Annotated in this window: 52 protein-coding genes and 2 pseudogenes (1 of these 54 cut by a window edge); 34 read left to right on the forward strand and 20 right to left on the reverse strand. The window is 68.0% G+C overall.

The features are described from left to right. The coding region (locus tag PL79_RS36365; RefSeq protein ID WP_207671176.1) for a hypothetical protein at positions 1-207 on the reverse strand (207 nt) is incomplete at its 3' end. Between PL79_RS36365 and PL79_RS19210 the strand changes: the two genes are divergently transcribed. Beyond that, positions 206-2,140 carry a SurA N-terminal domain-containing protein gene (locus tag PL79_RS19210; RefSeq protein WP_044843674.1) on the forward strand — a complete coding sequence of 645 codons (1,935 nt, stop codon included), beginning with the start codon at positions 206-208 and terminating at the stop codon, positions 2,138-2,140. The genes PL79_RS36365 and PL79_RS19210 overlap by 2 nt on opposite strands. A gap of 112 nt (positions 2,141-2,252) precedes the next feature. On the opposite strand, the gene PL79_RS19215 is transcribed toward PL79_RS19210, so the two are convergent. Next, entirely contained in the window at positions 2,253-2,927 is a 675-nt protein-coding gene (locus tag PL79_RS19215; RefSeq protein ID WP_044843673.1) for an arylesterase, read from the reverse strand. On the opposite strand from PL79_RS19215, the gene PL79_RS19220 reads away from it, so the two are divergent. Then, a complete protein-coding gene (locus PL79_RS19220; protein ID WP_044843672.1) occupies positions 2,926-3,627 on the forward strand; it encodes an ABC transporter ATP-binding protein in 702 nt (233 codons plus the stop codon). The two genes, PL79_RS19215 and PL79_RS19220, sit on opposite strands and share 2 nt — an antisense overlap. A gap of 81 nt (positions 3,628-3,708) precedes the next feature. On the opposite strand, the gene pgi is transcribed toward PL79_RS19220, so the two are convergent. The 3 genes and pseudogenes from pgi to PL79_RS19235 all read right to left on the reverse strand — a co-directional run bounded on the left by pgi (position 3,709) and on the right by PL79_RS19235 (position 8,392). Then, positions 3,709-5,331: a glucose-6-phosphate isomerase gene (pgi, locus tag PL79_RS19225; protein WP_044843671.1), complete on the reverse strand. Its 1,623-nt coding sequence runs from the start codon at positions 5,329-5,331 to the stop codon at positions 3,709-3,711. Positions 5,332-5,443: 112 nt separating this feature from the next. Then, a pseudogene (locus PL79_RS19230) lies at positions 5,444-7,040 on the reverse strand (NAD(P)H-hydrate dehydratase). Between the two features lie 50 nt (positions 7,041-7,090). Then, positions 7,091-8,392: an FAD-dependent oxidoreductase gene (locus PL79_RS19235; RefSeq protein WP_044843669.1), complete on the reverse strand. Its 1,302-nt coding sequence runs from the start codon at positions 8,390-8,392 to the stop codon at positions 7,091-7,093. Positions 8,393-8,734: 342 nt separating this feature from the next. On the opposite strand from PL79_RS19235, the gene purL reads away from it, so the two are divergent. The 3 genes from purL to PL79_RS19250 all read left to right on the forward strand — a co-directional run bounded on the left by purL (position 8,735) and on the right by PL79_RS19250 (position 14,738). Further along, positions 8,735-12,799, forward strand: a complete 4,065-nt coding sequence (gene purL / locus PL79_RS19240; RefSeq protein ID WP_044843668.1) for a phosphoribosylformylglycinamidine synthase — start codon at positions 8,735-8,737, stop codon at positions 12,797-12,799. Further along, entirely contained in the window at positions 12,799-13,341 is a 543-nt protein-coding gene (locus PL79_RS19245) for a GNAT family N-acetyltransferase (protein ID WP_044843780.1), read from the forward strand. Before purL ends, PL79_RS19245 begins: the two co-directional genes overlap by 1 nt. Before the next feature lie 227 nt (positions 13,342-13,568). Beyond that, entirely contained in the window at positions 13,569-14,738 is a 1,170-nt protein-coding gene (locus PL79_RS19250; RefSeq protein ID WP_044843667.1) for an acyltransferase family protein, read from the forward strand. Between the two features lie 182 nt (positions 14,739-14,920). Here PL79_RS19250 and PL79_RS19255 read toward each other — a convergent pair whose 3' ends face one another. The 5 genes from PL79_RS19255 to PL79_RS19275 all read right to left on the reverse strand — a co-directional run bounded on the left by PL79_RS19255 (position 14,921) and on the right by PL79_RS19275 (position 18,734). Next, positions 14,921-15,703: a peptidylprolyl isomerase gene (locus PL79_RS19255; protein WP_044843666.1), complete on the reverse strand. Its 783-nt coding sequence runs from the start codon at positions 15,701-15,703 to the stop codon at positions 14,921-14,923. 18 nt (positions 15,704-15,721) lie between these two features. Further along, positions 15,722-16,030, reverse strand: a complete 309-nt coding sequence (locus PL79_RS19260; protein ID WP_044843665.1) for a BolA family protein — start codon at positions 16,028-16,030, stop codon at positions 15,722-15,724. A 1-nt stretch (position 16,031) separates the two neighbouring features. Next, positions 16,032-16,562, reverse strand: coding sequence for a septation protein A (locus tag PL79_RS19265; RefSeq protein ID WP_006753406.1), 531 nt, complete (start codon positions 16,560-16,562; stop codon positions 16,032-16,034). A gap of 124 nt (positions 16,563-16,686) precedes the next feature. Beyond that, a complete protein-coding gene (msrB, locus tag PL79_RS19270; protein ID WP_044843664.1) occupies positions 16,687-17,118 on the reverse strand; it encodes a peptide-methionine (R)-S-oxide reductase MsrB in 432 nt (143 codons plus the stop codon). 47 nt (positions 17,119-17,165) lie between these two features. Then, positions 17,166-18,734, reverse strand: coding sequence for a protein adenylyltransferase SelO (locus tag PL79_RS19275; protein WP_044843663.1), 1,569 nt, complete (start codon positions 18,732-18,734; stop codon positions 17,166-17,168). A 164-nt stretch (positions 18,735-18,898) separates the two neighbouring features. Between PL79_RS19275 and PL79_RS19280 the strand changes: the two genes are divergently transcribed. The 5 genes from PL79_RS19280 to PL79_RS19300 all read left to right on the forward strand — a co-directional run bounded on the left by PL79_RS19280 (position 18,899) and on the right by PL79_RS19300 (position 26,433). Then, the gene (locus PL79_RS19280) at positions 18,899-20,542 is read left to right on the forward strand and encodes a 3-(methylthio)propionyl-CoA ligase (RefSeq protein ID WP_044843662.1); all 1,644 of its coding nucleotides are present in this window, start codon (positions 18,899-18,901) and stop codon (positions 20,540-20,542) included. A 183-nt stretch (positions 20,543-20,725) separates the two neighbouring features. Further along, positions 20,726-22,810 carry a 3-hydroxyacyl-CoA dehydrogenase NAD-binding domain-containing protein gene (locus PL79_RS19285; RefSeq protein ID WP_044843661.1) on the forward strand — a complete coding sequence of 695 codons (2,085 nt, stop codon included), beginning with the start codon at positions 20,726-20,728 and terminating at the stop codon, positions 22,808-22,810. Positions 22,811-22,853: 43 nt separating this feature from the next. Beyond that, entirely contained in the window at positions 22,854-23,486 is a 633-nt protein-coding gene (pncA, locus tag PL79_RS19290; protein ID WP_044843660.1) for a bifunctional nicotinamidase/pyrazinamidase, read from the forward strand. Positions 23,487-23,535: 49 nt separating this feature from the next. Next, a complete protein-coding gene (locus PL79_RS19295) occupies positions 23,536-24,714 on the forward strand; it encodes an acetyl-CoA C-acyltransferase (RefSeq protein WP_044843659.1) in 1,179 nt (392 codons plus the stop codon). Positions 24,715-25,032: 318 nt separating this feature from the next. Further along, positions 25,033-26,433 carry a sensor domain-containing diguanylate cyclase gene (locus PL79_RS19300; protein WP_044843779.1) on the forward strand — a complete coding sequence of 467 codons (1,401 nt, stop codon included), beginning with the start codon at positions 25,033-25,035 and terminating at the stop codon, positions 26,431-26,433. Positions 26,434-26,566: 133 nt separating this feature from the next. On the opposite strand, the gene PL79_RS19305 is transcribed toward PL79_RS19300, so the two are convergent. Then, complete coding sequence (locus PL79_RS19305) at positions 26,567-28,726, reverse strand: hypothetical protein (protein WP_044843778.1); 2,160 nt, start codon at positions 28,724-28,726, stop codon at positions 26,567-26,569. 4 nt (positions 28,727-28,730) lie between these two features. On the opposite strand from PL79_RS19305, the gene PL79_RS36180 reads away from it, so the two are divergent. The 6 genes from PL79_RS36180 to PL79_RS19330 all read left to right on the forward strand — a co-directional run bounded on the left by PL79_RS36180 (position 28,731) and on the right by PL79_RS19330 (position 33,459). Further along, positions 28,731-28,880 (forward strand): hypothetical protein, encoded by a 150-nt coding sequence (locus tag PL79_RS36180; protein WP_193759857.1) that lies wholly within the window; start codon positions 28,731-28,733, stop codon positions 28,878-28,880. Between the two features lie 706 nt (positions 28,881-29,586). Next, positions 29,587-30,708: a sensor histidine kinase gene (locus PL79_RS19310; protein ID WP_044843777.1), complete on the forward strand. Its 1,122-nt coding sequence runs from the start codon at positions 29,587-29,589 to the stop codon at positions 30,706-30,708. A 400-nt stretch (positions 30,709-31,108) separates the two neighbouring features. After that, entirely contained in the window at positions 31,109-31,423 is a 315-nt protein-coding gene (locus PL79_RS19315) for a Dabb family protein (protein WP_044843658.1), read from the forward strand. Beyond that, complete coding sequence (locus PL79_RS19320) at positions 31,420-31,899, forward strand: PaaI family thioesterase (protein ID WP_044843657.1); 480 nt, start codon at positions 31,420-31,422, stop codon at positions 31,897-31,899. The genes PL79_RS19315 and PL79_RS19320 overlap by 4 nt, the downstream gene beginning before the upstream one ends. Positions 31,900-32,024: 125 nt before the next feature. Further along, positions 32,025-32,984, forward strand: coding sequence for an alpha/beta hydrolase (locus PL79_RS19325; RefSeq protein ID WP_044843656.1), 960 nt, complete (start codon positions 32,025-32,027; stop codon positions 32,982-32,984). A gap of 34 nt (positions 32,985-33,018) precedes the next feature. Beyond that, positions 33,019-33,459, forward strand: a complete 441-nt coding sequence (locus PL79_RS19330) for a GNAT family N-acetyltransferase (protein ID WP_044843655.1) — start codon at positions 33,019-33,021, stop codon at positions 33,457-33,459. A gap of 19 nt (positions 33,460-33,478) precedes the next feature. On the opposite strand, the gene PL79_RS19335 is transcribed toward PL79_RS19330, so the two are convergent. Then, positions 33,479-34,324: an NRDE family protein gene (locus PL79_RS19335; protein WP_044843654.1), complete on the reverse strand. Its 846-nt coding sequence runs from the start codon at positions 34,322-34,324 to the stop codon at positions 33,479-33,481. A gap of 76 nt (positions 34,325-34,400) precedes the next feature. After that, positions 34,401-35,435: a CAF17-like 4Fe-4S cluster assembly/insertion protein YgfZ gene (ygfZ, locus tag PL79_RS19340; protein WP_044843653.1), complete on the reverse strand. Its 1,035-nt coding sequence runs from the start codon at positions 35,433-35,435 to the stop codon at positions 34,401-34,403. A gap of 77 nt (positions 35,436-35,512) precedes the next feature. On the opposite strand from ygfZ, the gene mltG reads away from it, so the two are divergent. The 9 genes from mltG (at position 35,513) to PL79_RS19385 (ending at position 44,076) form a co-directional block, all read left to right on the forward strand. Next, positions 35,513-36,532, forward strand: a complete 1,020-nt coding sequence (gene mltG / locus PL79_RS19345; RefSeq protein WP_044843652.1) for an endolytic transglycosylase MltG — start codon at positions 35,513-35,515, stop codon at positions 36,530-36,532. Further along, positions 36,532-37,152 (forward strand): dTMP kinase, encoded by a 621-nt coding sequence (gene tmk / locus PL79_RS19350; RefSeq protein ID WP_044843651.1) that lies wholly within the window; start codon positions 36,532-36,534, stop codon positions 37,150-37,152. Before mltG ends, tmk begins: the two co-directional genes overlap by 1 nt. 19 nt (positions 37,153-37,171) lie before the next feature. Continuing rightward, a complete protein-coding gene (locus tag PL79_RS19355; protein WP_044843650.1) occupies positions 37,172-38,200 on the forward strand; it encodes a DNA polymerase III subunit delta' in 1,029 nt (342 codons plus the stop codon). 79 nt (positions 38,201-38,279) lie between these two features. After that, a complete protein-coding gene (locus PL79_RS19360) occupies positions 38,280-39,059 on the forward strand; it encodes a TatD family hydrolase (protein WP_044843649.1) in 780 nt (259 codons plus the stop codon). Positions 39,060-39,102: 43 nt separating this feature from the next. After that, a complete protein-coding gene (locus PL79_RS19365) occupies positions 39,103-39,813 on the forward strand; it encodes an ankyrin repeat domain-containing protein (RefSeq protein WP_044843648.1) in 711 nt (236 codons plus the stop codon). A gap of 119 nt (positions 39,814-39,932) precedes the next feature. After that, a complete protein-coding gene (locus tag PL79_RS19370; protein WP_044843647.1) occupies positions 39,933-40,289 on the forward strand; it encodes a Rap1a/Tai family immunity protein in 357 nt (118 codons plus the stop codon). A 94-nt stretch (positions 40,290-40,383) separates the two neighbouring features. Further along, positions 40,384-41,556: a mechanosensitive ion channel family protein gene (locus tag PL79_RS19375; protein ID WP_044843646.1), complete on the forward strand. Its 1,173-nt coding sequence runs from the start codon at positions 40,384-40,386 to the stop codon at positions 41,554-41,556. A gap of 31 nt (positions 41,557-41,587) precedes the next feature. Next, positions 41,588-42,766 carry an AAA family ATPase gene (locus PL79_RS19380; RefSeq protein WP_044843645.1) on the forward strand — a complete coding sequence of 393 codons (1,179 nt, stop codon included), beginning with the start codon at positions 41,588-41,590 and terminating at the stop codon, positions 42,764-42,766. A gap of 245 nt (positions 42,767-43,011) precedes the next feature. Next, positions 43,012-44,076, forward strand: a complete 1,065-nt coding sequence (locus tag PL79_RS19385) for a glycosyltransferase family 4 protein (RefSeq protein WP_044843644.1) — start codon at positions 43,012-43,014, stop codon at positions 44,074-44,076. A 99-nt stretch (positions 44,077-44,175) separates the two neighbouring features. Here PL79_RS19385 and PL79_RS19390 read toward each other — a convergent pair whose 3' ends face one another. The 3 genes from PL79_RS19390 to PL79_RS19400 form a co-directional block, all read right to left on the reverse strand. Next, positions 44,176-44,763 carry a BPSL1445 family SYLF domain-containing lipoprotein gene (locus tag PL79_RS19390; RefSeq protein ID WP_044843643.1) on the reverse strand — a complete coding sequence of 196 codons (588 nt, stop codon included), beginning with the start codon at positions 44,761-44,763 and terminating at the stop codon, positions 44,176-44,178. A gap of 231 nt (positions 44,764-44,994) precedes the next feature. Next, entirely contained in the window at positions 44,995-45,453 is a 459-nt protein-coding gene (locus tag PL79_RS19395; RefSeq protein ID WP_044843642.1) for a membrane protein, read from the reverse strand. Between the two features lie 320 nt (positions 45,454-45,773). Then, positions 45,774-46,064 carry a PsiF family protein gene (locus PL79_RS19400; protein WP_044843641.1) on the reverse strand — a complete coding sequence of 97 codons (291 nt, stop codon included), beginning with the start codon at positions 46,062-46,064 and terminating at the stop codon, positions 45,774-45,776. Between the two features lie 262 nt (positions 46,065-46,326). Here PL79_RS19400 and PL79_RS19405 point away from each other — a divergent pair, with 262 nt between their 5' ends. Continuing rightward, entirely contained in the window at positions 46,327-47,349 is a 1,023-nt protein-coding gene (locus tag PL79_RS19405) for an asparaginase (RefSeq protein ID WP_044843640.1), read from the forward strand. Between the two features lie 211 nt (positions 47,350-47,560). Here the strand turns inward: PL79_RS19405 and lysM are convergent, their stop codons facing one another. The 4 genes from lysM to gcl all read right to left on the reverse strand — a co-directional run bounded on the left by lysM (position 47,561) and on the right by gcl (position 52,054). Beyond that, positions 47,561-48,031, reverse strand: coding sequence for a peptidoglycan-binding protein LysM (gene lysM, locus PL79_RS19410; protein WP_044843639.1), 471 nt, complete (start codon positions 48,029-48,031; stop codon positions 47,561-47,563). A gap of 460 nt (positions 48,032-48,491) precedes the next feature. After that, positions 48,492-49,385, reverse strand: coding sequence for a 2-hydroxy-3-oxopropionate reductase (locus PL79_RS19415; RefSeq protein ID WP_044843638.1), 894 nt, complete (start codon positions 49,383-49,385; stop codon positions 48,492-48,494). 39 nt (positions 49,386-49,424) lie between these two features. Continuing rightward, positions 49,425-50,234 carry a hydroxypyruvate isomerase gene (gene hyi / locus PL79_RS19420; RefSeq protein ID WP_044843637.1) on the reverse strand — a complete coding sequence of 270 codons (810 nt, stop codon included), beginning with the start codon at positions 50,232-50,234 and terminating at the stop codon, positions 49,425-49,427. A gap of 44 nt (positions 50,235-50,278) precedes the next feature. Next, on the reverse strand, positions 50,279-52,054 hold the full coding sequence (gene gcl, locus PL79_RS19425; protein ID WP_044843636.1) for a glyoxylate carboligase: 1,776 nt from the start codon (positions 52,052-52,054) through the stop codon (positions 50,279-50,281). A 171-nt stretch (positions 52,055-52,225) separates the two neighbouring features. On the opposite strand from gcl, the gene PL79_RS19430 reads away from it, so the two are divergent. The 8 genes and pseudogenes from PL79_RS19430 to PL79_RS19465 all read left to right on the forward strand — a co-directional run. Then, on the forward strand, positions 52,226-53,137 hold the full coding sequence (locus PL79_RS19430) for a LysR family transcriptional regulator (protein ID WP_044843635.1): 912 nt from the start codon (positions 52,226-52,228) through the stop codon (positions 53,135-53,137). Between the two features lie 162 nt (positions 53,138-53,299). Continuing rightward, positions 53,300-53,941 (forward strand): RNA polymerase sigma factor, encoded by a 642-nt coding sequence (locus tag PL79_RS19435; protein ID WP_044843634.1) that lies wholly within the window; start codon positions 53,300-53,302, stop codon positions 53,939-53,941. After that, positions 53,931-54,830: pseudogene (locus PL79_RS19440) on the forward strand (zf-HC2 domain-containing protein). The gene PL79_RS19435 and the pseudogene PL79_RS19440 overlap by 11 nt, the downstream one beginning before the upstream one ends. 239 nt (positions 54,831-55,069) lie before the next feature. Beyond that, positions 55,070-55,444, forward strand: a complete 375-nt coding sequence (rpsF, locus tag PL79_RS19445) for a 30S ribosomal protein S6 (protein ID WP_006755436.1) — start codon at positions 55,070-55,072, stop codon at positions 55,442-55,444. A 40-nt stretch (positions 55,445-55,484) separates the two neighbouring features. Further along, the gene (gene priB / locus PL79_RS19450; RefSeq protein ID WP_006486250.1) at positions 55,485-55,784 is read left to right on the forward strand and encodes a primosomal replication protein N; all 300 of its coding nucleotides are present in this window, start codon (positions 55,485-55,487) and stop codon (positions 55,782-55,784) included. A gap of 4 nt (positions 55,785-55,788) precedes the next feature. Further along, on the forward strand, positions 55,789-56,064 hold the full coding sequence (rpsR, locus tag PL79_RS19455) for a 30S ribosomal protein S18 (RefSeq protein WP_004193360.1): 276 nt from the start codon (positions 55,789-55,791) through the stop codon (positions 56,062-56,064). A 27-nt stretch (positions 56,065-56,091) separates the two neighbouring features. Beyond that, a complete protein-coding gene (gene rplI / locus PL79_RS19460) occupies positions 56,092-56,544 on the forward strand; it encodes a 50S ribosomal protein L9 (protein ID WP_044847232.1) in 453 nt (150 codons plus the stop codon). A 135-nt stretch (positions 56,545-56,679) separates the two neighbouring features. Then, positions 56,680-56,992, forward strand: partial view of a replicative DNA helicase gene (locus PL79_RS19465; RefSeq protein WP_044847233.1) — the 5' end (the start) only. The gene runs 1,070 nt beyond the window's last position; 313 of the gene's 1,383 nt are visible here — the first part of the coding sequence; it begins with the start codon at positions 56,680-56,682; its stop codon lies beyond the right edge, outside the window.

Raw genomic sequence — 56,992 nt, forward strand, 5'->3', positions numbered from 1 at the left:
GCGAAGGGCTGCGCGTGCACGCGCAGCCGCGGCCTGCAGGATGTAGGCGAGTCCCGTCCGCTCCGCCAGAAAATGAAGAAGCCCGCCTCGTGCGGGCTTTTTCATTTGCATCGTCGATCGCGCCCGTGCGTTGCGCACCTGCTTTTCTCCCGTGCCACCCCGTATGTTGTAATATCGGACGTTTTGTCCAATTTTCCCGTCACGCATGCTCGATTTCTTCCGTAATCACCAGCGCCTGATGATGGCGCTCCTGCTCCTGATCGTGTTGCCGGGGCTGGGTTTCGTCGGGATCCAAGGTTTCCGCGGCTTCTTCGACGACAGCGCGAACGTCGCGGCGATCAACGGGCACAAGATCACGCGGGTCGAATTCGACGGCGCGTTCCGTCAGCAGGTCGACCAGGCGCGCCAGGCGCTCGGCGGGCAGTTCGACATCAAGGCGTTCGACACGCCCGAACATCGCAAGCAAGTACTCGACGGCCTGATCCAGCAACGCGTGCTGGCCGACGAGACGCAACGCCTGCACCTGACCGCATCCGACAACGCCGTGCGCGATGCGCTGATGAGCGACCCGATGATCGCGTCGCTGAAGAAGCCCGACGGTTCGATCGACGTCGAACGCTATGCGCAACTGCTGTCGTTCCAGGGGATGACGCCCGAGCAGTATCAGGAGCGCGTGCGCTACAGCCTCGCGCTGCAGCAGATTCCGGCGAGCATCATTGCGAGCGCGTTCACGCCGAAGGGCCCGGCGCAACGCCTGTCGGAGCTGGCCGCGCAGCAGCGCGAAGTGCAGGCGCTGGTGCTGAAGACGAGCGACTACGCGGCGAAGGTGCAGCCGACCGACGCACAGCTCGCCGCGTACTACGACGCGCACAAGCAAAGCTTCGCGACGCCGGAAACCGCGACGATCCAGTATCTCGTCTATTCGCCGGCCGCCGCTGCCGCGAGCGCGCAGCCGACCGAGGCGGACATCAAGAAGTTCTATGACGACAACCCGACGCACTTCCGCTCGGAAGCGCAGGTGCGCGTGAGCCACATCTTCATCGCCGCGGCGAGCAGCGCGAGCGCGGCCGACAAGGCAGCCGCGAAGGCGAAGGCCGAGCAGTTGCTGGCGGACGTGAAGGCGCATCCGGACCAGTTCGCGCAGATCGCGCAGAAGAGCTCGCAGGATGCGCCGTCGGCAGCGAAGGGCGGCGATCTCGGCTTCATCACGCGCGGCTCGACGGCGGGCGGCAAGGCGTTCGACGATGCGGCGTTCGCGCTGAAGCAGGGCGACGTGAGCGGTGTCGTGCAATCGGATCTCGGCTTCCACATCCTGAAGGCGACGGAAGTGAAGCCGTCGGTGGTCAAGCCGTTCGCGGACGTGAAGGACCAGATCGCAATCGACCTGAAGCAGCAGTACGCAGCGAAGGCATTCACGGACAACGCGGAAGGCTTCACGTCGACCGTGTATGAAAAGGCGAAGACGCTGCAGCCGGCCGCCGACAAGTACAAGCTGACGATCCAGACGGCCACCGTCACGCCGACGCCGAATCCGCAACTGCCGCCGACGAGCCCGCTGAACAATCCGAAGTTCCTCGCTGCCGTGTTCGCGAACGATTCGGTGAAGAGCCAGAACAACACGCAGGCGATCGACGTGGGCAACAACACGCTGATCTCGGCGCGCGTGACCGACTACAAGCCGGCTGCCGTGCCCGCGCTCGACGCGATCAAGGACGTCGTGCGTCAGAAGGTCGTTGCCGAGCAGGCTGCGGAACTCGCGAAGAAGGACGGTGCGGCGAAGCTGGCCGAGCTGCAGAAGTCGAAGTCGGCCGACGGCTTCGCGGCCGCGCAGAAGGTGTCGCGCACGCAGTCGCAGGGCCTGACGCCGGCCGCGCTGAGCGCCATCTACAAGGTCGATGCGAAGACGCTGCCGGCGTATGTCGGTGTCGACCTCGGTGCGGACGGCTATGCGATCTATCGCGTGAACACGGTGATCGCGGGTACGGCCGTCGATCCGCAGCAGCTCGCGGCCGCGCAGCAGCAGATGGCGCAGGTCGAAGCGCAAAGCGAAGGTGAAGCATATCTCGCCGCGCTGCGCGACCGCTCGAAGGTGAAGGTGTACGGCACCACGCAGAGCCAGTCGCAGGACGGCGGCAACTAAGCCACGACCCAGCGCCAACCAAGCGAAGCGCCGTTCACGGTTTCGCATGCAGCAACAGAAAGCCCCGCTTCGAGCGGGGCTTTTTGCTTTCCGGTGGTGGCGAGTCGCGAGGTCAGCCGCGCGGCTTGCCGAGCAGCGGTTTCAACGCCGGCCAGACGTTGTCGAGCAGGATGCCCTGCGCCTGCTGCGCAGGATGCATCTGGTCCGGCTGGAACATCTCGGGCTTGTTCTCGATGCCGGCCAGCAGGAACGGCACGAGCGGTACGCCGAGTTCCTTCGACAGGCGCGTATAGACCGCATGGAACTTCTGCGTGTAGTCGGGCCCGTAGTTGGGCGGCACGTACATGCCGACCAGCACGACCTTCGCGCGCGCCTGCCGCGCATCGGCGATGATGTCGCGCAGGTTCTGCTCGGTCGTCGCGAGCGGCACGCCGCGCAGCGCATCGTTCGAGCCGAGCTCGACGACCACGATCGACGGCTTGAGCCGTTGCAGCACCGCGGGCAGTCGTGCGCGGCCGCCGCTCGTGGTGTCGCCGCTGACGCTTGCATTCGCGACGCTATAATCGATTCGCTCGGTCGCGAGCCGTTGCCGCAGCAGCGCAACCCAGCCGGTGTCGCGCGGCAGCCCGTATTCGGCCGACAGGCTGTCGCCGAGCACGACGAGCGCGGGCTGGCCCGAGGTCGGGGCCGCCGCCGTCGCGGCGCGTGCGGGCATGCTTGTTGCGGCCAGGGTTCCCAGCAGTGCGGCGAGTGCCGCGCGCCTTTTCCAGCGGAATGTCGTGTCCATGTTCAAGATTACCGATCCGATCATCGAAGTCCATGACGTGTGCAAGCGGGTTGCCGATGCAACGGGCGAGTTGACGATCCTCGACGGCATCACGCTCGCCGTGCGGCCCGGCAGCAGCCTCGCGATCGTCGGCGCATCGGGGTCGGGCAAATCGACGCTGCTCGGCCTGCTTGCCGGGTTGGACAGCGCGACGAGCGGCACGGTTCGCCTGCTCGGCCGCGCGCTCGACCAGCTCGACGAGGACGAGCGTGCCGCGCTGCGCAACGGCGCGGTCGGGTTCGTGTTCCAGTCGTTCCAGTTGATGCCGCACCTGACGGCGCTCGAGAACGTGATGCTGCCGCTCGAACTGCAGGGCGGCATCAGTGCGCGCGACGCGGCCGATCGTGCCCGCGCGCTGCTCGTGCAGGTCGGTCTCGGCGAGCGTACCGCGCATTATCCGAAACTGCTGTCGGGCGGCGAGCAGCAGCGCGTCGCGCTCGCGCGCGCATTCGTCACGCATCCGGCGATCCTGTTTGCCGACGAACCGACCGGCAGCCTCGATGCGGCCACGGGCCACGCGGTCATCGACCTGATGTTCGAGCTGAATCGCACGCACGGCGCGACGCTCGTGCTCGTCACGCACGATCCCGAGCTCGCGCGGCGCTGCGCGACGATGGTTACCATCGACGCCGGACGCATCGTCGCGCCGCACGCGGCATAGCGCGGGACCGAATTTTTGCCGGCCGAGCCAGGTGCCAGGTGGATCGCCCGGTGCGGCCGGCATGCGTGCGACGCCGTCGCGTCAGCGCTCGAGCGCTGCCCGCGCGCGCTCGATCAGCGCGGTCGTCGACGAATCGTGCTTCGCCGGATCGACCGAGTCGGCCGACAGGTCGGCTTCGACGACCTTGCCGAGAATCTTGCCGAGCTCCACGCCCCACTGGTCGAACGGATTGATGTCCCACACCGTCGCCTGCACCAGCACCTTGTGCTCGTAGAGCGCGATCAGCGCGCCGAGCGTGCGCGGCGTCAGCGCGTCCACCAGCAGCGTCGTCGTCGGACGGTTGCCGGGGAACGTCAGGTGCGGCGCGAGCGCTTCCTTGCCGGGGCCCGCGACCTGGCGCGCTTCGTCGAGCGTGCGGCCGAGCATCAGTGCTTCACTTTGCGCGAAGCAGTTCGCGAGCAGCTTCGGATGATGGCTCGCGAGCGGATGCTCGGGCGTCAGCACCGCGATGAAGTCGATCGGCACGATCGTCGGGCCCTGGTGCAGCATCTGGAAGAACGCGTGCTGGCCGTTGGTGCCCGGCTCGCCCCACGTGACGGCCGACGTCGGGTAATCGACGAACGTGCCGTCGAGACGCGCGGACTTGCCGTTGCTTTCCATCTCGAGCTGCTGGAGATACGACGGCAGGTAGTGCAGCGCTTCCGAATACGGCGCGACGAGGTAGCTCTGCGAGCCGAAGAAGTTGCGATACCAGATGCCGATCAGGCCGAGCAGCACCGGCAGGTTGCGCTCGAGCGGCGCTTCGCGGAAATGGCGATCCATGTCGTTCGCGCCGGCGAGCAGTTCGTCGAACTGCTCGGGCCCGACCGCGATCATGATCGACAGGCCGACCGCCGACCACAGCGAATAGCGGCCACCGACCCAGTCCCACATTTCGAACACGTTGTCCGCGGCGATGCCGAACTTCACGACTTCGGCCGGGTTCGCCGACACGCCGACGAAGTGCTTCGCGAGCGCGTCCTCGGGGCAGCCGCGCGCGACGAACCAGTCGCGCAGCGAGCGTGCGTTCGTCATCGTCTCGAGCGTCGTGAAGGTCTTCGACACGATGATCGCGAGCGTTTCTTCCGGGTCGACCTGTTCGAGCACGCGCGCGAGATCGGCGCCGTCGACGTTCGACACGAAGTGCGTCGAGATGTCGGGCGTCGCGACATGGTGCAGCGCGTGCACGACCATCTTCGGCCCGAGATCCGAGCCGCCGATGCCGATGTTGATCACGTGGCGGATGCGCTTGCCGGTATGGCCGGTCCACGCGCCGCTGCGCACGGCGCGCGCGAAGGTCGCCATCTTCGCGCGCTCGGCGCTGACCTGCGCATGGAACGGCGCGTGCGGGTCCGTCGCGCGCAGCGCGGTGTGCAATGCGGCGCGGCCTTCGGTCGGGTTGACGATCTCGCCGGCGAACATCGCGTCGCGGCGCGCTTCGACGCCCGCTTCGCGGGCCAGCTGCACGAGCAGGCGCAGCGTGTCGTCGTTGATGCGGTTCTTCGAGAAGTCGGCCGCAAGGCCGCCGCCCGGGACCGTGAAGCGTTCGGCGCGGGTCGGCGCGCGGTCGTTTTCCGGCGCGAACCAGTCGCGCAGCCGTGCATGGCGGATTTGTTCGAAGTGGGATTGAAGGGCAGTCCAGGCGGGGAGCGAATTCAGCGTCATGGCGGTTCGAGTGAAGCGTGAATCGGGAGGAATGCCGCGCCGGCGCCTCGGGATCGGAAGGCCGGCGGACGAGCGGGCCCGCCGTGCGGCGGGGGCACTCAGTATAGCGGCGTTACATGTCGGCGCGCGGCGACGGGTAAAAAAGGCGATTGATCAGCGTGCGCACCATCGGCGCGAGTTCGCCCGCGGTGAGGCCGGCCGGCCCGGTGCCGTGCGCGGTCAGCGTATCGGCCGCGAGGCCGTGCAGGTAGACGCCCGCGAGTGCGGCCTCGTAGGGCGCGACGCGCTGCGCGAGCAACGCGCCGATCAGGCCGCCGAGCACGTCACCGGTGCCGCCGGTGGCGAGTGCCGCATTGCCGGTCGGGTTGATCGTCAGGCGGCCGTCGGGCGCGGCGATCACCGTGCCCGAACCCTTCAGTACGACGATGCTCGCGTAGCGCGTGGCGAGCGCCTGGGCCGCGGCCAGTCGATCGTGCTGCACCGACGCCGTGTCGCTGCCGAGCAGCCGCGCTGCCTCGAGCGGATGCGGTGTCAGCACGCACGCATTGCCGCGTGTGCCGCGGGCGGCCACGGCGGCCGCGAGGTCGGCGTGCGTCGCGACGAGGTTCAGCGCGTCGGCGTCGAGCAGCGTCACGGCATCGTGCGCGAGCACGTCGCGCACGAGGGTGGCTGCGGCCTCGCGCGTGCCGAGGCCGCAGCCTGCTGCGATCGCGGACATCGCGTCGAGGTCGAGGCCGTCCGCGGGATGCAGCATCAGTTCGGGAAACGGCGGGTCGTACGGCGGCGCGCCGGCGCCGAGAAAACCGACATGCACCTTGCCGGCGCCCGCGAACAGCGCGGCGCGCGCGGCGAGGATCGGCGCGCCGCACATGCCCGTGTCGCCGCCGAGCACCGCGAGGCTGCCGAACGTGCCCTTGTGCGACGCGAACGCGCGGGCGGGCAATGCGGCGGCGAATCGTGCCGGTGCATTCAGCACGATGGCCGGCGCGGCGGGTGGGGCGACGTCGAGCGACGCGATGTCGATCTGGCCGGCGAGGTCGCGGCCGTCGCCGGTATAAAGCCCCGGCTTCGCGCCGATGAAGGTGAGCGTGTGGGTCGCGGCGACCGCGACGCCCGCGCCGACGATCCGGCCCGTGTCGCTGTCCAGTCCGCTCGGCACGTCGAGCGCGAGCACGCGGCCGCCGCTTCGGGCATGCGCGGCGATGCGCGCGGCCTGGGTGGCGAACGGACCGTCGAGCGCGCGACCGAGGCCGATGCCGAACAGTCCGTCGACGACCCAGGCGTAATCGTCGAGCGAGGCGGGCGGTTCGGTCGACAGCGGCACGCCGGCCGCGCGCGCGAGGCCGAGCGCCCATTGCGCATCGTCCGGCTTGACCGGCACGGGCATCCAGGCCTGCGTCGCGACACCGAGCTGCTGCAGCTGCGCGGCGGCCACCAGCGCGTCGCCGCCGTTGTTGCCGGGGCCGACCGCGAACCAGACCGGGCGATCGTCGCCGGCGACCCGTTCGGACAGCCAGCGCGCGGCGGCGGCGCCCGCGCGGCCCATCAGCGTGTGCGGCGGCAGTTCGGCGCTCGCGGCGGCCTCGGCCGCGCGGGATCGCGAGCGTATCGCGCATCTTCTGCGCCGAAGGCGCGTTGCTCGTGCCGAAGTTGGAATGCGACAGCAGCGCGAGCGGGACGGAGTCGGGAAGCGGGCGGGTATTCGTCATCGCGGGGTCATGGCGGCGGGAGGAAGCGCCCCGGGACGGGCCCGCGGCGGTCAGGTCGTGAAGCGCGCGGCGCTGAGCGCGGCGAGCGTGTCGGCGGGCCACTGCTGCGTGTCGCCGGCCAGACAGTCCGTCACCACTTTAGCAGACCCGCACGCGAGGCCCCAACCGGCCGGCCCGTGACCGAAATTGACGAACACGCGCGGATGCGGGGTCGGACCGACGACCGGCAGGCCGTCCGGCGACAGCAGTTGCGTGCCTTGCCACGACAGCGCGGCGGAAATCTTCGCGGCGCCCGGCACCCAGTCGTGGACGGCCTGGCCGAGCAGCGCGAGCGCGGCTTCGGACAGCGGCTCGGGAAGCGGCTTCGCGGTGTCGGCGAGACTTTGCAGCACGGCGCCGCCGCCGATGCGCAGCCGCTGGTGGGTGCGCGTGATCGAGATCCGCTTGATCGAATCGACGACGCTCAGGTGCGGCGCATGTTCTTCGTACGCGACCGGCGCGGTCAGCGTATGCGCGCGGACCGGGTGCAGCGGCAGCCGCCAGCCGAGCCGCTCCAGCAGCGGCAGGCTGCCGGCGCCGGCAGCGACCACGATCGCGTCGGCCGCCATCACGTCGACCTCGTGCGCCTTCTTCGCGTGCCGGCCGCCGGCCGGTGCGAGCTCGATCGCGGCGCGGCCGGTGTCGACGCGGATCGCCGCGACGTCCGCGCCGAAGCGGAACTGCACGCCGTGCTCGTCGAGCGTCTGCTTGACCAGTTTCGCGAACAGCGGGCAGTTTCCGGTGCGCTCGCTCTCGAGCAGCACGCCGCCGGCGAAGCCGGGCTCGGCCGGCACCGACGGCTCGAGCGCCGCGCATTCGTCGGCGGTGAGCACGCGGTACGGCTGGTCGAGCGCGCGCAGCAGGTCGAGCGCCGGCTGCAGCGCTTCCCAGTCGCGCGGGTCGCGCACGACGTGCAGGATCCCGGCTTTCTGCTCGAATTCGAGCTGGAAGCGCGCCTCGATGTCGGCGAGCGACTCGCGCGACGCGTCGATCAGCGGGCGCAGCCGTGCATACTGCGCGGTGAATGCATCGGGTTCGCGCAGCGCGGCGAGCTGCTTGACGAAGCGGCGCACGCCGCCGTTGAAGCCCGGCTTGTAGACGATGCCGGTGTCGCGCGGCTGGCGCTGGCGCATGAAGGTCGGGCCGAACCAGACGTCGAGCGGGCTCGGCAGCAGCGTGCCGCCGTCGCCGTAGGTCGCGCCCTGCGCGACGGTCGCGTGGCGTTCGACCACGCACACGCGATGGCCGGCCGCGCGCAGCTGGTAGGCGGTGGCGACGCCGCTGATTCCGCCGCCGATGACGATGACATCCATGGATTGCTTCGATGACGGGCGGCGCGCACGCCGCCCGGTGAGAATTCGCTGACGGGCCCCCGGCCCGGTGAACCGGGAATGATAGCGCCAAAATCGCGCGAACCGGTGCCACGCAACCCCATCCGATTCCGCCGTCTTGCGGTCGCAGGCCATCGCGGCCGCGCACGCCGGCCCGGCGGGCGGCCGGGCGCCGTGGATGCCGGTGCACCGTCGCGGTGCGTGACGGGTGCCGATCAGGGTGCCGATCAGCCGGTCTGGGATGACCGACTTCCGGGTATAATTACGGCCTTCCTTTCGCCCCACGTCGCCACCTCGCGCGACTCATCGACGTCAGTCCAGCCCATGGCTCACTTCTCGTGTTTTCCCGGCGCTTCGGCCCTCTCCGATTTCCGTCAAACCCGTCTGCTCGACACGCTCAGGCAAATCGACGCCAACATCGTCGCGGTACGCGGCCAGTTCCTGCACTTCGTCAATGCGGCCGAGCCGCTGTCGGCCGACGACAGCGCGCGCATCGACGCGCTGATGCACTACGGCGCGCCGTTCGAGCCGGCGGCCGAGAAGGGCACGACCGAGACCTTCGTCGTGCTGCCGCGCTTCGGCACCGTTTCGCCGTGGGCGAGCAAGGCGACCGACATCGCACAGCACTGCGGCCTCACGCAGGTGCGCCGCATCGAGCGCGGCGTCGAATTCACGGTCACGCTGAAGTCGGGCCTGCTCGGCGGCAAGAAGGCGCTGTCCGACGACGCGCGCGCCGCGGTGGCAGCCGCGCTGCATGACCGGATGACCGAAAGCGTGGTCGCCGCGCGCGACGACGCGAAGCACCTGTTCGACGAGCTGCCGGCCAAGCCGCTCGCGACCGTCGACGTGCTGGGCGTCGGCCGCGCCGCGCTCGAGCGCGCGAACGTCGAGCTGGGCCTCGCGCTCGCCGACGACGAGATCGACTACCTGGTCGACGCGTTCCGCAAGCTCGAACGCAACCCGACCGACGTCGAGCTGATGATGTTCGCGCAGGCGAACAGCGAGCACTGCCGCCACAAGATCTTCAACGCGAACTGGACGATCGACGGCGAAGCGCAGGACATGTCGCTGTTCGCGATGATCCGCAACACCGAGAAGCTGAGCCCGCAAGGCACGATCGTCGCGTATTCGGACAACTCGTCGATCATGGTCGGCGCCGAAGCCGAGCGCTGGTTCCCGCGCAACGCGGGTGCGGCCGGCGAGCCGGGCGAGCGCTACGGGCGCCACACCGAGCTCACGCACACGCTGATGAAGGTCGAGACGCACAACCACCCGACGGCGATCTCGCCGTTCCCGGGTGCGGCGACCGGCGCGGGCGGCGAGATCCGCGACGAAGGCGCGACGGGCCGCGGTGCGCGTCCGAAGGCCGGCCTCACGGGCTTCACGGTGTCGAACCTCGACCTGCCGGACGCACGCCAGTCGTGGGAGAACGCACGCGACGCGGCGCAGCCGGTCGCCGAGCGCAACCCGAACGAGCAGCACGGCCCGTACGGCCGTCCGGACCGCATCGCGTCGCCGCTGCAGATCATGATCGACGGCCCGCTCGGCGGCGCCGCGTTCAACAACGAATTCGGCCGGCCGAACCTCGGCGGCTATTTCCGCGTGTACGAGCAGAACGTCGGCGGGAAGGTGCACGGCTATCACAAGCCGATCATGATCGCGGGCGGCCTCGGCAACATCGCGGATCAGCACACGCACAAGCACGACGTGCCGGCCGGCTCGCTGCTGATCCAGATCGGCGGCCCCGGCATGCGGATCGGCATGGGCGGCGGCGCGGCGAGCTCGATGGCGACCGGCGCGAACACGGCCGAACTCGACTTCGACTCGGTGCAGCGCGGCAACCCGGAAATCGAGCGGCGCGCGCAGGAAGTGATCAACGGCTGCTGGCAGCTCGGCGCGGAAAACCCGATCCTGAGCATCCACGACGTCGGCGCGGGCGGCCTGTCGAACGCGTTCCCCGAGATCGTCGACGGCGCGGGCAAGGGCGCACGCTTCGAACTGCGCAAGGTCGCGCTCGAGGAATCGGGCCTGTCGCCGCGCGAAATCTGGTCGAACGAGGCGCAGGAGCGCTACGTGCTGGCGATCGCGCCGGCTGATCTGCCGCGCTTCGAGGCGATCTGCGCACGCGAGCGCTGCCCGTTCGCGGTGGTCGGTATCGCGACCGACGAACGCCAGCTGAAGCTCGTCGACGACGAAGCGAAGGGCACCGAAGAATACCCGGTCGACATGCCGATGGAAGTGCTGCTCGGCAAGCCGCCGCGCATGCATCGCGACGTCACGCGTGTCGCGACCGAGCGCGCGCCGGTCGACGTGACGGGCGTCGCGCTGTCGGAAATCGCGGTCGACGTGCTGAAGCACCCGACGGTCGGCAGCAAGTCGTTCCTGATCACGATCGGCGACCGTTCGGTCGGCGGCACGTCGGTGCGCGACCAGATGGTCGGCCCGTGGCAGGTGCCGGTGGCCGACTGCGCGGTGACCGCGCTCGACTACGCGGGCTTCAAGGGCGAGGCGATGACGATGGCCGAGCGCACGCCGCTCGCGGTGATCGACGCGCCGGCCTCGGGCCGCATGGCGGTCGGCGAGGCGATCACGAACATCGCGAGCGCGCCGATCGCGTCGCTCGACAAGCTGAAGCTGTCGGCGAACTGGATGGCCGCGTGCGGCACGGCCGGCGAGGACGCCGCGCTGTTCGACACGGTCAAGGCGATCGGCATGGAGCTGTGCCCGGCGCTCGGGATCGGCATCCCGGTCGGCAAGGACTCGCTGTCGATGAAGACCAAGTGGGACGAGCAGGGCGTCGCGAAGGAAGTGGTCTCGCCGGTGTCGCTGATCATCTCCGCGTTCGCGCCGGTCGAAGACGTGCGCCGTCACCTGACGCCGCAACTGCGCCGCATCGCCGACGCAGGCGACAGCGTGCTGATCGCGATCGATCTCGGCCGCGGCAAGAACCGCATGGGCGGCAGCATCTTCGCGCAGGTCACGCAGCAGGTCGGTGACGCGACGCCGGACGTCGACGATCCGGAAGATCTGAAGCGCTTCTTCAACGCGATCCAGTCGCTCAACGCGCAAGGCAAGCTGCTCGCGTACCACGACCGCTCGGACGGCGGCCTGTGGGCGACGGTGTGCGAAATGGCGTTCGCGGGTCACGCGGGCGTGTCGCTGAACGTCGACATGCTGACTCTCGACCCGAATCACGAATCCGACTACGGCGACGCGAAGGACTGGGCGAAGCAGACGAGCGGCCGTCGCGAGGATCGCACGCTGCGCGCGCTGTTCTCGGAAGAACTCGGTGCCGTCGTGCAGGTGCGCGCGGCCGATCGCGACGCGGTGCTCGGCGCGCTGCGCGAGTTCGGCCTGTCGGCGTGCTCGCACGTGATCGGCACGGTCAACGATCGTGACGTGATCGAGGTGTACCGCGACGCGAAGAAGGTGTTCGACGCGCCGCGCGCGGAACTCCATCGCGCATGGGGCGAAGTGAGCTGGCGCATCGCGCGCCTGCGCGACAACCCCGCCTGCGCGGACGCCGAATACGACGCGCTGCTCGATGCGGCCGACCCGGGCATCTCGCCGGTGCTCACGTTCGATCCGGCCGACGACATCGCAGCACCGTTCATCGCGACGGGCGCGCGCCCGCGCGTCGCGATCCTGCGCGAGCAGGGCGTGAACTCGCACCTCGAAACGGCATACGCGTTCGACCGTGCGGGCTTCGACGCGCACGACGTGCACATGAGCGACCTGCTGGCCGGCCGCGCGACGCTCGCCGATTTCGCGGGCGCGGTGGCATGCGGCGGCTTCTCGTACGGCGACGTGCTGGGCGCGGGCGAAGGCTGGGCGAAGACGATCCGCTTCAACGCGAATCTCGCCGACATGTTCTCGGCCTTCTTCGCGCGCCCCGACACGTTCGCGCTCGGCATCTGCAATGGCTGCCAGATGCTGTCGAGCCTCGCATCGATGATCCCGGGCGCCGAAGCATGGCCGAAGTTCACGCGTAACAAGTCCGAGCAGTTCGAGGCGCGCTTCTCGTTCGTCGAAGTGGAGAAGTCGCCGTCGATCTTCTTCGCGGGGATGGAAGGCTCGCGGATTCCGGTGGCGGTCGCGCACGGCGAAGGCTATGCGGACTTCTCGCAGCAAGGCGACATCGACCGCGTCGCGGTCGCGATGCGCTACGTCGACCACCGCGGCGAAGCGACCGAGCGTTATCCGTTCAACCCGAACGGGTCGCCGGCCGGCATCACGTCGGTCACGACGGCCGACGGCCGCTTCTCGGTGCTGATGCCGCACATGGAGCGCGTGCACCGCACGGTCACGATGAGCTGGCATCCGGAAGGCTGGGGCGAGGCGAGCCCGTGGATGCGCGTGTTCCGCAACGCACGCCGCTGGATCGGCTGATGTTCGATCCGCACGCGCCGGTCGAGATCGTCACGCTGCGCGATGAGCGCGCGAGCGACGTCGAGGCGATCGGTCGCGTGATCGTGGCCGCGTTCGCGGACGCGCCGCAGCACGGCGCGTTCGAGCGGCGGATCGTCGACGCGTTGCGCGCGGATGGCGCGCTCGGCGTGTCGCTCGTCGCGGAGCGCGACGAGCGCGTGATCGGCCATGTCGCGTTCTCGCCGGTCTCGATCGGCGGCGAGCCGGCAGGCAGCCAGCAGTGGTACGGGCTCGCGCCGCTCGCGGTACTGCCCGAATGCCGGCGCCAGAGCATTGGCGCGGGGCTCGTGCGTGCGGGGCTCGACGCGTTGCGCCGGCTCGGCGCGCGCGGCTGCGTCGTGCTCGGTGATCCCGGGTACTACGCGCGTTTCGGTTTCGTGCCGTCCGGCGATCTCGTGTTCGCGGATGCGCCGCCCGAGCATTTCCTCGCATTGGCATTCGACGACGCCGCGCCGCGGCCATCGGGCGACGTCCGCTATCACGACGTGTTCCATCCGGTGTAACGGTTCGGTGCGCCGGCCGTGTGCGATCTCGCCGGACTCGACCGAATGAACTGAAAAGCCGCTTCGACGCGGCTTTTTCTTTGCGTAGCGCCGTTTTCGTCATCCATTTTTCCTGTCCCGCCCGCCGACCGGCGCAATCGCGCCGGCCAATCGCGTTTCAGTGATCCGGCACACGCAGCGGATCGTCCGCCCTTGCTACGGTGTCCGCGTCAACGGGAGTCATCGAAATGAATTCGGACAGCTACAGCGGCCGTGCAGGCGAGGCGCGCGCGCAACTGCACTCGATCCAGATCCTGCGGGCCGTTGCGGCGCTGCTGGTGGCGTTCTGGCATTTCGCCGCCGCGATGCCGCTCTATCACCCTGCGCCCGCATGGATCAACACGCGCAATTTCGCGGCGATCGGCAATGCGGGCGTCGACCTGTTCTTCGTGATCAGCGGCTTCATCATCTTGCATACGCATCGCCGCGATGCGGCCGGGTGGGCCGCGGCCGGCCGGTTCCTGAAGCGGCGGGTGCTGCGGATCTATCCGCTGTACTGGATGTGGACCACCGTGCTCGTGGCGATGTGGAGCGCGCATCTCGTGCTGAAGAGTCATCACGCGACGCTCCATTACCTGATCTGCTCGTACCTGTTGTGGCCGGCGGCGAATCCGGACGGTATCTGGCGGCCGTTTCTGGAGCAGGGCTGGACGCTCGGCTACGAGATCTACTTCTATTTCGCATTCGCCGTTGCGATCGCGCTCGGCTTGCGCCGCCTGCTGCTGCCGTTTCTCGCGTCCGCCTTCCTGACGGTCGGCGTGGCCTGCCACCTGCTCGGTGCGCCGACGTCGGTCACGATGCTGACCGGCGCGCAACTGATCGGCGAATTCCTGCTCGGCATCGTCGCGGCGATGGCGTATGCGGTCGTGCGCGATCGCTGGACGCCCGCCGCGATGCTGGCCGTCGGCCGGATGCTGGTCGTCGCGGGTGTGCTCGGGCTGCTCGGCGCGGCACTGGCCGGCGCGGACGGTGTCGGCAATCCGCCGATGGAGCTGTTCGTCGGTCATGCGCCGCGTGCGCTCGTCTACGGCGGTCCGGCGTTCCTGCTGGTGCTGGGCGCGGTGCTGATCGACCACGTGCGACCGGTCGCGGACAGCGCGCTGGTGTTGCTGGGCAACGCGTCGTATTCGATCTACCTGACGCACAACTTCGTCGTGGCGGCCGTCGCGACGGCGCTCAAGCACGGCGTGGGGCAGCAGGTCGGTGCGGACTGGATCGTCGCGGGCGGTCTCGCGCTCGTCGCCGTGGTTGGAGCAGGTGCGTATCGGCTGATCGAACAGCCGGTACTCGGCGTGCTCGCGAGAACGTTCGCAACCGACCGGGCGCGTGCGCAATCGGCAGCGCCGGCGAAGGCGTAGCGCGATGTGCATGCGCTGGCGCTGACGTCGGGATCGGCGCGAGTGCGAGTGCCGGCACGGACCGGCGATCGCGACACGAGCGACGATGGCAACGCGTTGGTTGCGCGTCGGCGCGCACCGCAAGCGCACATGAAAAAGGCCGCTCCAGGGAGCGGCCTTCGCGTGGGCGATCGTCGCCGACGTTACTGGATCTTCGCCTGCTGGCGCAGGCCTTCCTCGAACGCCTGCAGCTTCTGCTGCACGAGCTGCTGCGCGATCTGCGCCTTCACCTGGTCGAACGGCGGCGGGGCGATGTCGCGGACGTCGTCGACACGGATGATGTGCCAGCCGAACTGCGTCTTCACCGGCGCGTCGGTCATCTGGCCTTTCTGCAGCTTCTGCGCCGCGGCCGCGAATTCCGGCACGTACGCCTTCGGGTCGGACCAGTCGAGGTCGCCGCCGTTCTTGCCCGAGCCCGGATCCTTCGAGTATTGCTTCGCCAGGTCCTCGAACTTCGCGCCACCCTTGATCTTCGCGATCAGGTCCTTCGCCTGCTGCTCGCTGTCGACGAGGATGTGGTGCAGGTGATACTCGCGGTTGCCGCCGGCACCCTTCACGAGGTCGTCATAACGCGCCTTCACTTCCGCGTCGGTCGGCTGGTTCTTCTTCAGGAAGCTCTCGATCATCGAGCGCAGCACGACCGTCTGCTGCGCGACGGCGACCTGCGCCTTCACGTCCGGGCGGTTCGGGATGCCTTCGCGGATCGCTTCCTGCATCAGGATTTCGCGGTTCACGAGTTCCTGGCGCACGGCCTGCTGCAGTTGCGGGCTGTCGGTCTGGCCTTGCTGGACGAGCTGCGCGACCATCGCATCGGCGCGCGACTTCGGAATCGGCGTGCCGTTGACGACGGCGATGTTCTGGGCGAATGCCGGTGCCGCTGCAAAAGCAGCCGCCGCGACCCACAGGCGGGGGGATTTCAGGATCATCGGGAATTCCTGTTGAGACTAGATTGAAGATTCGTTGAATTCTTCGGGCGTGTAAGCCACGATCGCGAGCGCGTGAATGCCGCGCTGCATCGCATCAGCGAGCGCATCATACACCAGCCGGTGCCGCGCGACGCGCGGCTTGCCCGCGAACGCGGCCGACACGATCGTGACCGTGAAGTGGCCGCCGGCAGCGGCGCCGGCGTGGCCCGCGTGCTGCGCGCTGTCGTCGCGCACCGCGAGCGACAGCGGCGCGAGCGCGGCGGTGAGGCGCGCTTCGATCAGCGCGATGCGTTCGTCGGGCGAGGCGTTGAGGAAAGCGTCGGTCATGTCATTCGTCCTTCAGGTACTTCGTGAGCCACAGGCTCTGCAGGATGATGAACACGACCATCGCGCCCGTCGTGCCGAACAGCTTGAAGTTCACCCACTGCGATTCGGTGTAGTTGTGCACCACGTACAGGTTCGCGACGCCGAGCACCGCGAAGAACAGCGCCCACGCGACGTTCAGCTTGTCCCACACGGGGTGCGGCAGCGTGAGCTGCTTGCCCATCATCTTCTCGATCAGGTTGTTGCCGAACGCATAGCGCGCGGCGAGCAGCCCGATCGCAAACAGCCAGTACAGCACAGTCGGTTTCCATTGAATGAATTTCTCGTCATGCAGGACGAGGGTAGCGCCGCCGAACACGACGATCACGCCGAGACTGACCCACAGCATCGTGTCGACCTTCCGGTGCCGGAAGGCGACCCACGCGACCTGGGCCAGCGTCGCGACGATCGCGACGGCGGTGGCGGTGAAGATGCCCCAGACCTTGAAGGCGGCGAAAAACAGGATGATCGGAAACAGATCGAACAGGAATTTCATGGCGCTCGCAGCTGCGTGAAAGGCCGCATCGCGCGGCCTTTCACCGTTGTGGGGACCCGCCGGGCGCCACCGTCCGGGATCGGGGCAGCCGGCAAGGCTGTCCGACCGATCCGTCCGGTGCCGCTCATTCGTTTTCGGGTCGGGACTCGAAGTTTAACGCAGCCGAATTGATGCAGTACCGCAAACCGGTCTTGTCGCGCGGGCCGTCCTCGAACACGTGGCCGAGATGCGCGCCGCAATGGTTGCAGCGGACCTCGACGCGCACCATTCCGTGCGAGCGGTCGATCTTCTCGTCGATCACCTCGCCGTTGAGCGGCTTGAAGTAGCTGGGCCAGCCGCAGCCAGAATGGAACTTGGCGCCGGATTCGAACAGCGGCGTGCTGCAGACGACGCACTTGTAGATGCCGGCGTCCTCGGTGTCGGTGTATTCGCCGGTGAACGCGCGCTCGGTCGCCGCATGCTGCGTGACCTCGTACTGCATCGGCGTGAGCCGGCGGCGCAGTTCGGCGTCGTCCTTCTGGTACGGGAAGGTCTTGTCGTCGGAATCGTATGACATGGGGGAGTTCTCCTGATCGGTCGGTCGGGTCGGTCGGGTCGGTCGGGTCACGACGAGCAGCTCACTTCGAGCGACCCGGCCCAGTCGGGCGGCAATGCCGCATACGCTTCATGTTCCGGTTGTTCGTCGAACGGGCGGCGCAGCACCTGCGCGAGTCGTTCGACTTCGGAAAAATCCTTTTCCTTCGCGCGCCGGATCGCGACTTCGGCCAGATGGTTGCGCAGCACGTATTTCGGGTTCACGCGATTCATCGCGGCCGCGCGGGCCGCGTCGTCGCGCGTTTCCTCGGACAGCCGCGCGCGGTAGAGGTTCGCCCACGCGTCGAACGCGTCGCGATCGATGAACAGGTCGCGCACCGGCGCGTCGCGGCTCGCGTCGTGCTTCGAGATCTGCGCGAGGCGGCGGAACGTCAGCGTGAAGTCCGCATGGCTCGCGTGCATCGTTTCGAGCAGCTTGTTCGCGAGCTCGGCGTCGTTCTCGCGTTCGAGCTCGAGGCCGAGCTTCGCGCGCATCGCGCGCTCGAGCGCCGGGCCGAAGCGTTCCGGAAACTTCGCGAGCACGGCCTGCGCGTCGTCGACCGCGCGCTCGGCGCGCGCATCGTCGTCGGCGATGCCGTGCTGCAGCCCGATCAGCGGCAGCAGCGCCTGCGCGAGGCAGTAGCAGTTCCAGTGCGCGATGCGCGGCTGCATCCGGTACGCGTAGCGGCCGCTCGTGTCGGAGTGGTTGCAGATGTGGTTCGCGTCGAACGCGTCGACGAAGCCGAACGGGCCGTAGTCGATCGTCACGCCGAGGATCGACATGTTGTCGGTGTTCATCACGCCGTGACAGAAGCCGACCGCCTGCCACTGCGCGACGAGGTCGGCCGTGCGCAGCGTCGCGGCTTCGAGCAGCGCGAGGTACGGATCGTCGGCGTCGCGGCATGCGGGATAGAAGCGCTCGATCACGTGATCGGCGAGCTGGCGCAGCAGGTCCGGGCGATCGTTCGAGAAGAAGTGCTCGAAGTGGCCGAAGCGCACGAAGCTCTCCGACACGCGCGTGACGACGGCCGACGTCTCGATCTCCTCGCGCACCACCGGCTGGTCGGAGCCGATCACCGTGAGCGCGCGGGTGGTCGGAATGCCGAGGTGATGCATCGCTTCCGAGCACAGGAATTCGCGGATCGACGAACGCAGCACCGCGCGGCCGTCGCCCATCCGTGAATACGGCGTGCGGCCGCCGCCCTTGATCTGCAGTTCGTAGCGCCGGCCGTCGGTGCCGGCGAGTTCGCCGATCGTCAGCGCGCGGCCGTCGCCGAGCTGGCCGGCCCACACGCCGAACTGGTGGCCGGAATACACCGACGCGTACGGCATCGCGCTCGCGGGCCAGTCGCGCGTCGGGTTGCCGGCGAACAGCTCGGCGAATCCGGGTTGGGCGGCGAGCGACGCCGGCAGGCCGAGCAGGCGCGCGACTTCGTCGGAAAAGCCGACGACGTACGGCGCGGGCAGCGGTGCTGCCGGCAGCCGCGTATGAAACGCGTCGCCGAGTGCGACGAACGCGCCGACGGCCGGCGCGCCGAGCGTGGCGGCGAGGTCGGGGAGAGTGTCAGCCGTAGCGGCTGCGCTTCGGGAAAACGACATGTTGAGCGCCTCTGGGTAAGCCGATATTGTAAGGCGGCGCCGCGCCGCCCGCATGGCGGCCCGCGCGCCTTGCGCCAGGCCGGTCCGGGCCGTGGACGGGTTGCAGGCTGGCGCATCGCTTCGAGGCTAGTCACCGATTCGCGTCCTTCCGGGAGAACAAGACGATGGGTAAGCCGTTGCTGGGCCAGATGATGGACATGCCGTTGCTGGTGTCGTCGCTGATCGCGCATGCCGCGCGTTATGCGGGCGACACGGAGATCGTGTCGCGGCGCGTGGAAGGCGACCTGCATCGCTACACGTACCGCGACTGCGAGCAGCGCGCGAAGCGCCTCGCGCAGGCGCTCGCACGGCTCGGCGTGGAAGCTGGCGATCGTGTCGGCACGCTGGCCTGGAACGGCTACCGGCATCTGGAGGCGTACTACGGAATCGGCGGGATGGGCGCCGTGTGCCACACGATCAACCCGCGGCTCTTTCCCGAGCAGATCGCCTACATCGTCAACCACGCGGAAGACCGCTACGTCTTCTTCGACATCAATTTCGCGCCGCTCGTCGACGCGATCGCGCCGCAGTGCCCGCACGTGAAGGGCTGGATCGCGATGACGGATGCCGCGCACCTGCCGTCCGGCGCGACGCCGTACCTGTGCTACGAAACGCTCGTCGACGCCGAGGACGGCCGCTACGACTGGCCGCGCCTCGACGAACTGCAGGCGTCCGGCCTGTGCTACACGTCGGGCACGACCGGCAATCCGAAGGGCGTGCTGTATTCACATCGCTCGACGGTGCTGCACGCCTACGGCGCCGCGCTGCCCGACGCGATGAACCTGTCGGCGCTGGACGCGGTGTTGCCCGTCGTGCCGATGTTCCATGTGAACGCGTGGGGGCTGCCGTACGCGGTGCCGCTCACCGGCGGCAAGCTGGTGCTGCCCGGCAAGGACCTCGACGGCAAGTCGCTGTACGAACTGATGGAGGCCGAACGCGTGACGTTCTCCGCGGGCGTGCCGACCGTGTGGCTCGGGCTGCTGAACTACATGCGCGAGGCCGGCGTGCGCTTCTCGACGCTGAACCGCACGGTGATCGGCGGTTCGGCGTGCCCGCCCGCGATGCTGCGCACGTTCGAGGACGAATACGGCGTGCGCGTGATCCACGCGTGGGGAATGACCGAGCTGTCGCCGCTCGGCACGCTCGCGAAGCTCAACTGGGCGCAGTCGCAGCGGCCGCTCGACGTGCAGCGCCGGTTGCTGGAGAAGCAGGGGCGCGTGATCTGCGGTGTCGACATGCGCATCGTCGGCGACGACGGCCGCGAACTGCCGTGGGACGGCGTCGCGTTCGGCGAGTTGCAGGTGCGCGGGCCCTGGGTGATCGATCACTACTTCAAGGGCGATACGTCGCCGCTGTCGGACGGCTGGTTCCCGACCGGCGACGTCGCGACGATCGACCCCGACGGCTTCCTGCAGATCACCGACCGCAGCAAGGACGTGATCAAGTCCGGTGGCGAGTGGATCAGCTCGATCGACATCGAGAACGTCGCGATCGCGCACCCGGGCGTCGCCGAAGCCGCGTGTATCGCGTGCGCGCACCCGAAATGGACCGAGCGTCCGCTGCTCGTCGTGGTGCCGCGCGAGGGGGCGAACCTGACCCGCGACGCGCTGCTCGCGTTCTACGAAGGCAAGGTCGCGAAGTGGTGGGTGCCCGACGATGTCGTGTTCGTCGAATCGCTGCCGCACACCGCGACCGGCAAGCTGCAGAAGCTGAAGCTGCGCGAGACGTTCCGCGACTACGTGCTGCCGACGGCGCGCTGCGCACCGTAAGCCGCGGCCGCCGACGGCCCGCCGCGCGGTCGCCCGATCCGGCCCCCGGATCGGGAATAAAATCAAATTGAACGACCGTGCTTTTTCGTTGTATGCTGCCTCCGTTCGATCCGGACATGCGGCCGTTCGACCGCGCACAATGAAGCGCAGCCACCCCGGCGCGCGATGCATGGAGGCAGGCAGATGGCAGTGGATTACTCGACTCGCGACGGCGTGGCCGTCATCACGCTCAACAATCCGCCGGTCAACGGGCTCGGCCTGTCGACGCGCCAGGGCGTCATGGACGCGCTCGATCGTGCCGCGCAGGATCCGTCGGTCACGGCGATCGTGCTGACCGGCGCGGGCCGCGCGTTCTCGGGCGGCGCCGACATCACCGAATTCAATACCCCGAAGGCCCTGCAGGAGCCGACGCTGCACACCGTGATCCGCGCGGTGGAGGCGAGCGCGAAGCCGGTCGTCGCGGCGCTGCACAGCGTCGTGATGGGCGGCGGCCTCGAGCTCGCGCTCGGCGCGCACTATCGCGTCGCGGCGCCCGGTGCGCAGGTCGCGCTGCCCGAAGTGAAGCTCGGCCTGTTGCCGGGTGCGGGCGGCACGCAGCGCCTGCCACGTGCGGTGGGCCTCGAAACCGCGCTGAACATGATCGTGTCGGGCGCGCCGGTGCCGTCGGAGCAGCTCGCGAACAGCGGGCTGTTCGACGCGATGGCCGACGGCGACCTGCTCGACGCGGCCGTCGCGTTCGCGCGCAAGGCCGGCGCGCAGCAGGGGCCGCATCCGCGCGTGCGCGATCGCAGGATCGTCCACGACAATGCCGCGGGCTTCATCCAGTTCGCGCGCAATTCCGCGCGGGCCGCCGCGCCGAATTTCCCCGCGCCGCACAAGTGCATCGACGCGATCGAGGCCGGCGTGCTGAACGGCTTCGACAAGGGCAGCGTCGCCGAACGCGACGGTTTCGTCGCGCTGATGATGACGCCGGAAAGCCGCGCGCTGCGGCACGCGTTCTTCGGCGAGCGCGCGGCGAGCAAGATTCCCGACGTGCCGGCCGATACGCCGGTGCGCGAGATCCGCCGCGTCGGCGTGATCGGCGCGGGCACGATGGGCGGCGGGATCGCGATGAACTTCGTCAACGCGGGCCTGCCCGTCACGCTGCTCGAGACGAAGCAGGACGCGCTCGACCGCGGCCTCGCCACGATCCGCAAGAACTACGACGCGCAGGTGAAGAAGGGCAAGCTCACGCAGCAGAAGCTCGACGCGCGCATGGCGCTGATCACGCCGACGCTGTCCTACGACGACCTGAAGGACGCGGACCTGATCGTCGAGGCCGTGTTCGAGGAACTCGGCGTGAAGGAGCAGGTGTTCGGCCGGCTCGACGCGGTGGCGAAGCCCGGTGCGATCCTCGCGTCGAACACGTCGACGCTCGATGTCGACAAGATCGCCGCGTTCACGAAGCGTCCGCAGGACGTGGTCGGCATGCACTTCTTCAGCCCGGCCAACGTGATGAAGCTGCTCGAGGTCGTGCGCGGCGCACAGACCGCGAAGGACGTGCTCGCGACCGTGATGGCGGTCGCCAAGAAGATCCGCAAGACGGCGGTGGTGTCGGGCGTGTGCGACGGCTTCATCGGCAACCGGATGATCGAGCAGTACATCCGCCAGGCGCTCTTCATGCTCGAGGAAGGCGCGCTGCCCGCACAGGTCGATCGCGCGATCGAGACGTTCGGTTTCGCGATGGGCCCGTTCCGGATGAGCGACCTCGCCGGCAACGACATCGGCTGGGCGATCCGCAAGCGCCGCTACGTCGAGAAACCCGATCTGCACTACTCGAAGATCGCCGACCGCCTGTGCGAGCAGGGCCGTTTCGGCCAGAAGACGGGCGGCGGCTGGTACGACTACGTGCCGGGCGAGCGCAAGGCGAAGCCGTCGGCGCTCGTCGACGAGATGGTCGTCGCGTATTCGAAGGAGCGCGGCGTCGAGCGGCGCAAGATCGGCGACGACGAGATCGTCGAGCGGCTCGTGTTCGCGCTCGTCAACGAAGGCGCGAAGATCCTCGAGGAGAAGATTGCGTCGAAGGCGTCCGACATCGACATGGTCTATCTGACCGGTTACGGGTTCCCGCTGTGGCGGGGCGGCCCGATGCTGTATGCGGACATGGTCGGCCTCTACAACGTCGAGCGCGCGATCCGCCGCTATGCGGCCGCGCCGAACGGCGACGCGTGGCAGCTCGCGCCGTCGATCGTCGAGCTCGCCAGGGCCGGGCGCGGGTTCAACGGCTGACGGCCCGCGTGACCGCGCGGCCAGGCTTGCAAGGAGAAACGCAATGAAACGCACTGACGACGTGTTGCTCGTGATCGACGTGCAGTACGACTTCATGCCGGGCGGCGCACTCGCGGTGCCGGACGGCGACGCGGTCGTGCCGGTGATCAACGCGCTCGCGCAACGTTTCGACCAGGTCGTGCTGACGCAGGACTGGCACCCGCGCGAACACGTGTCGTTCGCGGCGAACCATCCCGGCCGCGAGCCGTTTTCCACGCTCGCGCTGCCGTACGGCGAGCAGGTGCTGTGGCCCGTGCACTGCGTGCAGGACACCGAGGGCGCGGCGCTGCATCGCGACCTCGACATTCCGCACGCGCGGCTCGTGATCCGCAAGGGCGGCGACGCGCAGGTCGACAGCTATTCCGCGTTCGTCGAAGCCGATCGCACGACGCGCACGGGGCTCGCCGGCTACCTGCGCGAGCTCGGCGCGAAGCGCGTGTGGTGCTGCGGGCTCGCGACCGACTATTGCGTCGCGTGGTCCGCGCTCGATGCGCGCGCGGCCGGCTTCGAGGCGGCCGTGATCAACGACGCATGCCGTGCGATCGACCTGAACGGGTCGCTCGCGCACGCATGGCAACAGATGCAGGCGGCGGGCGTCGCACATGTGACGTCCGCGGGCGCGCGCCCGACGGCGTAGCGCATTCCTATCCGATTCAGGACATGAAGCAGGACCGAAGGAGACTCGCATGACCGAAGCCGTAATCGTATCGACCGCACGCACGCCGCTCGCGAAATCGTGGCGCGGCGCATTCAACATGACGCACGGCGCGACGCTCGGCGGCCACGTGGTCGCGGCCGCGCTCGAACGCGCGAAGCTGGACCCCGCGCGCATCGAGGACGTGATCATGGGCTGCGCGAACCCCGAAGGCGCGACCGGCGCGAACATCGCGCGGCAGATCGCGCTGCGCGCCGGGCTGCCGGTGAGCGTGCCGGGGATGACGGTGAACCGTTTCTGCTCGTCCGGGCTGCAGACCATCGCGCTCGCCGCACAGCGGATCATCGCGGGCGAGGGCGACGTGTATGTCGCGGGCGGCGTCGAATCGATCTCGTGCGTGCAGAACGAGATGAACCGGCACATGATCCAGGAGGGCTGGCTCGTCGAGCACAAGCCGGAGATCTACTGGAACATGCTCCAGACGGCCGAGAACGTCGCAAAGCGCTACGGGATCGCGAAGGAGCGGCAGGACGAGTACGGTGTGCGCTCGCAGCTGCGCGCCGCGGCCGCGCAGGAAGCCGGGCGCTTCAACGACGAGATCGTGCCGATCACCGTGCGGGCAGGCATCGCCGACAAGGCGACGGGCCGGCTGTTCACGCAGGACGTGACGGTGTCGGCCGACGAGGGCATCCGGCCCGACACGACGCTCGAGGGCGTAGCGAAGATCCGTTCGGCCGTGCCGGGCGGCGTGATCACCGCGGGCAACGCGAGCCAGTTTTCGGACGGCGCGTCGGCGTGCATGGTGATGAACGCGGATGTCGCGCAGCGCGAAGGGCTGCAGCCGCTCGGCGTGTTCCGCGGTTTCGCGGTCGCCGGTTGCGAGCCGGACGAGATGGGCATCGGCCCGGTGTTCGCGGTGCCGAAGCTGCTGAAGCAGGCGGGGCTGACGGTCGACGACATCGGCCTGTGGGAGCTCAACGAAGCGTTCGCGGTGCAAGTGCTGTACTGCCGCGACACGCTCGGGATTCCTGACGACCGCCTGAACGTGAACGGCGGCGCGATCGCGGTCGGCCATCCGTACGGCGTGTCGGGTGCGCGCCTGACCGGCCATGCGCTGATCGAAGGCAAGCGGCGCGGCGTGAAATACGCGGTCGTCACGATGTGCATCGGCGGCGGGCAGGGGGCTGCCGGCCTGTTCGAAATCGTCTGATATTTGTGCGCAGGAGGGGCGGCCGCGGCTTTCGGGGGACCGAAACCGCGGCCGCGATGCGAATCGGCGAAATCCGTGGGCGATTCGTAAGAAACAGGAAGCAAACGCCATGCATTCGATGCTGCCGTTTCCCCTTACTTGTCAAACGATTTGCCGCACCTATACTTGCTCTGACATTTGCCTTTCGGCGGGATGGGCCAACGCGTGCGTCGTACCGGCGCACGTGACGCGTTTCCGGTAGCCGGCGAAGACGATGCATCGCGCGTTTCCGGCACCGTGGGCGTTCGAACCACGCAGCAGACCGAAACGGGGACCAAATTGAGCACGACCTATGCAGCCGGGGAACCGCCGCGCGTCGTCAGCGCGGCCGCGAGGCTCTACGCGAAATGCCTGCTGGTCGGTTTTGCATTGCTGCCGGCCTATCTGATTGCCTATCTGTGGTTCTTCAGCGACCCGCACGTCGTGTTCGAGAACCACGCATTCCATGAAATCGCGATCGCGGCCGCGACCCTCGAAGGCGCGTTCGTCACCTACGTGACGTGGGTGTGCTACCGGTCGTCCGGCGAGCCGCTGCTGCGCTGGCTGACGCTCGGCTTTCTCGGCTTCGCGATGATCTACGCGCTGCACGGTCTGTTCACCGGGATGGCGCACCACAACATCTGGCTGTTCCTGCTGTACGGGCCCGCCTCGCGCCTCGTGATGTCGATCCTGCTGCTCACGGGCCTGCTGTCGTATTCGCAGCCGCCCGATCGAGCGGAGAAGCGTACGCGCGCGCGCACGTGGCTGCCGTGGGTCGTGTTGTTCGTGACCATCAACGTCGCGGTTGCGTACATCGCCTATTCGCCGGTCGCCGGCGCGCCGGGTACGCGGCTGTCGATGGAAGGCGGCGCGCTGGTGTTTTCGCTGCTGAACGTCGGCGTGCTGCTCGCGCGGCGCATCCGCTCGCCGCTGATGGTGATCTACGGCGTGTCGATCATGGCGTTCGCGCTGTCGTCGCTCGCGTTCATCCTCGGCAAGCCGTGGAATCACATGTGGTGGCTCGCGCATGCGATCTTCGCGGGCGGGTTCTTCCTGCTCAGCTACGGCGTCGTGCAGGCGCTGCAGACGACGCGCTCGTTCTCGGCGATCTACAGCCAGGAAGACCTAATGAGCCGGCTGTCGGAATCGATGGCGCGCACCGAGAGTGCGTTGCAGGAACTGCGCCGCACGAACCAGAAGCTCGAATACATGGCCGCGACCGATCCGATGACGGGCGCGTCCAACCGCCGCCAGTTCATCGCGCAGGTCGAGCGCGAGATCGTGCGCGCGGAACGCGACGGCACGCCGTTTTGCCTGCTCGCGCTCGATCTCGACAACTTCAAGAACATCAACGATGCATACGGGCATCAGATCGGCGACGAGGTGCTGCGCGGCGTCGTGCGCCAGTGTCTCGAGGCGATACGTCCGGCCGGTGCGCTCGCGCGAGTCGGCGGCGAGGAGTTCATGGCGCTGTTGCCCGAGATGCCGCTCGAGGGTGCTCGCATGACGGCCGAGCGCGTGCGTTCGTCGATCGCGAGTTCGCCGTTCGGGCTGGATTTCAAGCGCGTGCAGGTGACGGTCAGTGTCGGCGTCGCGCAGTATGGGGTCGACGGCGGGACGGTCGATGCGTTGTTGCGCGCGGTCGATGAACGCTTGTATCAGGCGAAGCGGGACGGGCGCAATCGCGTGGTCGCGCACTGACGGACGAGCGCCGCGCATCCGGCGGCGTGGTGTGCTCGGATGCAGCGCAATGGCGGCGCGATGCGATGTCCGCGCGGTTTGCGTCCGGCCTGAATGAAGCCCCGTACGCGAATGTGCGTGCGGGGCTTTCGTTTCATTGGTGCATCGTCTGGCGAGCCGCGATGGCCGCCGCCTGCTGTGGCTGCGCATCCTTCATCCGCTCCATCGCCTGCCACCAGTACTTGCCGGTCCGCAGTTGCGGATCACGAATCGCGAGATACGTCGTACTCCACAGCTGCGCCGCATTGGCCTCGGTCGCGTCCGCGCTGCGCGTGCCGAACGCGTCGGTCTGATACCGGCCGTTCACGTACGACCACGTCCACATCTCCGACGTGCGCATGTCGCGCCCGTTCGAGATCACTTGCCAGATCGTCTGCCGTGCCTGCGTCAGCAGCGCGCGTGTCGTGTCCGACAGATCCTGGCGCGCGAGTTGCCGATCGAGCCCGGCGACCCACATCGCCTGCTGCCACGACCAGATCACGGTGCCGTGATACGCGGAACTCGTGAACTTCGGCCACAGTGCCTGGCTCGCATACGCCGGATTCGCGATCAGCATCCCGACATCGGTGACGAGCCCGGTCGGGAAGGGCCGCGTGACGTCGGCGACGATGCGCTGGAGTTCGTCGTCCGGCGGCGTGCCGAACAGCAGCGCGAAGCCGCCGTCGGAATTCATCACCGGAACCGGCGTGCCCTGCTGGTCGAGCGACAACGCGTAGAACGTGAGCGGCGCGCCCGGCGCGGTGCCGGCCGGTACGCCGGCGGACGGCGCATACGCCGACACGTCGGTCGTCGCCTGTGCGGCCGGCACGCTCACCTGGAACAGCGGCGGCGCCTGCCGTTCCCACGTGGCCGCTTCGGCCGCCGTGTTCGCGAGTGCCGCGCGTTGCCCGGCGTCCAGGTACGGATCGAGCAGGCCGCGCGTGAGGAACGCGTTCGCCGCGCGCAGCGCGGCCGGCACGAGCACCGCGTTCACGTCGTACGGATAGACACCGCCGCCGAGCCCGTCGGTGCTGTCGCGCCAGTTGCCGACGATCTCGCCGGGCCGCAGGTGGATCAGGTTCGCAACCGACGGCTGCTGCGCGAACGGCTGCGCGGTCGCCGCGACGTTCAGCAGGTTGACGACGAGCCGGCTGCCATTGGTCTGACCGTCGCCGCCGCGCTGCGCGAGATAGGCGGTCGCGCGCGCCTGGCCGCGCGTGTCGTCGATCAGCCACGCCGCCGCGATCGGCGCGAGCAGGTAGTCGCTGTCGATCATCTTGTAGTCGTAGGTCGGCGTCGCATCGTTCGGCCGGCCGTGCTTCGCGTTGTCGACCAGTGCGAATTCGCCGATGCCTTCCTCGTGCGCGACCTTGCCGTCGTTCGACAGGCGGCTCAGTACCGACGTCAGGCCGGCCTCGATCGCCGCCGGTTCGAGCACCGGCATCAGCATGCGCACCGAAATCAGCGTGTCGCGGCCGAAATACGTGTCGTACTGCCACGAGCCGGCCAGCAGCTTGTCGTGGAAGCTCAGGAATTCGAGCACGTTCTGGCTGACCGGGTCGGGATTCGCGGACGGGGCGAGCAGGTCGGCGCGCGTGATCGGCGACATCGGCGTCTCGCCCGACAGCGCGTCGACATGCAGCTTCAGCGTGCGCGTACCGGCCGCCGCGCGCAGCACCAGCTTGCCGTCCGCGGCCGTCGCGATGCTGCCGCCGTCCCGCGGCGTGATGCGCAGTGCGTAGCCGGGGGCGCGGTCGAGCCGGTCGCGCTGCCATTGCGCGGCGCTGCCCTGGATCGTCGGGGCGGTGACGATCTCCGGCGGAATCGTCGCGCCGCCGTTGAAGTCGCGCAGGAAGCGCACGTTGCTGAGCACGCCCTGGCGGATCGTCAGCGTGTCGGTGTCGACCGACACGTCGGCGCCGATGCCGTACAGCGGGCGGCCGTGCGGGTCGGGTGCCGACAGTGCGGACGGTGGCGTGTCGAGGCTCCAGTTCACCGGCTGCGCGGTGTCGTCGAACCACAGCCCGGTGCCGCTGTTGCCGGCCGGAAACACGACAAGCAGACGCGGCTTCGTCGACGAGCGCACCAGCAGATGGGCCGCGACCTTGTCCTGCCGGTAGAACGCGTTGATCTGCCCGCCGGCGTCCATGCGGAACGACAGCGCGGCGCTGGAAGAGGGTGGCGGGTCGTTTGAACGGACGTCGTCGTCGTTGCAGGCGGCGAGCAGGCCGGCGCAGATGAATCCCAGACACAGCGATTTCGTGAAGCGATGCACGTTCATGACGACCCTCCTGACGACTGCGATTTTTTATCGAAATGCCCGGATGAGCGGACGGCTCGATCCGCTTCGTTCTGCGTCGCAGGCATTCGGAAAATGCCGGATTAATCGTGGTGTGATGCTTGCGGGGCGGATTGAACCGCTTTTTTAATCGGGGGAGCGATAAAGGCTGAATATGGAAAACGATAGCCCACACCACCCGTCACGAAACGGGTGAAGTCGATGGAGAACACTTTCGGTGGGAGAAGGATGAGGCTCTGTCGGTGCTGAAAAAGATCAGATGAAAGATGTTGTAGGGGATTCTAGATTTTCATGAAAGCCAAAGTCAATCATGCTCGATCAATTTCGATGTGTTTTATTTGATTTCCGTAATTATTACCCGGTGAGCCGGTAAAAGATGCAATTCCGTCGAAATGAATAATGAATCTGGATAACGACCGGTCGATTGATCCGAAATGGCGCTTCAAATCGAAGATTAATCGGCAATGCATGAAACGCATGGCGACTGCAATGTCGTCCGCCATGACCGTTGTGCGAAGGGATCGGTGGCGGGCGCGGCAATGGCCGATTCGAAAAACGCGAAGCGCAGGTCGTGAAAGTTGCTTTGATGGCCAGGCGTAGCCGCGCCTTTGACGGGTAACCACGAAGTTCGCGTTACCACGAGTTGTTGCACATTAGCGGTTGCGGCTTCGCGCGCTGGCCCGTCTTGGGGCCGGGCAAATCACCATACGATAGAGGGCACCTGACAACGGGTTTGCGCGCGGCTTGCCATGTAAGCGTCTTCGATCGTTGGTATTCGCGTGATCTCGTGCGGTATCACAGGAGCATCCACCGTTCATTTCGTTATGTGGGGCGACATGCGACTAGCTGATTTCATCGTGCGGAACATGGAGTCGATCCTGGTGCAGTGGGAAGCGTTTGCCGCCACGCTGTTACCGGCCGCAAAGGGCATGGACTCGTTCGCGCTACGCGACCATTCACGGCAGATCCTCGAGGCCGTGGCCAAGGACATCGGCACCCCGCAAACGCGGGACGAGCAACACGAAAAATCGCTCGGGCGCGCGCCCGAGCCGGTGAACGCCACGGAAACCGCCGCGCAGACGCATGCCGTGCTGCGCGCCCGAAGAGGCTTCAACATCAATCAGTTGGCGGCCGAGTATCGGGCGCTGCGTGCCAGTGTGTTGCGCCTGTGGATCGACGAGTGCCAGCCGGGGCTGCCTCACATGGACGACATGATTCGTTTCAACGAGGCGATCGATCAGGCGCTCGCGGAATCCGTCGCTTTCTTTACCGAGCAGGTCGAGCAGGCTCGCAACTTGTTGTTGGGCATGCTGGGTCACGACATGCGCACGCCGCTGCAGACCATTCAGATCACGGCGACTTATCTGGCGGCGCTCAATGCGGGAGAGGAAGTATCGGAGGCCGCGGCCCGGCTGATCAGAAGCGGGGGGCGCATGCAAGGCCTCCTTGACGATCTCTGCGATTTCAATCGAACCCAGCTCGGGCTGGGCATCAACGTTGTTCCGCGCAATGTCGATCTCGCACGTGTGCTCGCCAATGTGGTTGACGAACTGCGGGCGGCTCATCCGGATCGGGAAATCGAGGTCGACGTAAGCGGCGACCTCCGGGGGGACTGGGACGATCAGCGCATGCAGCAATTGCTGAGTAATTTGGTGAGCAACGCGATCAAGTATGGCGCGTCCAAAACGCCGGTGCGGGTGACGGCGGTATCGGCTGACAAGGAAGTGCTCATCGAGGTTGGGAATAGAGGGCCGGCGATGGACCGACTCACGCTGGAGCGCATTTTCGACCCCCTTCAGCGCGGAGCCGACCAATCGGCAAGTGCGAGTGACGATGTCGGGTTGGGGCTCGGCTTGTACATCGCCAGCGAAATCGCAAAGGCACATCACGGCCGTATTGACGCGCGGTCCGATCCGACGGAAACAGTATTCGAGGTGCGCCTGCCGAGAGGCGCGTGAACCGTGGTTCGCGATGGCGGCCAGCCATGCGGGGCTTACAACCGGGATGCGGAGGGCGATTCGCCGATCGCGAATGCGATTTCCTTTCCGGCAATCCCGTATCGATACCGTCAGCGCTTCTAGCCAGATGGGCGCATCTCAAGATGCCGTCCATTCGCGCCGGCAAGTTTGGTACGCTTGTCGGCTGCTTTCGCTAGCCGAATCGTGACGTCCGCAAGTGGCACGGTGAAAAAGCGGGTATCGTGGTTGGAGTCTTGAACTTGTACCGGCTTGGATACCCGCTTTTTCCCGGCAGGGCGCGATTTCGACGAACGTGAGCGAACGATGAACAGGCTGTGTGATACCCGGCTGACAAGGTTCTGGGCGAACCGCCGAACCAACACGAACAGGAGCAACGGAAGTGATTAGACACATCGTCATGTGGAAGCTGAAGGAATCGGCCGAGGGCGGCACGCGCGCGCAGAACGCGCTGAGGCTGAAGGAAAAGCTCGAAGGCTGCCGCGACCTCGTGCCGGGCATCCTGCAACTCGACGTCGGCATCGCGACGCCGGGCCTCGAAGCGACGTCCGACGTCGTGCTCGTGTCCGATTTCACGGACCAGGCCGCGCTCGATGCGTATCAGGTGCACCCGGTTCACCAGGAAGTGAAGAAGTTCATCGTGGCGGTGGCCGAATCGCGCCAGTGCGTCGACTACCTGTCCGACAGCGCACGATGAGCGACGCGAAATCCCCGGCGGCCGGCCCGTCGATCGAAAGCCCGTTCGTCGACCTGCTCGGCGTGCGGCTCGTGTCCGCGAAGGACGGTGCGAGCGAGATCGTGCTGCCGCTCGACGAGCGGCACATGAACACGTGGAGCATCGCGCACGGCGGCGTGACGATGACGCTGTCGGACATCGCGCTCGCGATGGCCGCGCGCAGCCTGACCGACGACGGCGTCGGCGTCGTCACGGTCGAGATGAAGGTGAACTTCATGCAGCCCGGGCGCGGCGAGTTGCGCGCATACGGACGCGTGATGCATCGTTCGACGACGATGGCGTATTGCGAAGGCGAAGTGCGCGACAGCGACGGCAACTTCGTCGCGAAGGCGCTCGGCACGTTCAAGTACATGCGGCGGCTCGCGGTGGGCCGCGACATCAAGCGGCAACGCACCCGCACCGCGCCGGATGCGCAGCCCGGCCCGAGCGACGCGTAAGCGCCCTCGACGAACGGCCCTGCCTTTTCACCGGCAGGGCCGTTTTGCGTGGCGGCCCGGCACCGCTCGGCGTGGCATCATGTGACGCTTGTCCGCTCACGGCGCCGCCCGCGCCGTCCTCACCGATGCCGCTGAATCCGAAGATTGCCCAGGTGCTCGACATGGTCGAGCGCGCGAAACGTCCGTCCTATCACCACCAGACGGCGCAGCAGGCGCGCGCCGCGTACGAGAAGAGCGCGCCGATCCTCGACGTCGCGCCGGCGCCGATGCATTCGGTCGAGGCCTGCGTCGTGCCGACACGCGACGGCCGCTCGATCGGCGCGCGGCTGTACCTTCCGGTCGAGCCGAGCCTCGCCGAACCGCTGCCGGCGCTCGTCTATTACCACGGCGGCGGCTTCACGGTCGGCAGCGTCGATACGCACGACGCGCTGTGCCGGATGTTCGCGCGCGACGCGCAATGCGCGGTGTTGTCGGTCGACTACCGGCTTGCGCCCGAACACCGGTTCCCGACCGCGGTGAACGACGCCGACGATGCATTGCGCTGGCTGCATCGCGAGGCCGCCGCATTCGGCATCGATGCGACGCGGCTCGCGGTCGGCGGCGACAGCGCGGGCGGCACGCTCGCGACGGTCTGCGCGGTGCTCGCGCGCGACGCGGGTATCGGGCTTGCGCTGCAACTGCTGATCTATCCGGGCGTGACGGGTCACCAGGACACCGAATCCCACGGACGGCTCGCGAACGGCTACCTGCTGACGCAGGACACGATCCAGTGGTTCTTCACGCAATACTTGCGCGATCGGTCCGACCGCGACGACTGGCGCTTCGCGCCGCTCGACGGCACGCGCGACGCGCCGTCGTTCGCCGGTGTCGCGCCGGCCTGGATCGCGACGGCCGAATACGATCCGCTGAGCGACGAGGGCGCCGCGTACGCGGACAAGCTGCGCGCGGCCGGCAATACGGTTACGCTGGTCTGCTATCCGGGGATGATCCACGAGTTCTTCAAGATGGGCGGCTACGTGCCGGAGGTGCGGGCCGCGCATGCCGACGCGGTGGCGGCGCTCAGGGCCGCATTCGACGACGTTTGACGGCGGCGGCGCCCGGCGCCGCGCGGAGGAAGCGATGACCGACGGCTGGGTGGAAACGGGCGACTGGGCCGTGCTGGGCGGCGATGCCGCACGGATTCGCGATGCGGTGTTCGTGCGCGAGCAGCGGATTCCGCCGGAATGGGAACTGGACGACGAGGATCCGCTGTCGTTGCACGCGGTTGCCTACCGGGTCGATGCGGCGACCGGCGCACGCCGCGCGGTCGCGACGGGACGGCTGCTGCGCACCGGCACGATCGGCCGCGTCGCGGTGCTGGCCGACGCGCGCGGGCAGGGCGCCGGATCGGCCGTGCTGCATGCGCTGCTGGACGCGGCGCGGCATCGCGGCGAGCCGGTCGTGCGGCTTTACGCGCAGGATGCCGCGGTGTCGTTCTACGTGCGGCACGGCTTCGCGGCAATCGGCGAGCCGTTCGTCGAAATCGGCGTGCCGCACGTCGAGATGGCGCGCGCGCCGTAGCGCCGCCCGCGCCGCAGGCTCAGCGCGGCGGCGTCGCGTCGATGTCGAACGTGAACGCACGCTCGAAACTGCCCGGGCGAACGGTGCGGTGCGAGCCGTCGTCGTCGCAGCGTTCCTTGATGTCGACCGTCAGGCGCACGCCTTCCTTCATCGTCACGCGCAGCGCGGTCGTGCCGCGCGTGCCGTATTCGGGTGTCTCGATGAACGCGGCCGACAGCGCACGCTCACGCTCGATCGGAATGCCGGTGTGCGGCAGCGCGTCGTCGTCCGCGACATGCGGATCGCGCATCAGCTTGATCAGCTCGTCGAGCGACGGGGCCGGGTTGTCGGTCAGCAGCGTGCCGAGTTCCGCGCGCTTGCGCACGACTTTGGGCCAGGGCGTATCGAGCCGGGCATTCGACAGCGCATGCACGCCGGCGGCGATCGCGACCGGCGCGGCGACGCGGGTTTCGCCTTCGGCCGCGCGGTTGCAGAACCACGCGAGCTCGCGCCGCTTCCAGTCGCCGACCAGCAAGTTGAAGCCGTTGTACACGGCCGCGTGCTCGGCCAGCTCGCCGAGATAGTCGAGCGGCGCGACGGACGGGCCGCGGAGGAAATCGGACACGAGCTTGCCGCGGGTCGGCGCGCCCGCGCGAATGTCGAACGGCGCGCGGTAATTGGTCAGCGCCGCGAAGCGGCCGTCGCGCGATACGCCGAGCCACGTGCCGCCCGCTTCGAGATCGCGGCCGGCCAGCACGCCCGGCACATCCTCCCACCACGAAAGCGGCGCACTCGTACGGCGAAAGAATTCATCGCGGTTGGCGGTCAGGGTAAAGACGGGACCGGCGGCGGCATCGGGCTGCCAGTCGAAGGCAATCAGACACATCGGGCGAATCTCTCGCAGGAAACATCGGGCGCCGGCTGCATCGTGCGAGCCGGCGTGCGACCGGGTTGTCAGTGCGTCACGCTTCCGTCGGCCACGGGTACGGCAGCGCGTCGAACGCGAGTGCCGGACCGTCGGCCGAACCGAGGTGCACGGTGCCGCTGTCGAGCGCGGCCAGCTTGATCTCGACCAGCGCGTCGACGCCGCCCGCGGGCGCGGCCGCCGCGTTGACGATCATCCCGCACGGCTGGCCCGGGTCGTCGCTGTGGAACAGCTCGACGCCGGCATGCACGGTGTCGGTCTCGCCGGCGACGTGCGCGAGCGCGGTACGGCGCTTGATCGTGCCGCGGTACTGGCTGCGCGCGACGATTTCCTGGCCCGGGTAGCACCCCTTCCTGAAGTTAACGGCGCCGATCACGTCGAAGTTGACCATTTGCGGCACGAACTGTTCGACGGCCGGCTGCGTGATGCGCGGCTCGCCCGCGCGCACGTCGAGCCAGTCCCAAACGGCCGGCGACACGACCGGCAGCGTGCCGGCGAGCGCGGCGAGACGCGCGTCGACTTCCGCGCGCGGCCCGATCCACAGGTAGCGCTTGCGGCCGGCCGCGTCCGGGACGCGGATCAGCGCCCCGGCCGGGCCGTCGACCTTTACGTGCACGCCGTCCGGCAGCGCGTCGAAGATGCCCGACAGCGCTTCGCGCACGTCGCCCGCGAAGCCGACCACCGCGAGCGTGTCGCTCGCGTCCGTCAGTTTCGCCTTCGCGCGCAGCACGAACATCGACAGCCGTTTCTGCACGGCGGCCTGGACGTCCTTCGAGACGAGCAGGCGCACGCCGTGACCGGCGCGCCAGGCGAGGAACGACGCGAGCAGGCGGCCCTTCGGCGAGCAATAGCCGGACAGGCGCGCGCTCGCGGCATCGAGATGCTCGATGTCGTTGGTGAGCTGGGTGTGCAGGAACGTCGCGGCGTCGTCGCCGGCCACGTCGATCACGCCGAACTGCGCAAGCGGCATGCAGGCGCCCGGCGCGTCGAAATCGGCGGCGGACGGGCGGGGGAAAACGGGGAGCGAGACGGGTGCGGGCTGGGCAGCCGGTGAAGCGAATGGTGTGCTCATGGAATGAGGGAACAGTCAACCCTGACTTTGACGGAGGCGAGCAAGTATTATATGGGTCTTACCTGAGTCTCGTTTCCATGTCCCTACTGAAGAAATGCGCCGCGACGGTCGTGGCGCTGGCCGTCGTTGTGGCCGCTGCCGGCGCGGGCGGCGGGTATTACTGGGCGACCCGGCCGCTGCTGCTGGGCGCCGCAACGCTCGACGTCACGATCAAGCCGCGCAGCAGCGTGAAGAGCGTCGCGCTGCAGCTCAAGCACGGCGGCGTGCCGGTCGAGCCGTTCGGCTTCGTCGCGATGACGCGCCTGCTCGGGCTGTCGAGCCGGCTGAAGTCCGGCAACTACGAATTCAAGACCGGCATCACGCCGTACGACGTGCTGCAGAAGATCGCGCGCGGCGACGTGAACGAGTACGTCGCGACGGTGATCGAGGGCTGGACCTTCAAGCGGATGCGCGCGGAACTCGACGGCAATCCCGATCTCGCGCACGCGACGGCCGGCATGAGCGACGCCGAGCTGCTGCGCGCGATCGGCGCCCCCGACAACGCGATCCAGCGCGGCAGCGGCGAAGGGCTGTTCTTCCCCGACACCTACCTGTTCGACAAGGGCACGAGCGACCTGAACATCTACCGGCGTGCGTACCACCTGATGCAGACGCGCCTCGACGAAGCATGGGCCGCGCGCGCGCCGGGGCTGCCGTACAAGACGCCTTACGAAGCGCTGACGATCGCGTCGATCGTCGAAAAGGAAACGGGCCATGCGGCCGATCGCGCGTTCGTCGCGGCGGTGTTCGCGAACCGGCTGCGCATCGGGATGCCGCTGCAGACCGATCCATCGGTGATCTACGGCCTCGGCGACGCGTACGACGGCCGCCTGCGCAAGCGCGACCTGCAGGCCGACACTCCTTACAATACCTATACGCGCCGCGGCCTGCCGCCGACACCGATCGCGCTGCCGGGCGTCGCCTCGCTGCAGGCGGCGATCAATCCGGCGCCGACGAGCGCGCTCTATTTCGTCGCGAAGGGCGATGGCACGAGCGTGTTCTCGGACACGCTCGGCGATCACAACAAGGCCGTGGACAAGTACATACGAGGTCAATAATGCCGAGCGGTAAATTCATCACCTTCGAAGGCATCGACGGGGCGGGGAAGACCACCCACCTGCAATGGTTCTGCGAACGCCTCCAGGCGAGGCTGGCCGCGAGCGGCCGGCAGGTCGTCGTCACCCGCGAGCCGGGCGGCACGCAGCTCGGCGAGAAGCTGCGCGAGATCCTGCTGAACCAGCCGATGGATCTCGAGACGGAGGCGCTGCTGATGTTCGCCGCGCGTCGCGAGCATCTCGCGCTCGTGATCGAGCCGGCGCTCGCGCGCGGCGACTGGGTCGTGTCCGACCGCTTCACCGACGCGACCTTCGCCTACCAGGGCGGCGGCCGCGGGCTGCCGCGCGACAAGCTCGAGACGCTCGAGCGCTGGGTGCAGGGCGGTTTCCAGCCCGACCTGACGGTGCTGTTCGACGTCGCGCCGCAGGTGGCGAGCGAGCGCCGCGGCGCTGCGCGCATGCCCGACAAGTTCGAAAGCGAATCGGACGCGTTTTTCTCGCGTACCCGCGGCGAATACCTGCGGCGCGCGGAAGAGGCGCCGCACCGCTTCGCGATCGTCGACGCGACGCAGACGATTCCCGAGATCCGCCAGCAGCTCGAACGCGTGCTGGCCGCGCTGTAACCCGCAAGGAACGCACCACATGATCTATCCGTGGCAGACCGACGACTGGAACCGCCTGCAGCAACTGCGCGCGCAGTGGCCGCATGCGCTGCTGCTGCACGGCCAGGCCGGGATCGGCAAGCTGCAGTTCGCGCAGCATCTCGCGCAGGGCTTCCTGTGCGAGGCGCCGCAGCCGAACGGCGAGCCGTGCGGCACCTGCGCGGCCTGCACGTGGTTCGCGCAGGGCAACCATCCGGACTACCGGATCGTGCTGCCCGAGGCGCTCGCGGGCGAAGCGCCGGGCGCCGCTGACGACGCGAAGCCGGCCGACGCGGACGACGGCGGCAAGAAGACGCGCGCGCCGAGCAAGGAAATCAAGATCGAGCAGGTGCGTGCGCTGCTCGACTTCTGCGGGGTCGGTTCGCACCGCGGCGGCGCGCGCGTCGTCGTGCTGTATCCGGCCGAGGCGCTGAACGTCGCCGCGTCGAACGCGCTGCTGAAGACGCTGGAGGAGCCGCCGTCAGGCGTCGTGTTCCTGCTGGTGTCGGCGCGCATCGACCGGCTGCTGCCGACCATCATCAGCCGCTGCCGGCAGTGGCCGATGACCGTGCCGGCGCCCGACGCGGCCGCGGCGTGGCTGGCGGCGCAGGGCGTCGACGATGCGCGCGCGCTGCTCGCCGAAGCCGGCGGCGCGCCGCTCGCCGCGCTGGCGCTCGCGAGCGACGAGAACCGCCCGCTGCGCGATTTCACGCTCGGCCAGCTCGCCGCCGGCGCCGCGTGCGATCCGTTCGCGTGCGGCGAGACGCTGCAGAAGCTGCCGGTGCCGCTGGTGCTCGGCTGGCTGCAGCGCTGGCTGTACGATCTGCTCGCGCAGCGGATGGCGGGCGCGCCGCGCTACTTCCCGATGCAGGCGGCCGCGCTCGCGCGTTGCGCGGAAGCCGTCGACGCGAATGCGTTCGCACGCTTCATGAAGGCCGTGACGCGCCAGCGGACGGTCGAGAACCATCCGCTCAACGCCCGGCTCGTCTTCGAGGAACTGTTTCTCGGTTATCGGGAAATGTTCGCGTGAGCGCGTATTGTTTCCTTGAAGAGGGGAAACGGCTGCCGGCGAGCGCATGAGCGCCCGCCTTACGTATTCAGGAAACACGATGTTCGTCGATTCTCACTGCCACATCAATTTCAAGGGTCTCGCCGACCGCCTGCCGGCCGTGCTGGAGAACATGCGCGAGCACGACGTCACGCATGCGCTGTGCGTGTCGGTCGACTTCGAGACGCTGCCCGACGTGCTCGCGATCGCGCAGGCGCACGACAACGTGTACGCGTCGGTCGGCGTGCATCCGGATCACGAGGACGCACGGGAGCCGACGCTCGCGGAGCTGGTCGAGCTGGCCGCGCACCCGAAAGTCGTCGCGATCGGCGAGACGGGCCTCGACTACTACCGCCTCGAAGGCCGCTCGATCGCCGACATGGAATGGCAGCGCGAACGCTTTCGCACGCATATCCGCGCGGCGACCGCGACGATGAAGCCGCTGATCATCCATACGCGCTCGTCGTCGGAAGACACGCTGCGGATCATGGCCGAGGAACGCGCGGACGTGCCGGGCGGCGTGATGCACTGCTTCACCGAGCCTTGGCCCGTCGCCGAGCAGGCGCTCGCGCAGAACTTCCATATCTCGCTGTCGGGGATCGTCACGTTCAAGAACGCGACCGACGTGCAGGACGTCGCGCGGCGGGTGCCGCTCGAGCGGCTGCTGATCGAGACCGACTCGCCGTACCTCGCGCCGGTGCCGTACCGCGGCAAGCCGAATGAACCTGCGTACGTCAGCCATGTCGGACGCTTTATCGCATCCGAGCGCGGCATCCCCGTCGAGGCGCTGGCCGATGCGACGACCCAGAACTTTTTCCGGCTGTTCAAGATCGCCCGCTAACGACGCGCGCCCAGCCGACAACCCAGGGAAGGAGCCCACAACAATGACGAAGCCGACCACATACCTGCCCAAGCGCGCCCTCGTCGCCGCCGCGCTCGTCGCGAGCGGCCTGTTTGCCGCCGCCGGCGCGCATGCCGAGTCGCTCGACGCGGTCGTCAAGGCGGTCAAGTTCGACGACATCGCCGACATCGGCAAGCAGCTCAAGAGCGGCAAGCTCGATCCGAACACGATCGCACCGAACGGCGACCCGCTGCTCGTGATCGCCGCGCGCGAGAAGTCCGACAAGGTCGCCGCGGCGCTCGCCACGACGCCGAACGTCGACCTCGAGAAGGAAGACAAGGCCGGCGAGAACGCGCTGATGCTCGCGTCGCTGAACGGCGACGTCGGGCTCGTCAAGCTGCTGATCGACAAGGGCGCGGAAGTCAGCAAGAAGGGCTGGGCGCCGCTGCACTACGCGGCCACCAACGGCCAGGACGAGGTCGTCAAGGTCCTGCTCGACCATGACGCGTATATCGACACCGCGTCGCCGAACGGCACGACGCCGCTGATGATGGCCGCGCGCGGCAACCACGCGTCGACGGTCAACCTGCTGCTCGACCAGGGCGCCGATCCGCAGGTGAAGAACCAGCTCGGCATCACCGCGCTCGAGTTCGCGCAGCACTACAAGGCGCCGGATGCGATCGACATCCTGAGCAAGCGGACGGTGCGCGTCGGTGCATCGGCGCCGGCAGATGCGCAAAAGAGTGCAAAATGACGGTTTCGGCGCGGTGGCGCAGCGCCCGGCCGGCCGCAACCCGGCCGGCAGCGGGCGTCCGGCCGCCGCGCCGGTCAGCGCAGCAAGCGGCCCGAGGCCGCATTGACATAAGGAACACCATGTTGCGGGCTATGTTTTGTGCCGCGGCGTTTGCCGTGCCGTTGTCGGCGGCGGCTTTCACGGGCGCGGATCTCGACCGGCTGTGCGCGAAGACGGACGTCAAGTCGCGGGCGTCGTGCGCGGCCTACATCGAAGGCGCTGCCGATGGCGTCTACAACACGATCGACGCGATCGGCGGCACCACCGGGCCGCGCGTCGGGCAGTATTTCTGCCTGCCGCCCGACATCCGGGCGCAGCAGATGACCGACGCGGTGCGCAAGTACATCGCGGAGAACCCGAAGCTGGCCGACTACAACGCGAGCACCGCGGTGTCGCTCGGTCTCGGCAAGGCATTCCCCTGCAAGGGCGGCAGCTGATCTGACACCGGGTCCGGGCGCGCGCTGCCCGGACGTCGCCGACGCATCCAGGACGAGGCCGCCGCGCCTCATAACCGAAGCATCCCGGGCGCCGATGAATTCAATCGAGGAATTGCAGCGCATCGCCGATGCGCCGTTGCATTCGTGGTCCGGCACGCTGATCGTGTCGGTCATGGTCGTGCTGGTCGTCGTGATCGTGCACCGTCTCGGCGCACGCATCGTCAAGCGCATCGCGCAGCCGTATCCGCTGATGAGCGTGATCCTGCGCTACATCGACAAACCTTCGCTCGTCACGCTCGCGCTGCTTGCGCTCGAATTCCTGTGGATCCAGACGGACGAAGGCATGTCGTTCGTGGGCGGGATGCGCGCCGCGGCCGCGGTCGGCTCCATCGTATCGCTGACCTGGCTGCTGGTGCGGCTCGCGGCCGGCGTCGGCGACGCGATCATCCAGGCCCATCCGATGGATGCGGCCGACAACCTCCACGCGCGGCGCGTCCACACGCAGGCCAAGGTGCTCGTGCGGACCGTCATGGTGCTGATCGTGGTCATCGGCACGGGCGCCGCGCTGATGACGTTCCCGAACGTGCGCCAGGTCGGCGCGAGCCTGCTGGCGTCGGCCGGCGTCGCCGGCCTCGTCGCCGGTATCGCCGCGCGGCCGGTGCTCGGCAACCTGATCGCCGGGCTGCAGATCGCGCTCACGCAGCCGATCCGGCTCGACGACGTCGTCGTGATCCAGGGCGAGTGGGGCCGCATCGAGGAAATCACCGGCTCGTTCGTGTCGGTGCGGCTGTGGGACCAGCGCAGGCTGGTCGTCCCGTTGCAGTGGATCATCGAAAACCCGTTCACGAACTGGACGCGCCACAGCTCGGAGATCATCGGCACGGTCTACCTGTCGGTCGACTACCGCACGCCGCTCGCGCCGCTGCGCGAGGAGCTCGCGCGGCTCGTCCATGCGGCGCCCGAGTGGGACGGCCGCGTGCAGGTGCTGCAGGTGACCGATGCCACCGAGCGCACGATGCAGTTGCGCGCGCTCGTCAGTGCGGCCGACTCGTCGGCGTGCTGGGATCTGCGTTGCCGCGTGCGCGAGGGCTTGATCGCGTACCTGCAGGCGCGTTTCCCGCAATGCCTGCCGCGCAGCCGGATGGAGCTGTATCCGCACGATTCGGCGCCGGGCGAGCCGAGCCCCGAACGGCCGCACGCGCGGCCGCCCGCCGCCAGCACGGCGGCCAACACCGCGGCCGATCCGAAGGCCACCGAAGGCCGCTGAACGCACGCCGGTACCTGCTGCCATCACCTCCATGACCGCGCTGAAGACGCTTGCCATCGCCAACTACCGCTCGCTGCGCGAGCTGATCGTGCCGCTCGCGGCGCTCACCGTCGTCACCGGGCCGAACGGCAGCGGCAAGTCGAGCGTGTACCGTGCGCTGCGGCTGCTTGCCGACACCGCGCAGGGCCGCGTGATTCCGTCGCTCGCGCGCGAAGGCGGGCTGCCGTCGACGCTGTGGGCCGGCCCCGAGCGCTTTTCGCGCGCGATGCTGAGCGGCGACACGCCGGTGACCGGCACGGTGCGCAACGGACCGGTGAGCCTCAAGCTCGGTTTCGCCGGCGACGATTTCGGTTACGCGATCGATCTCGGCCTGCCGGTGAAGAACGATGCGTCGATGTTTCGTCTCGATCCGGTCGTGAAGCGCGAATGCATCTGGGGCGGCGCGCTGCTGCGGCCGTCGACGCTGCTGGTCGACCGCCAGGGCGCGCAGATTCGCGCGCGCGGCGGGTCGGGCGACTGGCACACGGTGCCGCAGCCGGTCGCGAGCTTCGACAGCATGATGACCGAGTTCGCCGATCCGGTCGGCGCGCCGGAGATGATCGCGGTGCGCGAGCGGATCCGGTCGTGGCGCTTCTACGATCATTTCCGGACCGATGCGCAGGCGCCGGCCCGGCAGTCGCAGATCGGCACCCACACGCCGGTGCTGGCGGACGACGGCGCCGACCTGGCCGCCGCGCTGCAGACGATCCGCGAAATCGGGGATGCCGCCGCGCTCGACGCGGCGATCGACGACGCGTTCCCCGGCGCATCGATCGACATCGACAATCCGGGCGGGCGCGGCCGCTTCGACGTGCTGATGCGCCAGCCGGGGTTGCTGCGGCCGCTGTCGGCGGCCGAACTGTCGGACGGCACGCTGCGCTACCTGCTGCTCGCGGCCGCGCTGCTGACGCCGCGGCCGCCCGCGCTGATGGTGCTGAACGAACCGGAGACGAGCCTGCACCCCGATCTGCTGCCGGCGCTCGGCCGCCTGATCGCGCAGGCCGCGCAGCGTTCGCAGGTGCTGGTCGTGTCGCACGCGGCGCGGCTCATCGCGACGCTCGAACGCGAGGCCGGCTGCGAGTCGCTGGTGCTCGACAAGCAGCTTGGCGCGACCGTCCTCGTCGATGCGGACACGCGCGACCTGCCGCCGTGGAAGTGGCCGTCGCGCTGACGGGCAAAGCGGTGTGCGCGCGGCCGCGTCGGCGGCATGCCGCCGGCAGCCCGCCGTCGGGCCTGCGGCGCGAATGTATCCTGTCTGTAACAACACCCATAAAATGAAAGCCCGGTGCTTCCGGGCATCGGGATCGCGAATAATAATGAGATATCCGGCCGGCGCGATGCCGGCCGTGCGCTGCACGGAGGGGGTTGTGCGCCAGCCCCCGTGCCGGCCGACCGAGGACACAGGAGACGTGGACCATGAGAATTGCCCAGATCGCCCCGCTGACCGAATCCGTGCCGCCGAAGCTGTACGGCGGCACGGAGCGCGTCGTGTCCTACATCACCGAGGCGCTCGTCGACCTCGGCCATGACGTGACGCTGTTCGCCAGCGGCGATTCGACGACCCGGGCCAGGCTCGAACCGGTATGGCCGCGCGCGCTGCGGCTCGATGCGTCGATCCGCGACCGCGTCGCACCGCACATGCTGCTGATGGAGACGGTCGCGCGCCGCGCGAAGGACTTCGACGTGCTCCATTTCCACATGGACTACTACTCGTTTTCGGTCTTCAACCGGCAGGACACGCCGTTCGTGACGACGCTGCACGGCCGGCTCGACCTGCCCGAGCAGCAGCCGGTGTTCGACACGTTCAACACCGCGCCGGTGATCTCGATCTCGAATTCGCAGCGCCAGCCGCTGCCGCAGGCGAAATGGCAGACGACCGTGTACCACGGGCTGCCCGACACGCTGTACCTGCCGCAACCCGTCGAGCCGCGCTATCTCGCGTTCCTCGGCCGCATCTCGCCGGAGAAGCGGGTCGACACCGCGATCCGCATCGCGCACCAGTGCGGGCTGCCGATCAGGATCGCCGCGAAGATCGACGCGGCGGACCAGGAGTACTTCGAACGGGAGATCAAGCCGCTGTTCGCGCTGCCGCACGTCGAATACATCGGCGAGATCGCCGACCACGAGAAGGCCGAATTCCTGTCGGGCGCGCATGCGCTGCTGTTTCCGATCGACTGGCCGGAGCCGTTCGGGCTGGTGATGATCGAGGCGATGTCGTGCGGCACGCCGGTGATCGCGTTCAATCGCGGCGCGGTGCCGGAGGTGGTGGACGAGGGCGTGTCGGGCTTCATCGTCGAGGACGAGATCAGCGCGGTGGCCGCCGTGAACCGGCTGCACCTGCTGCCGCGCGCACGCGTGCGGCGGCGCTTCGAGGAGCGCTTCACGTCGCGGCGGATGGCGCAGCAGTACGTCGACGTGTACCAGTCGCTGATTCGTGCGCAAAAGCGCTCGCGCTTCAAGGTGATCGATTCGACGACCTGACGCGCGGCGGGTGCGGATAAAAGAACGGCGATGTCCGCGAGGACATCGCCGTTTGCACATCGCCCGCGCGCGGCGCGCCCGGACGAGGACGCCGCGGCGTCAGATCTTCAGCTTCGTGACCTTCGTGCCGTTGATCGACACGTCGCCCATCAGGCCGGCGTTGGTCAGCACGATGACCTGGACCGGCGCGGTGGCCGTGTTGGAGTCGACCGCGCCGTTCGCGCCCATCTTCACGAGCGCGACCGATGCGCCGGCGCCGGCTGCCCAGCCGTCCGAGCCGCGGAATTCGTCGAGCGCTTCCTGCGTCATGAACAGGAACACGATCGCCTTCGACTGCGCACCGGCCTGCAGGCCGACCGACAGCGACGACGTGTTGTAGTAGCCGACCGTGCTGCCGCCGACGCGCAGCGCGCCGTTGCCCGACTGGCCGCCGACGATGAAGCCGGCCTGCAGCACGTCCGGGAACACGAGCACGCCGCGCGACTTCGCGACGAGTTCACGCGAACCCTTGACCGTGGAATACATGCGCGACAGCGTGGCGTCGACGCTCGAATCGATCGCCTGACGCTTCGACGCGTTGGTCGCGGCGTTGTCGGGCTTGTCGGGGGTAGTGGTGCAACCGGTGAGCGCAAGGCTGCCGACGACGAGCGCAGCGGCGGCTTTCAGCACAAGGTTCCGTTTTTGCATCGTTCTTCTCCATCGGATGACGTTCGGAGTGAGTCTCGCTCACGGAGCGGATCACGTCGGCAGTTATATCACAACGGATTACAACCCCATTTCGTGCGCGCATGAAAAGGCGCCGAATCGGTTTGCGGTGTCGCGGCGCACCAACGGACGGACCGGCGCGCGCACGGCGATATGTCGCTACATCGCGCGACGGCCGGGGCGGGCGGGAACGGCGGGGCCGGCAGGTGCAGGTCAGTGCGTGACGGGCGGCGCCGGCGGGGTCGGCGGCTTGATCGGCGGGCGCCGCAACGCGCGGCGAATCAGCGCGATCACGACCCCGCACGCGAACAGGAACGCGGCCGGCACGACCCAGTAGCCGACGAACGCGTGCCACAGATAACCGGCGAGCGTGTTGCGGCGCACGACGTATTCGTCGCGGGCCGCCTGCTGGCGTGCCGCGTTGGCGGCCAGCACGTCGGCCGGGCAGCCGGCCGCGCGCGCCGCGTCAGGATCGCCGTGGCACTTCGTGGCAGCGCCGGCCGCCTGCTGCGCATCGGTGAGCTGCCAGGTGGTCAGCGCGAGTTGCAGGTCGGCCTTGTTGTACGCCATTTCCTCGCGGATCTCGCGCACGGCGACGATCGCGACGGGCACGGCCCAGAACACGATCACGATCAGCCAGCGGCGGAACCAGCGGTGTTGTCTCCATGCCATCCATGCCTCCGTTTGACGCGGTGTGCGCGTCCGTCTCGAGGGCGGCCCGATGGCGCTTCTTGTACTTGGATGGGCCGCGTTGCAGCCATCATAGAAGAAATCGCGGCGAATTGCCGCACCATGTGGCGGCATTTGTACGGCGTGCTGGGGAAGCGGGGCGGACAGGCGGCGCAGCAGGTCGCGACGACGGCAGCGACGGCGCCGCCGGCCGGCGCGGCGACGCATTCCACGTCATCGCGTGCGTCGATGCGCGTGCAACGAAAACAAAAATGCCGCGCCCGCCGAAGCGATGCGCGGCATTCGTGCGGGAGCGCGGGAACTCAGGCGGCCGGCTGGCTGCTCAGGCAGCTCTTCATGAACGCCTTGCGGTCGTCGCCCTTCTTGTCGGCGGCCTGCGTGTTGCACGCCTTCATCTTTTCCTGCTGCGACATCTTCTTCGCGGGCTTGGCCGACAGGCAGTCCTTCATGAACGCCTTGCGTTCATCGCCCGTCTTGCCGGCGGCCTGCGTGTTACAGGCCTTCATCTTGTCCTGCTGGCTGTTCGCCGCGAAAGCGGGGGAAGCCAGCATGCCGCCGAGAAGCACTGCGGCTACGAGCGATTGGATTTTCATTTCGACACTCCCATGGGGTGAATTGCGTTTTATATCGACGCCGTCACGAAGCCCGGCGCAACGGGAACAGGGCCACATCACGCCGCGCGCTCCGATTATGGCAAATCAATGTGAAAACACCAAAACGGCATTCCTATAACGCGGCGGACGGCATGGCCGTTGACGGCGTGCGTCCCGCGGCGATCGGGACTAACCATGATGCGCGGCGCCGGTGCCGGCCGTATCTACCGGATGCCGGCCGCGAGCCATTACAATCGCGGCCATGAATACTCCGAACTCCGCATCCCCTTCGTCCGCGCCGGCCCTGCCGCGCATCGCCGTACTCGCCACCGGCGGCACGATCGCCGGCGCCGCGCCCGACGCCGCCAGCACGGCCGGCTATCAGGCCGGCGCGCTCGGCGTCAATTTCCTGCTCGACGCGGTGCCGGCGCTCGCGTCGGTCGCGCGCATCGATGCCGAGCAGGTCGCCAGCATCGACAGCAAGGATCTCGCGCTGCCGCTGTGGAATACGCTCGCCGCGCGCATCGACGCGCTGATGGCCGATCCGGCGATCGACGGCATCGTGATCACCCACGGCACCGACACGCTCGAGGAAACCGCCTACGCGCTGCATCTGGTCGTGACCGGCGACAAGCCGGTCGTGCTGACGGCCGCGATGCGGCCGGCCACCGCGCTGTCGTCCGACGGCCCGCTGAACCTGCTGAACGCGGTGACCGTCGCCGCTCACCCGGCCGCGCGCGGGCAGGGCGTGCTCGTCGCGTTCAACAACCGGATCCACGGCGCACGCGACGTCGTGAAGACGAGCACCTACGCGGTCGATGCGTTCCAGTCGCCGGAACTGGGCGCGCTCGGCTGGGTGCAGGACGGCCGCGTCGAATTCGCGCGCCGCGTGACGCGCGCGCGCGATGCGCGACTGGCGATCGCCGCGGCGTGGCCGCCGGTCGAAGTCGTCGCGAGCTATGCGGGCGTGACGCGCACGGCCGTCGATGCGCTCGTCGCGGCCGGCGTGCGCGGCCTCGTCGTCGCGGGCACCGGCAACGGGTCGATCCATGCGACGCTGCAGGCGGCGCTCGCCGATGCGGTGAAGGCGGGCGTCGCCGTGGTGCGTGCGTCGCGCGTCGGCTCGGGGCACGTGATGCGCAACGGCGCCGCGAACGACGACGCGCTCGGTTTCGTGAGCGCCGGGTCGCTGAGCCCGTTCAAGGCGCGCGTGCTGCTGATGCTCGCGCTCGCGAACGGGATTCACGGGCGCGACGCGCTGCAACGCGCATTCGACACGCTGTGACCGCTGGCCGCCGATCGGGCGGCGCGCGGCGTGCATGAAAAAGCGGCGCCTCGTGAACGGTTTGCGCGGCGGATTCGACTGCTTGCCCCGCGGCAAGCCTGCAACCCTGATGCCAAAAAGACGAAACCCCATGCTCCGAAAAGCGTGGGGTTCGTCAGCAGTCCGGGCAGGCCGTTGGCCTGCCTTTTTTGCGTCAGTGCCGCGCGAATGCTCAGGACTGCGGCGGAATCACGAGCTTCTGGCCCGGATAGATCCGGTCCGGGCTCGACAGCATCGGCTTGTTCGCCTCGAAGATCGCCGGGTACTTGTTCGCGTCGCCGTACACTTCCTTCGCGATCGCCGACAGCGTGTCGCCCGGCTTCACGTCGTGGTACTGAACTTCCTGATCATCCGGCTGCAGGTCGTCGTCGTTGACGCCCGCGACGCCTTGCACGTTGCCGGCCGCGACCTTGACCTTCGCCTTCGTGTCGAGATCGGCGACGCTGCCCGACAGCGTGACGGTGCGCGACGCGCCGTCGAACGCGACGCTCAGGTTCGACGTGTCGAGACCTTGCGTGCCGATGTAGTTCTTGATCGCGTCGGCCGCGGTCTGGTTCGCGGCATTCGGATCTTCCGCTGCTTGCGCATCGGCGTGACCCAGCAGTTTTTCACCCGCCTCTTTGATAAACGAAAGAAGACCCATCGCTGCACTCCCTAGGTGGTTGAAAAGAAAACGCGCCGTGAAGTGGCGAAAAAAACACCGCGCTGGGCGCGCTCACCGGAGCGAGCGCCAAGCGCGGCGGTTTTCTCGAAAGGCGTGGCGAAAGTGTAGGCGTTCAGCGCGACGATTGCATGAAAAATCGCACGCTTGAACGTAAAGAAATGTAATACGCGAAATCCGACAGGCGGACACCCGACGACGACGTCTGACCGACCAAGGCTTCCCCGGCGCCGCCGGGTGCCGCTGCGGACCCCACCACGCCGCTCTCAGCCCAGAGCGGCGTTTTTCGCCCCGTCGCGCACGCGTTTCGGCGATACGCGGCGGGGCGCCCCACCGTGATGCGCGCATCGTCGCGCATCGATGCGACCGGCCGTGACCGGATCGCGTGTATTCGTCGCGCGCGTTCCGCCGTTGCAGCGAAACGCGCGTCGTTGCGTCCGCGTTACGCGGCCGGCGTCTGGCCGATCTCGAAGTTCGACATGATCTCGAGCGCACGCACGAGTGCCGAGTGATCCCATGCCTTGCCGCCGTGCGATGCGCACACGCTGAACAGTTGCTGCGCGCTCGCCGTGTGCGGCAGCGCGAGGCCGAGCTTGCGTGCGCCGTCGAGCGCGAGGTTCAGGTCCTTCTGGTGCAGCTCGATGCGAAAGCCCGGATCGAACGTGCGCTTGGTCATGCGCGCGCCGTGTACTTCGAGGATGCGCGACGCGGCGAAGCCGCCCATCAGCGCCTGGCGCACGCGCTCCGGATCGGCGCCCGAGCGTGCGGCGAACAGCAGCGCTTCGCCGACCGCCTCGATGTTCAGCGCGACGATGATCTGGTTCGCGACCTTGCAGGTCTGGCCCGCGCCGTTCTCGCCGACGAGCGTGATGTTCTTGCCCATCTTCTCGAACAGAGGCTTCGCGCGTTCGAACGCCTTCTCCGGGCCGCCGACCATGATCGTCAGCGTCGCTTCGCGCGCGCCGACTTCGCCGCCGGACACCGGCGCGTCGAGGTAGTCGCAGCCGAGCGCGTTGATCTGCTTCGCGAATTCCTGCGTGTCGAGCGGCGAGATCGAGCTCATGTCGATCACGAGCTTGCCGGCGCTCAGGCCCTTCGCGACGCCGTCGTCGGCGAACAGCACGTTACGCACGTCCGGCGTGTCCGGCACCATCGCGATGATGATGTCGGCGTTCTGCGCGACTTCGGTCGAGTTCGCGACGACCTTCGCGCTCGCGCGCAGGTCGTCGGGAATCGGGAACGCACCGTTCACGACGAGCTGATGGTCGCCCTTGAGCAGGTTGCGCGCCATGTGCGCGCCCATGATGCCGAGGCCGATGAAACCGATGGTTGCCATGTGAAAGTCTCCTATAGGGGCGAAAGGGAAGAGCGGATCTCAGGCGGCGCGACGCGCCGAGCCCGGTGCGCAGCCGGCGACGCTTTGCAGCCAGCCGAGCCCTTCCGTCGTGGTGGTGCGGGGCTTGTATTCGCAGCCGACGTAGCCGGCATAGCCGAGCCGGTCGAGCAGCGCGAACAGGAACGCATAGTTGATCTCGCCCGTGCCCGGCTCGTTGCGGCCCGGATTGTCCGCGAGCTGGACGTGGCCGATCGAGGCGAGGTTGCGTTCGATCGTCGCGGCCAGTTCGCCTTCCATGCGCTGCATGTGATAGATGTCGTACTGCAGGAACAGGTTGTCCGAGCCGACCGCGCGGATCACGTCGAGCCCGTCGGACGAGCGGTTCAGCGCGAAGCCCGGGATGTCGAAGCTGTTGCACGGCTCGACCAGCAGGCGGATGCCTTCGCGCTTCAGTGCGTCGGCGGCGAAGCGCAGGTTGTCGACGATCGTGACGAAGGTCTTGTCGCGCGCGGTGCTCGCCGACGGGATGCCGACGAGGCAGTTCAGTTGCGGCACCTTGAGCGCCTTCGCGTACTCGATCGCACGGCCGACACCTTCCTGGAACTCGCCGACACGATCGGGCAGGCACGCGATGCCGCGCTCGCCCTGGTCCCAGTTGCCGGCCGGCAGGTTGTGCAGCACGAGGCGCAGGCGGTGCGTCTCGAGCCGCTCGGCGAGTTCCTCTTTCGCGTACGGGTACGGGAACAGGAACTCGACGGCGTCGAAGCCCGCGTCCGCGGCCGCCTTGAAGCGGTCGAGGAACGGCACTTCGTTGAACAGCATGGTCAGGTTTGCAGCAAACTTCGGCATGAGCTAAGCCTCTTCGGTCGGTCAGTCAAAAAATGGCGTGCGGATCAGTCGAGCATCGAGATCGCGGTCGGTGCGTGCTCGGCCTTTTCGGCGAGTTCCTCGAATTCGTTGATCGCGTCGATTTCGGTGCCCATCGAGATGTTCGTCACGCGCTCGAGGATCACTTCGACGACCACCGGCACGCTGAATTCTTCCGCGAGCGTTTGCGCCTGGCGCAGCGCCGGCTCGATCTCTTCCGGCTTGAACACGCGCAGCGCCTTGCAGCCGAGGCCTTCGGCCACCGCCACGTGATCGACGCCATAGCCGTTCAGCTCCGGTGCGTTGACGTTGTCGAACGCGAGTTGCACGCAGTAGTCCATGTCGAACGCGCGCTGGGCCTGGCGGATCAGGCCGAGGTACGAGTTGTTCACGACGACGTGCACGTACGGCAGCTTGAATTGCGCGCCGGCGGCCAGTTCCTCGATCATGAACTGGAAGTCGTAGTCGCCCGACAGCGCGACGATCGGACGGCGCGGGTCGGCCGCACGCACGCCGAGCGCGGCGGGGATCGTCCAGCCGAGCGGGCCGGCCTGGCCGCAGTTGATCCAGTTGCGTGCCTTGAACACGTGCAGGAACTGCGCAGCTGCGATCTGCGACAGGCCGATCGTGCTGACGTAGCAGGTATCGCGGCCGAACACCTTGTTCATCTCTTCGTACACGCGCTGCGGCTTGACCGGCACGTTGTCGAAATGGGTCTTGCGCTGCAGCGTGCGCTTGCGTTCCTGACACTCGGACACCCACGCGCTGCGGTCCTTCAGCTTGCCGGCGGCCTTCCATTCCTGCGCGACCGCGACGAACAGCTCGAGTGCGGCCTTCGCGTCGGACACGATGCCGAGATCCGGGCCGAACACGCGGCCGATCTGCGTCGGTTCGATGTCGACGTGCACGAACTTGCGGCCCTTCGTGTAGACCTCGACGCTACCGGTGTGGCGGTTCGCCCAGCGGTTGCCGATGCCGAGCACGAAGTCGGACGCGAGCATCGTCGCGTTGCCGTAGCGATGCGACGTCTGCAGGCCGACCATGCCGGCCATCAGCGGGTGGTCGTCCGGAATCGCGCCCCACGACATCAGCGTCGGGATCACCGGCACGCCGATCGTTTCGGCGAATTGCACGAGCAGGTCTTCGGCCGCTGCGTTGAGCACGCCGCCGCCCGACACGATCAGCGGCTTGTCCGCGTCGTTGAGCATCGCGAGCGCCTTCTCGATCTGCGCGCGGGTCGCCGCGGGCTTGTAGACCGGCAGCGGTTCGTACGTGTCGATGTCGAACTCGATTTCGGCGAGCTGCACGTCGATCGGCAGGTCGACCAGCACCGGGCCCGGACGGCCCGAGCGCATCAGGTGGAACGCCTGCTGGAACACGCGCGGCACGAGCGCCGGCTCGCGCACGGTGACGGCCCACTTGGTGACGGGCTTCGCGATCGACTCGATGTCGACGGCCTGGAAGTCTTCCTTGTACAGGCGCGCACGCGGCGCCTGGCCCGTGATCGCGAGGATCGGAATCGAGTCGGCCGACGCGGAGTAGAGGCCGGTGATCATGTCGGTGCCGGCGGGCCCCGACGTGCCGATGCACACGCCGATGTTGCCCGGTGCGGCACGCGTGAAGCCTTCGGCCATGTGCGACGCGCCTTCGACGTGGCGCGCCAGCACGTGGCTGATGCCGCCCGACTTGCGCATCGCGGAATAGAACGGGTTGATTGCTGCGCCCGGCACGCCGAACGCGGTCTGGATGCCTTCCTTCTCGAGCACGAGTACGGCTGCGTCGACGGCTCTCATCTTGGCCATGAATGTCTCCTTGGATAGTTGGATCTTGCGAATCGGTCTGTTGGGAACACTTTAGGGACGCAAGAAAGGTTTGATAAGATCAGCCGAAGTCGCTTATTTCGAAACTAAAAGTATGGAATGACGGCCGGACGGGGCTTCCCGCCGGTGTCGGAGCCGGGACGGAGACGGGAAATGGATCGTTTCAAGCAGATCGAGACGTTCGTGCGGGTCGCGGACGCGGGCAGCCTCGCGGCGGCCGCGCTCGAGGAGGGCGTGTCGCCGGTGGTGCTCGGGCGGCGCATCGACGCGCTCGAGAAGCGCCTCGGCGTGAAGCTGATGTATCGCTCGACGCGCCGGCTGGTGGTCAGCGAGGAGGGCGCCGCGTTCCTCGAGCGCTGCCGCGGGCTGCTGTCCGAATGGGACCAGGCCGAGAACGAGCTGGCCGCCGGGCGGCGCGCGGTCAGCGGGCATCTGATCGTGTCGGCGCCGGCCGCGTTCGGCCGCAAGCACGTCGCGCCGCACGCGCCCGGTTTCCTCGTCGACAAGCCGGAAATGCAGCTGTCGTTCAACCTGACCGACCGCGTCGTGGATCTCGTGCGCGAAGGCTACGACCTGTCGATCCGGATCGGCGGCTCGGTCGATCCGAACTTCGTCGCGGTGAAGCTCGCGTCGAACCGGCGCGTCGTGTGCGGCACACCCGCGTATTTCCGCAAGCACGGCCGGCCGAAGTCGCTCGACGACCTGCTGAAGCACAACTGTCTCGCGTTCAACCTGCAGGGCGGCCAGAACCGCGGCTGGTATTTCCAGCGCCACGGCAAGATCGTGACGATGCGGGTGGCCGGCAATCTCGACTGCAACGACGGCGAGCTGCTGCATCGCTGGGTCGCGGAAAGCCTCGGGCTCGGCTGGCGCTCGACCTGGGAAATCGCCGCGCAGCTCGAAACGGGCGAACTCGAAACCGTGCTCGACGAATTCGCGCTGCCGGACTACGACATCCTCGCGGTCTATCCGCAGCAGCGCTACGTGCCCGCGCGCGTGCGCTACTTCATCGACTACCTGCGCGAAGCGTATGCGCGCCCCGGCTACTGGAACAGCACGCCGTAACGGGCGCGGCGGTTTCCGGCATTTTTTTGCGCATCATCGGCTTCGTGCGGGAATAAACTCGACGCAGCGGCGGTAAGGTCATTGAGAGCGCCCGCTGCCGGTCTGTCCGGGCACCGGACGCGGAACGGGCGCGGCTTCGGCCGCCGGGACCAGGGAGGTCATGTGGGGCAAGCCGGACAGGCGGTCGACGAACGGGCGGAGGACGACGCGGTCGCGCGCGGCGAACGGTTTCGCGTGCTCGTGCTGCCGCATCTCGACGCCGCGTACAACCTCGCGCGCTGGCTGAGCGGCAATGCGGGCGACGCGGACGATGTCGTCCAGGACGCGTGCATGCGCGCGCTGCGTTTCGTCGACTCGTGCCGCGGCGACAACGCGCGGCCGTGGCTGCTGACGATCGTGCGCCACACCTGGTACACCGAGTGGCGCCGCCGCGCCCACGCGCACGAGGTCGCGCTGCCCGACACGCTCGACGACACGGAGGTGCCGGACGACTGGCAGCCGGCGACGGAGGATCCGCTCACGCACCTGTTGCGCGGCGAGAACGTTCGGCTGGTGAACGCGGCGCTCGCGAAGCTGCCGCCCGAATACCGCGAGGTGCTGGTGCTGCGCGAGATGGAGGATCTGAGCTATCGCGAGATCGCGGCGATCGCCGACGTACCGGTCGGCACCGTGATGTCGCGACTCGCGCGCGGCCGGCGTCGGCTCGCCGCGCTGCTGGCCGGCACGCAGGCGCCGGCACCCGAACCCGCGCCGGGACGTGCGTCGGCAAGCGGAACCGCATCGGAGGCGATCGATGGACTGTAACGAAGCGCGCGCATTGCTGGACGCGGACGTCGACCGCGAGCTGTCGGCGCCCGATGCGTTGCGCGTCCAGCGGCATGTCGAAGGCTGCGACGCGTGCCGCCGCGAACGCGAGCGGATCGTCGCGCTCGGGCGCGCCGTGCGGCAGGCCGATTATCACCGCCGCGCCGGAGGGCGCTGCGCGCGAGCATCCTCGCGGCGCTGCCGGCGGCGGCCGGCGCGAACGCGCGCGGCCAGGCCGCGTGGAACCGGCGCCGGACGACGCGGCGGCGCGGCCGCGGGCCCAGCCTCGGCCGCCGGTCGCCGCTGGTTCGCGTGGCTGGGCGGGCGCGGCGCGGCGGCTCGCCCGGCGTCGACCGGACGGGGGGCGTCGCGCGCTGCCGGGCTCGGCTGGGCGTCGCGCTGCTGTCGCGCTCGCGGCGGCGGCCGGGATGGCGCTGTCCGCCCGCCACGCCGCAACCGACCAGACGGTCGACGAACTGGTCGCGAGCCACGTGCGCGCCGGCCTGTCGGCGCGCGACATCGACGTGATCTCGACCGACCGGCATACGGTCAAGCCGTGGTTCAACGGCCGGCTCGACTATGCGCCGCCGGTCGAGGACCTGTCGGCGAGCGGCTTCCCGCTCGCAGGCGGCCGGCTCGACTACGTCGGGCGGCGCCGCGTCGCGGTGCTCGTGTACCGATACCGGCAGCACGTGATCGACGTGTACGTGCAGCCGGCAGGCGTCGGGCGGGAGGCCGCGCCGTACGCGACCGTGTCGCAGGGCTACGCGCTCGACCGCTGGGAGGCGGCCGGGATGACGTGGTGGGCCGTGACCGACGCCGAGCCGTCGGCGCTGGCGCGTTCAGGACGGCGCTCGACGCGCGGCTGGGCGGGGCGCGCGTCGAGTGACGGCGGCCGCGTCGCCGGCCCGCAGGCGCGCGCCCGACACTCCGCCCCCATTTCAGAATGGTCGCGCCGACGGCGGCTTCAGCTGCCGCGCCATTCAAGTCGTTGAAAACATGGCCGAATCCGGTCGGGAATCGTCGATCGGTATTGCACGCGCCCCGTATCCGGGTTAGAATCTTCGGCTTCTCACTTGCCACACCGGTTCAGACGCCCGGGTGGCTTTAATCCACAAGGAGTGTGTAATGCGTCATTACGAAATCGTATTCATCGTGCACCCCGATCAGAGCGAGCAAGTGCCCGCGATGATCGAGCGTTACAAGACCACGATCACGACGCACGGCGGCCAGATCCACCGTGTCGAAGACTGGGGCCGTCGCCAGCTGGCCTACATGATCGAGAAACTCGCGAAGGCTCACTACGTCTGCATGAACATCGAGTGCGACCAGACGACGCTCGACGAACTCGAACACGCGTTCAAGTTCAACGACGCCGTGCTGCGCCACCTCATCGTCAAGATGAAGAAGGCCGAGACCGGCCCGTCGCCGATGATGAAGGAAGTTCAGCGCGAAGAAGCCAAGAAGGCGGCTGCAGCTCAGCCGACCGAAGCGCAGGCTTAAGTTCGTCACTCATTAAGCCATCAAGGAGCGCGTCACTCACGTGAACAGGTTGCAATTGACGGCGAGCGTCGTCGAGCGCGCACCGGTGCGATATACGCCGGCGGGTGTTCCGATCGCAAGCGCCACGTTGCATCACCGCACGGAAGTCGTCGAAGCAGGCATTCCCCGTCAGGTCGAAATGACGATCGAGGCGGTGGCGGCCGGTGAGGCGAGCGGCAAGCTGGAAAGTCGTGAAATGGGCGTCGAAACGCTGTTCACGGGCTTCCTGGCAAAGAAAAGCCGCAACGCGAGAACCTTGGTGTTTCACATCACTGCATTGCAGGACATAGGAAAGGACTGAAATCATGGCCCGCCCGACTGGTAAGAAATTCGACAAGCGTCGTCAGCAACAAAACCCGCTCTTCAAGCGCAAGAAGTTCTGCCGTTTCACGGCTGCCGGCGTCGAGCAGATCGACTACAAGGACACGGAAACGCTGAAGGACTTCATCGGCGAAAACGGCAAGATCACGCCGGCTCGTCTGACGGGTACGAAGGCGCACTATCAGCGTCAGCTCGACACGGCAATCAAGCGTGCGCGTTTCCTCGCGCTGCTGCCGTACACCGATCAGCACAAGGCGTAACTCGGCGACGCCATAAGGAGAATTCGAATGCAAATCATTCTGTTGGAAAAAGTCGCCAATCTGGGCAACCTCGGCGATATCGTCAAGGTCAAGGACGGTTACGCTCGCAACTTCCTGATCCCGAACCGCAAGGCTCGCCGTGCAACGAAGGAAGCGATCGCCGAATTCGAAGTTCGCCGCGCTGAACTCGAAAAGATCGCCGCTGAAAAGCTGGCAGCATCGCAGGCAGTCGGCGAGAAGCTGAACGGCCAGACGTTCGAAGTCACGCAGAAGTCGGGCGTCGACGGCCGTCTGTTCGGCTCGGTCACGAACGGCGACGTCGCGGAACTGCTGAAGAAGGCAGGTTTCGAAGTCGAGAAGCTGCAAGTTCGCATGCCGGAAGGCCCGCTGAAGATGATCGGCGAGCACGTCGTTCAGATCGCGCTGCACACGGACGTCGTCGTCGACGTCACGATCAACGTGATCGGCGACCACGCGTAAGCGTATGCAAGCTTTCCGGGCGGCTTCCGCCGTCCGGACAAGGGCAGGCGCCCGGGCAACCGGGGCCTGCCTTTTTTATTGCCCGATCGCCGGAGCGGTAGCGCTGCTGCGATCTATTCGCGATAATCCCAACCCATGAACGCGCCGCAAGATCCTCAAATCGAATCGCTGAAAGTCCCGCCGCATTCGGTCGAAGCCGAGCAGTCGGTGCTCGGCGGCCTGTTGCTCGACAACGCGGCATGGGACCGGATTGCCGATTTCCTGTCGCAGGGCGACTTCTATCGCTACGACCACCGGATCATCTACGAGCACATCGGCCGGCTGATCGCGTCGACGCGCCCGGCCGACGTCGTGACCGTGTACGAAGCGCTGACCACGTCCGGCAAGGCCGACGACGTCGGCGGCCTCGCGTACCTGAACGCCCTCGCGCAGAACACGCCGAGCGCCG

The organism is Burkholderia sp. USMB20, assembly GCF_000949135.2.
GTDB lineage: Bacteria > Pseudomonadota > Gammaproteobacteria > Burkholderiales > Burkholderiaceae > Burkholderia.

Excerpts from the sequence above, each read along its gene's own strand:
- PL79_RS19430 (WP_044843635.1), top strand. The coding sequence starts at position 52,226 with ATGGATCGTTTCAAGCAGATCGAGACGTTCGTGCGGGTCGCGGACGCG.
- PL79_RS19295 (WP_044843659.1), top strand. The coding sequence starts at position 23,536 with ATGACCGAAGCCGTAATCGTATCGACCGCACGCACGCCGCTCGCGAAA.
- tmk (WP_044843651.1), top strand. The coding sequence starts at position 36,532 with ATGCCGAGCGGTAAATTCATCACCTTCGAAGGCATCGACGGGGCGGGG.
- PL79_RS19355 (WP_044843650.1), top strand. The coding sequence starts at position 37,172 with ATGATCTATCCGTGGCAGACCGACGACTGGAACCGCCTGCAGCAACTG.
- PL79_RS36180 (WP_193759857.1), top strand. The coding sequence starts at position 28,731 with ATGACGACCCTCCTGACGACTGCGATTTTTTATCGAAATGCCCGGATG.
- pgi (WP_044843671.1), bottom strand. The coding sequence starts at position 5,331 with ATGACGCTGAATTCGCTCCCCGCCTGGACTGCCCTTCAATCCCACTTC.
- gcl (WP_044843636.1), bottom strand. The coding sequence starts at position 52,054 with ATGGCCAAGATGAGAGCCGTCGACGCAGCCGTACTCGTGCTCGAGAAG.
- PL79_RS19380 (WP_044843645.1), top strand. The coding sequence starts at position 41,588 with ATGACCGCGCTGAAGACGCTTGCCATCGCCAACTACCGCTCGCTGCGC.
- PL79_RS19260 (WP_044843665.1), bottom strand. The coding sequence starts at position 16,030 with ATGACCGACGCTTTCCTCAACGCCTCGCCCGACGAACGCATCGCGCTG.
- PL79_RS19375 (WP_044843646.1), top strand. The coding sequence starts at position 40,384 with ATGAATTCAATCGAGGAATTGCAGCGCATCGCCGATGCGCCGTTGCAT.
- PL79_RS19325 (WP_044843656.1), top strand. The coding sequence starts at position 32,025 with ATGCCGCTGAATCCGAAGATTGCCCAGGTGCTCGACATGGTCGAGCGC.
- PL79_RS19210 (WP_044843674.1), top strand. The coding sequence starts at position 206 with ATGCTCGATTTCTTCCGTAATCACCAGCGCCTGATGATGGCGCTCCTG.
- rplI (WP_044847232.1), top strand. The coding sequence starts at position 56,092 with ATGCAAATCATTCTGTTGGAAAAAGTCGCCAATCTGGGCAACCTCGGC.
- PL79_RS19415 (WP_044843638.1), bottom strand. The coding sequence starts at position 49,385 with ATGGCAACCATCGGTTTCATCGGCCTCGGCATCATGGGCGCGCACATG.
- hyi (WP_044843637.1), bottom strand. The coding sequence starts at position 50,234 with ATGCCGAAGTTTGCTGCAAACCTGACCATGCTGTTCAACGAAGTGCCG.
- PL79_RS19280 (WP_044843662.1), top strand. The coding sequence starts at position 18,899 with ATGGGTAAGCCGTTGCTGGGCCAGATGATGGACATGCCGTTGCTGGTG.
- PL79_RS19385 (WP_044843644.1), top strand. The coding sequence starts at position 43,012 with ATGAGAATTGCCCAGATCGCCCCGCTGACCGAATCCGTGCCGCCGAAG.
- PL79_RS19365 (WP_044843648.1), top strand. The coding sequence starts at position 39,103 with ATGACGAAGCCGACCACATACCTGCCCAAGCGCGCCCTCGTCGCCGCC.
- purL (WP_044843668.1), top strand. The coding sequence starts at position 8,735 with ATGGCTCACTTCTCGTGTTTTCCCGGCGCTTCGGCCCTCTCCGATTTC.
- PL79_RS19235 (WP_044843669.1), bottom strand. The coding sequence starts at position 8,392 with ATGGATGTCATCGTCATCGGCGGCGGAATCAGCGGCGTCGCCACCGCC.
- PL79_RS19250 (WP_044843667.1), top strand. The coding sequence starts at position 13,569 with ATGAATTCGGACAGCTACAGCGGCCGTGCAGGCGAGGCGCGCGCGCAA.
- PL79_RS19390 (WP_044843643.1), bottom strand. The coding sequence starts at position 44,763 with ATGCAAAAACGGAACCTTGTGCTGAAAGCCGCCGCTGCGCTCGTCGTC.
- lysM (WP_044843639.1), bottom strand. The coding sequence starts at position 48,031 with ATGGGTCTTCTTTCGTTTATCAAAGAGGCGGGTGAAAAACTGCTGGGT.
- pncA (WP_044843660.1), top strand. The coding sequence starts at position 22,854 with ATGAAACGCACTGACGACGTGTTGCTCGTGATCGACGTGCAGTACGAC.
- PL79_RS19245 (WP_044843780.1), top strand. The coding sequence starts at position 12,799 with ATGTTCGATCCGCACGCGCCGGTCGAGATCGTCACGCTGCGCGATGAG.
- PL79_RS19405 (WP_044843640.1), top strand. The coding sequence starts at position 46,327 with ATGAATACTCCGAACTCCGCATCCCCTTCGTCCGCGCCGGCCCTGCCG.
- PL79_RS19370 (WP_044843647.1), top strand. The coding sequence starts at position 39,933 with ATGTTGCGGGCTATGTTTTGTGCCGCGGCGTTTGCCGTGCCGTTGTCG.
- msrB (WP_044843664.1), bottom strand. The coding sequence starts at position 17,118 with ATGTCATACGATTCCGACGACAAGACCTTCCCGTACCAGAAGGACGAC.
- rpsF (WP_006755436.1), top strand. The coding sequence starts at position 55,070 with ATGCGTCATTACGAAATCGTATTCATCGTGCACCCCGATCAGAGCGAG.
- ygfZ (WP_044843653.1), bottom strand. The coding sequence starts at position 35,435 with ATGAGCACACCATTCGCTTCACCGGCTGCCCAGCCCGCACCCGTCTCG.
- PL79_RS19330 (WP_044843655.1), top strand. The coding sequence starts at position 33,019 with ATGACCGACGGCTGGGTGGAAACGGGCGACTGGGCCGTGCTGGGCGGC.
- PL79_RS19335 (WP_044843654.1), bottom strand. The coding sequence starts at position 34,324 with ATGTGTCTGATTGCCTTCGACTGGCAGCCCGATGCCGCCGCCGGTCCC.
- PL79_RS19320 (WP_044843657.1), top strand. The coding sequence starts at position 31,420 with ATGAGCGACGCGAAATCCCCGGCGGCCGGCCCGTCGATCGAAAGCCCG.
- PL79_RS19310 (WP_044843777.1), top strand. The coding sequence starts at position 29,587 with ATGCGACTAGCTGATTTCATCGTGCGGAACATGGAGTCGATCCTGGTG.
- PL79_RS19395 (WP_044843642.1), bottom strand. The coding sequence starts at position 45,453 with ATGGCATGGAGACAACACCGCTGGTTCCGCCGCTGGCTGATCGTGATC.
- mltG (WP_044843652.1), top strand. The coding sequence starts at position 35,513 with ATGTCCCTACTGAAGAAATGCGCCGCGACGGTCGTGGCGCTGGCCGTC.
- PL79_RS19265 (WP_006753406.1), bottom strand. The coding sequence starts at position 16,562 with ATGAAATTCCTGTTCGATCTGTTTCCGATCATCCTGTTTTTCGCCGCC.
- rpsR (WP_004193360.1), top strand. The coding sequence starts at position 55,789 with ATGGCCCGCCCGACTGGTAAGAAATTCGACAAGCGTCGTCAGCAACAA.
- PL79_RS19360 (WP_044843649.1), top strand. The coding sequence starts at position 38,280 with ATGTTCGTCGATTCTCACTGCCACATCAATTTCAAGGGTCTCGCCGAC.
- PL79_RS19255 (WP_044843666.1), bottom strand. The coding sequence starts at position 15,703 with ATGATCCTGAAATCCCCCCGCCTGTGGGTCGCGGCGGCTGCTTTTGCA.
- PL79_RS19400 (WP_044843641.1), bottom strand. The coding sequence starts at position 46,064 with ATGAAAATCCAATCGCTCGTAGCCGCAGTGCTTCTCGGCGGCATGCTG.
- PL79_RS19215 (WP_044843673.1), bottom strand. The coding sequence starts at position 2,927 with ATGGACACGACATTCCGCTGGAAAAGGCGCGCGGCACTCGCCGCACTG.
- PL79_RS19285 (WP_044843661.1), top strand. The coding sequence starts at position 20,726 with ATGGCAGTGGATTACTCGACTCGCGACGGCGTGGCCGTCATCACGCTC.
- PL79_RS19275 (WP_044843663.1), bottom strand. The coding sequence starts at position 18,734 with ATGTCGTTTTCCCGAAGCGCAGCCGCTACGGCTGACACTCTCCCCGAC.
- PL79_RS19220 (WP_044843672.1), top strand. The coding sequence starts at position 2,926 with ATGTTCAAGATTACCGATCCGATCATCGAAGTCCATGACGTGTGCAAG.